At 65.5% G+C, this 57127-nt stretch carries 54 protein-coding genes and 2 pseudogenes (1 of these 56 cut by a window edge); 35 read left to right on the top strand and 21 right to left on the bottom strand.

Annotation, left to right across the window (positions count from 1 at the left end):
- Both CH256_RS28685 and CH256_RS20480 read right to left on the bottom strand, forming a co-directional pair.
- Positions 1-183, bottom strand: partial view of a glycosyltransferase gene (locus CH256_RS28685; RefSeq protein WP_256989499.1) — the 5' portion only. The gene continues 2139 nt to the left of window position 1, outside the view; the window shows 183 of its 2322 coding nt (coding positions 1-183); the start codon lies at positions 181-183; its stop codon lies beyond the left edge, outside the window.
- A complete protein-coding gene (locus CH256_RS20480) occupies positions 180-1106 on the bottom strand; it encodes a WcbI family polysaccharide biosynthesis putative acetyltransferase (RefSeq protein WP_068050328.1) in 927 nt (308 codons plus the stop codon). The genes CH256_RS28685 and CH256_RS20480 overlap by 4 nt, the downstream gene beginning before the upstream one ends.
- Before the next feature lie 168 nt (positions 1107-1274).
- Here CH256_RS20480 and CH256_RS20475 point away from each other — a divergent pair, with 168 nt between their 5' ends.
- From CH256_RS20475 to CH256_RS20460, 4 genes are read left to right on the top strand one after another with little or no spacing between them, the layout of a single operon-like run.
- Positions 1275-2360 (top strand): hypothetical protein, encoded by a 1086-nt coding sequence (locus CH256_RS20475; protein ID WP_094639044.1) that lies wholly within the window; start codon positions 1275-1277, stop codon positions 2358-2360.
- On the top strand, positions 2357-3466 hold the full coding sequence (locus tag CH256_RS20470; RefSeq protein ID WP_068050332.1) for a glycosyltransferase: 1110 nt from the start codon (positions 2357-2359) through the stop codon (positions 3464-3466). The genes CH256_RS20475 and CH256_RS20470 overlap by 4 nt, the downstream gene beginning before the upstream one ends.
- Positions 3463-4470, top strand: a complete 1008-nt coding sequence (locus CH256_RS20465; protein WP_094670460.1) for a glycosyltransferase — start codon at positions 3463-3465, stop codon at positions 4468-4470. The genes CH256_RS20470 and CH256_RS20465 overlap by 4 nt, the downstream gene beginning before the upstream one ends.
- Positions 4467-5285 (top strand): glycosyltransferase family 2 protein, encoded by an 819-nt coding sequence (locus CH256_RS20460; RefSeq protein ID WP_094670459.1) that lies wholly within the window; start codon positions 4467-4469, stop codon positions 5283-5285. The genes CH256_RS20465 and CH256_RS20460 overlap by 4 nt, the downstream gene beginning before the upstream one ends.
- Positions 5286-5369: 84 nt before the next feature.
- Here CH256_RS20460 and CH256_RS20455 read toward each other — a convergent pair whose 3' ends face one another.
- Positions 5370-6557, bottom strand: coding sequence for an esterase/lipase family protein (locus CH256_RS20455; protein WP_094639046.1), 1188 nt, complete (start codon positions 6555-6557; stop codon positions 5370-5372).
- A 271-nt stretch (positions 6558-6828) separates the two neighbouring features.
- On the opposite strand from CH256_RS20455, the gene CH256_RS20450 reads away from it, so the two are divergent.
- Complete coding sequence (locus CH256_RS20450; RefSeq protein ID WP_143536631.1) at positions 6829-8085, top strand: PucR family transcriptional regulator; 1257 nt, start codon at positions 6829-6831, stop codon at positions 8083-8085.
- Positions 8082-8810: an EAL domain-containing protein gene (locus CH256_RS20445; RefSeq protein WP_094670457.1), complete on the top strand. Its 729-nt coding sequence runs from the start codon at positions 8082-8084 to the stop codon at positions 8808-8810. The genes CH256_RS20450 and CH256_RS20445 overlap by 4 nt, the downstream gene beginning before the upstream one ends.
- Before the next feature lie 82 nt (positions 8811-8892).
- Here the strand turns inward: CH256_RS20445 and CH256_RS20440 are convergent, their stop codons facing one another.
- Complete coding sequence (locus CH256_RS20440; RefSeq protein ID WP_068050352.1) at positions 8893-9090, bottom strand: CsbD family protein; 198 nt, start codon at positions 9088-9090, stop codon at positions 8893-8895.
- Positions 9091-9227: 137 nt separating this feature from the next.
- Between CH256_RS20440 and CH256_RS20435 the strand changes: the two genes are divergently transcribed.
- On the top strand, positions 9228-9671 hold the full coding sequence (locus CH256_RS20435) for a hypothetical protein (RefSeq protein ID WP_094670456.1): 444 nt from the start codon (positions 9228-9230) through the stop codon (positions 9669-9671).
- 68 nt (positions 9672-9739) lie between these two features.
- Here CH256_RS20435 and CH256_RS20430 read toward each other — a convergent pair whose 3' ends face one another.
- From CH256_RS20430 to CH256_RS20420, 3 genes are all read right to left on the bottom strand, one after another.
- Positions 9740-10288, bottom strand: a complete 549-nt coding sequence (locus tag CH256_RS20430) for a Dps family protein (RefSeq protein ID WP_068050372.1) — start codon at positions 10286-10288, stop codon at positions 9740-9742.
- Positions 10289-10366: 78 nt separating this feature from the next.
- Positions 10367-11434, bottom strand: coding sequence for a TerC family protein (locus CH256_RS20425; protein ID WP_094639050.1), 1068 nt, complete (start codon positions 11432-11434; stop codon positions 10367-10369).
- Positions 11435-11787: 353 nt separating this feature from the next.
- Complete coding sequence (locus CH256_RS20420; RefSeq protein WP_094670455.1) at positions 11788-13002, bottom strand: PucR family transcriptional regulator; 1215 nt, start codon at positions 13000-13002, stop codon at positions 11788-11790.
- Positions 13003-13113: 111 nt separating this feature from the next.
- Between CH256_RS20420 and CH256_RS20415 the strand changes: the two genes are divergently transcribed.
- From CH256_RS20415 to CH256_RS20385, 7 genes are all read left to right on the top strand, one after another.
- Positions 13114-14721 carry an ABC transporter substrate-binding protein gene (locus CH256_RS20415; RefSeq protein ID WP_094670454.1) on the top strand — a complete coding sequence of 536 codons (1608 nt, stop codon included), beginning with the start codon at positions 13114-13116 and terminating at the stop codon, positions 14719-14721.
- A 44-nt stretch (positions 14722-14765) separates the two neighbouring features.
- Positions 14766-15719, top strand: a complete 954-nt coding sequence (locus CH256_RS20410; RefSeq protein ID WP_179272163.1) for an ABC transporter permease — start codon at positions 14766-14768, stop codon at positions 15717-15719.
- Positions 15712-16530: an ABC transporter permease gene (locus CH256_RS20405; RefSeq protein ID WP_094670452.1), complete on the top strand. Its 819-nt coding sequence runs from the start codon at positions 15712-15714 to the stop codon at positions 16528-16530. Before CH256_RS20410 ends, CH256_RS20405 begins: the two co-directional genes overlap by 8 nt.
- Positions 16527-17438 carry an ABC transporter ATP-binding protein gene (locus tag CH256_RS20400; RefSeq protein WP_094639055.1) on the top strand — a complete coding sequence of 304 codons (912 nt, stop codon included), beginning with the start codon at positions 16527-16529 and terminating at the stop codon, positions 17436-17438. The genes CH256_RS20405 and CH256_RS20400 overlap by 4 nt, the downstream gene beginning before the upstream one ends.
- On the top strand, positions 17435-18070 hold the full coding sequence (locus CH256_RS20395) for an ABC transporter ATP-binding protein (RefSeq protein ID WP_068050368.1): 636 nt from the start codon (positions 17435-17437) through the stop codon (positions 18068-18070). Before CH256_RS20400 ends, CH256_RS20395 begins: the two co-directional genes overlap by 4 nt.
- A 123-nt stretch (positions 18071-18193) precedes the next feature.
- The gene (locus CH256_RS20390) at positions 18194-19636 is read left to right on the top strand and encodes an amino acid permease (protein WP_068050370.1); all 1443 of its coding nucleotides are present in this window, start codon (positions 18194-18196) and stop codon (positions 19634-19636) included.
- On the top strand, positions 19633-20532 hold the full coding sequence (locus CH256_RS20385) for a universal stress protein (RefSeq protein ID WP_094670451.1): 900 nt from the start codon (positions 19633-19635) through the stop codon (positions 20530-20532). Before CH256_RS20390 ends, CH256_RS20385 begins: the two co-directional genes overlap by 4 nt.
- Before the next feature lie 4 nt (positions 20533-20536).
- On the opposite strand, the gene speB is transcribed toward CH256_RS20385, so the two are convergent.
- On the bottom strand, positions 20537-21496 hold the full coding sequence (gene speB / locus CH256_RS20380) for an agmatinase (RefSeq protein ID WP_094670469.1): 960 nt from the start codon (positions 21494-21496) through the stop codon (positions 20537-20539).
- A gap of 111 nt (positions 21497-21607) precedes the next feature.
- On the opposite strand from speB, the gene CH256_RS20375 reads away from it, so the two are divergent.
- Genes CH256_RS20375 through CH256_RS20365 form a run of 3 tightly spaced genes read left to right on the top strand, consistent with a single transcriptional unit; the run spans position 21608 to position 24761 of the window.
- Positions 21608-22246, top strand: coding sequence for a helix-turn-helix domain-containing protein (locus tag CH256_RS20375; RefSeq protein ID WP_068050376.1), 639 nt, complete (start codon positions 21608-21610; stop codon positions 22244-22246).
- Complete coding sequence (locus CH256_RS20370) at positions 22243-23079, top strand: carbon-nitrogen hydrolase family protein (RefSeq protein ID WP_068050378.1); 837 nt, start codon at positions 22243-22245, stop codon at positions 23077-23079. Before CH256_RS20375 ends, CH256_RS20370 begins: the two co-directional genes overlap by 4 nt.
- Positions 23076-24761 carry a flavin monoamine oxidase family protein gene (locus CH256_RS20365; RefSeq protein WP_094670450.1) on the top strand — a complete coding sequence of 562 codons (1686 nt, stop codon included), beginning with the start codon at positions 23076-23078 and terminating at the stop codon, positions 24759-24761. The genes CH256_RS20370 and CH256_RS20365 overlap by 4 nt, the downstream gene beginning before the upstream one ends.
- Here CH256_RS20365 and CH256_RS20360 read toward each other — a convergent pair.
- Positions 24677-25462, bottom strand: a complete 786-nt coding sequence (locus CH256_RS20360; RefSeq protein ID WP_094670449.1) for a YoaK family protein — start codon at positions 25460-25462, stop codon at positions 24677-24679. The genes CH256_RS20365 and CH256_RS20360 overlap by 85 nt on opposite strands.
- A 28-nt stretch (positions 25463-25490) precedes the next feature.
- A complete protein-coding gene (locus tag CH256_RS20355; protein ID WP_094670448.1) occupies positions 25491-26987 on the bottom strand; it encodes a PucR family transcriptional regulator in 1497 nt (498 codons plus the stop codon).
- A 131-nt stretch (positions 26988-27118) separates the two neighbouring features.
- Here CH256_RS20355 and gabT point away from each other — a divergent pair, with 131 nt between their 5' ends.
- On the top strand, positions 27119-28483 hold the full coding sequence (gene gabT, locus CH256_RS20350; protein ID WP_094670468.1) for a 4-aminobutyrate--2-oxoglutarate transaminase: 1365 nt from the start codon (positions 27119-27121) through the stop codon (positions 28481-28483).
- Positions 28483-29934 (top strand): NAD-dependent succinate-semialdehyde dehydrogenase, encoded by a 1452-nt coding sequence (locus CH256_RS20345; protein WP_179272161.1) that lies wholly within the window; start codon positions 28483-28485, stop codon positions 29932-29934. The genes gabT and CH256_RS20345 overlap by 1 nt, the downstream gene beginning before the upstream one ends.
- A gap of 89 nt (positions 29935-30023) precedes the next feature.
- Here the strand turns inward: CH256_RS20345 and CH256_RS20340 are convergent, their stop codons facing one another.
- Both CH256_RS20340 and CH256_RS20335 read right to left on the bottom strand, forming a co-directional pair.
- Entirely contained in the window at positions 30024-31052 is a 1029-nt protein-coding gene (locus CH256_RS20340) for a Glu/Leu/Phe/Val family dehydrogenase (protein WP_256989500.1), read from the bottom strand.
- Positions 31053-31301: 249 nt separating this feature from the next.
- Positions 31302-31781 (bottom strand): Lrp/AsnC family transcriptional regulator, encoded by a 480-nt coding sequence (locus CH256_RS20335; protein WP_068050387.1) that lies wholly within the window; start codon positions 31779-31781, stop codon positions 31302-31304.
- Between the two features lie 134 nt (positions 31782-31915).
- On the opposite strand from CH256_RS20335, the gene pdhA reads away from it, so the two are divergent.
- Genes pdhA through CH256_RS20315 form a run of 4 tightly spaced genes read left to right on the top strand, consistent with a single transcriptional unit; the run spans position 31916 to position 37542 of the window.
- Positions 31916-32998 (top strand): pyruvate dehydrogenase (acetyl-transferring) E1 component subunit alpha, encoded by a 1083-nt coding sequence (gene pdhA / locus CH256_RS20330; RefSeq protein WP_094670445.1) that lies wholly within the window; start codon positions 31916-31918, stop codon positions 32996-32998.
- Complete coding sequence (locus tag CH256_RS20325; RefSeq protein ID WP_094670444.1) at positions 32995-34005, top strand: alpha-ketoacid dehydrogenase subunit beta; 1011 nt, start codon at positions 32995-32997, stop codon at positions 34003-34005. The genes pdhA and CH256_RS20325 overlap by 4 nt, the downstream gene beginning before the upstream one ends.
- Positions 34006-34053: 48 nt before the next feature.
- Positions 34054-35343 carry a dihydrolipoamide acetyltransferase family protein gene (locus CH256_RS20320; RefSeq protein WP_094670443.1) on the top strand — a complete coding sequence of 430 codons (1290 nt, stop codon included), beginning with the start codon at positions 34054-34056 and terminating at the stop codon, positions 35341-35343.
- A 51-nt stretch (positions 35344-35394) separates the two neighbouring features.
- Positions 35395-37542 (top strand): thiamine pyrophosphate-dependent enzyme, encoded by a 2148-nt coding sequence (locus CH256_RS20315; protein WP_094670442.1) that lies wholly within the window; start codon positions 35395-35397, stop codon positions 37540-37542.
- Position 37543: 1 nt separating this feature from the next.
- Here CH256_RS20315 and CH256_RS20310 read toward each other — a convergent pair whose 3' ends face one another.
- Positions 37544-39025: an MDR family MFS transporter gene (locus CH256_RS20310; protein ID WP_094670441.1), complete on the bottom strand. Its 1482-nt coding sequence runs from the start codon at positions 39023-39025 to the stop codon at positions 37544-37546.
- Positions 39026-39155: 130 nt separating this feature from the next.
- On the opposite strand from CH256_RS20310, the gene CH256_RS20305 reads away from it, so the two are divergent.
- Positions 39156-39803 (top strand): TetR/AcrR family transcriptional regulator, encoded by a 648-nt coding sequence (locus tag CH256_RS20305; RefSeq protein ID WP_256989498.1) that lies wholly within the window; start codon positions 39156-39158, stop codon positions 39801-39803.
- A 39-nt stretch (positions 39804-39842) separates the two neighbouring features.
- On the opposite strand, the gene CH256_RS20300 is transcribed toward CH256_RS20305, so the two are convergent.
- Positions 39843-40988, bottom strand: coding sequence for an NAD(P)/FAD-dependent oxidoreductase (locus tag CH256_RS20300; RefSeq protein WP_094670440.1), 1146 nt, complete (start codon positions 40986-40988; stop codon positions 39843-39845).
- Positions 40985-41482, bottom strand: a complete 498-nt coding sequence (locus tag CH256_RS20295) for an Lrp/AsnC family transcriptional regulator (protein ID WP_094639065.1) — start codon at positions 41480-41482, stop codon at positions 40985-40987. Before CH256_RS20295 ends, CH256_RS20300 begins: the two co-directional genes overlap by 4 nt.
- 170 nt (positions 41483-41652) lie before the next feature.
- On the opposite strand from CH256_RS20295, the gene CH256_RS20290 reads away from it, so the two are divergent.
- The 3 genes from CH256_RS20290 to CH256_RS20280 are packed head-to-tail and all read left to right on the top strand — an operon-like array spanning position 41653 to position 43559.
- Positions 41653-42225: an antibiotic biosynthesis monooxygenase gene (locus CH256_RS20290; RefSeq protein ID WP_068051636.1), complete on the top strand. Its 573-nt coding sequence runs from the start codon at positions 41653-41655 to the stop codon at positions 42223-42225.
- A gap of 25 nt (positions 42226-42250) precedes the next feature.
- Entirely contained in the window at positions 42251-43018 is a 768-nt protein-coding gene (locus CH256_RS20285; RefSeq protein ID WP_094670439.1) for a tyrosine-protein phosphatase, read from the top strand.
- Between the two features lie 16 nt (positions 43019-43034).
- A complete protein-coding gene (locus CH256_RS20280) occupies positions 43035-43559 on the top strand; it encodes a peroxiredoxin (protein ID WP_068051633.1) in 525 nt (174 codons plus the stop codon).
- Positions 43560-43583: 24 nt separating this feature from the next.
- On the opposite strand, the gene CH256_RS28680 is transcribed toward CH256_RS20280, so the two are convergent.
- Positions 43584-43706 carry a hypothetical protein gene (locus tag CH256_RS28680; RefSeq protein WP_254925592.1) on the bottom strand — a complete coding sequence of 41 codons (123 nt, stop codon included), beginning with the start codon at positions 43704-43706 and terminating at the stop codon, positions 43584-43586.
- Positions 43707-43788: 82 nt separating this feature from the next.
- Here CH256_RS28680 and CH256_RS20275 point away from each other — a divergent pair, with 82 nt between their 5' ends.
- On the top strand, positions 43789-44916 hold the full coding sequence (locus tag CH256_RS20275) for a class I SAM-dependent methyltransferase (RefSeq protein WP_094670438.1): 1128 nt from the start codon (positions 43789-43791) through the stop codon (positions 44914-44916).
- A gap of 3 nt (positions 44917-44919) precedes the next feature.
- Here CH256_RS20275 and CH256_RS20270 read toward each other — a convergent pair whose 3' ends face one another.
- Positions 44920-45345, bottom strand: a complete 426-nt coding sequence (locus CH256_RS20270) for a hypothetical protein (protein WP_068051629.1) — start codon at positions 45343-45345, stop codon at positions 44920-44922.
- 197 nt (positions 45346-45542) lie between these two features.
- Here CH256_RS20270 and CH256_RS20265 point away from each other — a divergent pair, with 197 nt between their 5' ends.
- Complete coding sequence (locus CH256_RS20265; RefSeq protein WP_032404782.1) at positions 45543-46391, top strand: Bax inhibitor-1/YccA family protein; 849 nt, start codon at positions 45543-45545, stop codon at positions 46389-46391.
- 67 nt (positions 46392-46458) lie between these two features.
- Here CH256_RS20265 and CH256_RS20260 read toward each other — a convergent pair whose 3' ends face one another.
- Entirely contained in the window at positions 46459-47679 is a 1221-nt protein-coding gene (locus CH256_RS20260; RefSeq protein WP_094639068.1) for an acetyl-CoA C-acetyltransferase, read from the bottom strand.
- A 71-nt stretch (positions 47680-47750) separates the two neighbouring features.
- On the bottom strand, positions 47751-48764 hold the full coding sequence (locus tag CH256_RS20255) for an SGNH/GDSL hydrolase family protein (protein ID WP_094670437.1): 1014 nt from the start codon (positions 48762-48764) through the stop codon (positions 47751-47753).
- Positions 48765-48861: 97 nt separating this feature from the next.
- Between CH256_RS20255 and CH256_RS20250 the strand changes: the two genes are divergently transcribed.
- Complete coding sequence (locus CH256_RS20250; protein ID WP_094670436.1) at positions 48862-50247, top strand: cystathionine beta-synthase; 1386 nt, start codon at positions 48862-48864, stop codon at positions 50245-50247.
- Between the two features lie 60 nt (positions 50248-50307).
- On the opposite strand, the gene CH256_RS20245 is transcribed toward CH256_RS20250, so the two are convergent.
- Positions 50308-51480 (bottom strand): acyl-CoA dehydrogenase family protein, encoded by a 1173-nt coding sequence (locus tag CH256_RS20245; RefSeq protein ID WP_094670435.1) that lies wholly within the window; start codon positions 51478-51480, stop codon positions 50308-50310.
- A gap of 81 nt (positions 51481-51561) precedes the next feature.
- On the opposite strand from CH256_RS20245, the gene CH256_RS20240 reads away from it, so the two are divergent.
- The 5 genes and pseudogenes from CH256_RS20240 to CH256_RS20220 all read left to right on the top strand — a co-directional run.
- On the top strand, positions 51562-52734 hold the full coding sequence (locus CH256_RS20240) for a cystathionine gamma-synthase (protein WP_032376589.1): 1173 nt from the start codon (positions 51562-51564) through the stop codon (positions 52732-52734).
- Entirely contained in the window at positions 52731-53507 is a 777-nt protein-coding gene (locus CH256_RS20235; protein WP_094639072.1) for a glutamate racemase, read from the top strand. The genes CH256_RS20240 and CH256_RS20235 overlap by 4 nt, the downstream gene beginning before the upstream one ends.
- Positions 53508-53629: 122 nt before the next feature.
- Positions 53630-54814: an MFS transporter gene (locus CH256_RS20230; RefSeq protein ID WP_094639174.1), complete on the top strand. Its 1185-nt coding sequence runs from the start codon at positions 53630-53632 to the stop codon at positions 54812-54814.
- Positions 54815-55011: 197 nt separating this feature from the next.
- On the top strand, positions 55012-56283 hold the full coding sequence (gene mdo, locus CH256_RS20225; protein ID WP_094639073.1) for an NDMA-dependent methanol dehydrogenase: 1272 nt from the start codon (positions 55012-55014) through the stop codon (positions 56281-56283).
- 73 nt (positions 56284-56356) lie between these two features.
- Positions 56357-56923, top strand: a pseudogene (locus CH256_RS20220) (AAA family ATPase); the annotation flags it as partial.
- On the opposite strand, the pseudogene CH256_RS20215 reads toward CH256_RS20220, so the two are convergent.
- Positions 56917-57127: pseudogene (locus CH256_RS20215) on the bottom strand (AAA family ATPase); the annotation flags it as partial. The pseudogenes CH256_RS20220 and CH256_RS20215 sit on opposite strands and share 7 nt — an antisense overlap.

Below are 57127 nucleotides of genomic sequence, written 5' to 3'. Positions count from 1 at the left end.
TGCCGCCTGTGCAGTGCGGCCGAACAACCGGTCGGTGAAGTGCACGTGGACCGCACTGTCGAGGGGTAGCTGTTCGAGATCCGATATCACCGGACTCGCTGTGGCGGAGGCCAATTCGTGCGCACAGCGGACGACACCGTGCTCGTCGGGCCCCATGACGAGATGAAGTACCGTCCCGGTCACGGTGCCAGCTCCAGGGTTCGGATCAGTTCGGCGTGGCGTTCGAGCGCGGCATCGACGAATTCGGGACGATCCGCGTACCACTGCAGGTGAGCGCGATGAACGGAATCCGGCGACACGGCAGCGCCGTCCACCGACCAGTTCGGCCGCGAATCACCCTGCAGACCCAGAGCATTCAGCACTCGTCCCTCGACGGGCGCGCGAACGCCGCCGAGCAACTCGCGTCCCGGATCCCGCACCGTGCTGCCGGTCCCCAACTGATCGAGTATGCGCTGGGCGAGAGCGCCGAGCACCACGTTGGTCGCATGGTTGATCGTGTGGGTGGCGTCGATCCCGGCATCTGCGAACAGATCGGAGGCAACGATGTCGGTGTCCCGGCGTTCGCGTCGGCGCAACTCGTCGAGGCTCGCCTCGGCTGCCTGTCGCAGGCCGTCGCCCGAGACCGATCGATCCCAGTCCTCGTCGCCGCCCAGGCCGCGACGGGCGGCCAGAATCGTCCGTAAGTCGTGGTACGGCACCATGTTCGGGACGGCAGCGGGGTCGCTCGGGTGTCGAACGATGACCTGGAAGGGGTGCAGCCCCGCGTATCTCAATACCGGCCACCGGACCACTGTGGCGTCGGGTGCGAGCGCGTCGGCGAGATCGGGCACCCCCAGTGGCAGCGACCGATAGCCGGCTCGAACCGGCTGGGTGAGCAGCACCGACGCCTGGCGCACGAGGCGGTCGACGTGGGGCAGGTCCGAGGCTTCCAGCTCGTGTACGGGAGGGATGCGTACCGTCCGCAGCGGCATGGCCGGGTCGGAACCGAGGAGGATGCGCAGCGCCTCGGCCTGGCAGTTTCCCCAGACGAGCAGGAGCGGTCCGTCCTTCTCGGCGTCGTCCGCCAGTCCGTAGAATTCGCCGTAATGGCGGGTGCGACCGTCCATGCTTGCCCCGACGTCGTGTGATCGTTCTTGTTGGACCATTCTCTCGTCAACGTAGACCCGGCGGACGGGCTTCGCCAACCCCGATTGAACCCGGGTGCAATTGGGTACAGGCTACGTATCGCGTGTCGGGACCAGGCACGATCCACCTGCCTGTACCCGAAGGAATTCATGATTCGCGTTGCATCGGTTCCGTCCTCGCACGCCTATGTCCGACACCTGCAGCCCGTCGTCGGCGCTGCCCCGAACGAGATGTCCGTCGACTCGGCGGTGATCGTGCTGCCCGATCCTGCCCCGGCGAGAGTCGACGTACCCGGCCAGTGGTGGCCCCCACGACTGCTCGATGCTCGGTGGCTCGCCGAGCAGACCGACGTGCACTTCGATGTGCTGCACGTGCATTTCGGGTTCGAGTCCTTCACGTCCGACGAACTCACCCGCACCGTCGAGCATCTGCGCGCCCACCGGCAGCCATTGGTTCTGACGGTTCACGACCTGCACAATCCCCATTTCGCGGACAGTGCCGATCACCTGCGACAGTTGGACGTACTGGTTCCCGCTGCCGCCGCCGTCATCACCCTCACCGCGGGAGCCGCTGCCTGGATTCACGATCGGTGGGGTGTCGAGGCAACAGTGGTGGACCATCCACACGTCGTGCCGCTGGAGCGGATGACACTGCCGCGCCCGGAGTCGGACTCGTTCGTCATCGGCGTCCATGCCAAGAACCTGCGGTCCAACATGGACCCGTTGGCTGTGATGGATGCCGTGGTCGAGGCCGCACGATCGCTACCCGACGCCACTGTCCGGTTGGACATCGACGAGGACGTGTTCGAGTCCTCCAGCCATTGGTACAGCCCGACGGTCGGCGCAAAGTTGCTGGACTACACAAGCTTCCCCGATGTCGACGTGCGTGTGCACGAACGTTTCGACGACGACGCGCTGTGGGACTATCTGTCGTCGATCGATGTCTCGGTGTTGCCCTATCGCTTCGGAACACACTCGGGCTGGCTAGAGGCCTGCCGCGATCTCGGCACCACCGTGGTCGCGTCGGACTGCGGCTTCTACGCAGATCAGGCCCGGGTGCACAGTTTCCGGATGGGAATCGATTCGTTCGATCCCGACACCCTCGTTGCTGCCGTGCGAGCAGCGCACGCCGATCGGACGCCTGCGCTCGATTCGGGCGTTCGCGCGGAGCAACGACAGCGAATCGCAGCAACTCATGCCGCGATCTATTCAGCAGTGACAAAGGAGATGCGTTGAACGAGAAGCCACTTCGCATCGCGGTGTTGGCGTCGTCGAGTTTTCCGGTGGCGCAACCCTTCGCAGGCGGTCTGGAGGCGCACGTCTACAACCTGGTGCGCGCGCTCACCGAGCGTGGACATCAGGTGAGTCTGTTCGCTGCAGACGGATCGAGCGTCGACCTGGACGCAACGATGCTGCCGGTCCGAACGTTGGATCTGACGCCGATCTCGATCGCCGACGTGGCGATCACCCCCACCGCGATCCGTGAGCATCACGCCTATCTGGCGGTGATGTTGGAACTGGCCGGGACGCTGTCTCGGTCGTTCGACATCGTGCACAACCACAGCCTGCACTACCTGCCGCTGGCGATGTCGGCGACGCTCTCGGTACCGATGGTGACGACGCTGCACACGCCTCCGTTCGCGTGGCTGGAGTCCGCGGTTGCGCTGGCTCCTCCCGGTGCCAACACGTTCGCCGCTGTCAGCGAGTTCGCCGCCTCGCAGTGGGCCGATGTCACCGCAGGAACCGTCGTCATTCGCAACGGAATCTCGTTGGAGGACTGGCCGTTCGGCACCGGTGGCGACTATGTGGTGTGGTCCGGTCGAGTGGTCCCGGAGAAGGGGCTGCACCTGGCCATCGCGGCTGCGAAAGAAGCGGGGCGCTCGCTGCGTATCGCCGGTCCGCTGAGCAATCTCGAGTACTTTCACGAGTTCGTCGAACCCATGCTCGACGAGAACATCCGGTACGTCGGACACCTCGACCAGCCCGCCCTGGCGGCGTTGGTGGCAGGTGCCGAGGTCGCGCTGGTCTCGCCGGTCTGGTCCGAACCGTACGGCCTGGTGGTCGCAGAAGCGCTGGCCTGCGGCACTCCCGTCGCCGCGTTCGCCAGGGGCGGCATACCCGAGATCGTCGACGGCTCGTCGGGAGTGCTGGTGGCTGCCGACGACGTACACGGCCTCGCCGCAGCGATCCCCGCGGCGGCAGCGCTGAGGAGGTCCGACGTCCGGGCCCGGGCGGAGAAGGTGTGCTCGATGGGCCGGATGGTGGACGAGTACGAGGCGCTGTACCACTCGACTCTGGCCGCGGCGGTCGACTCGGTGGACGACCGACTCGCGATCGCATGATCGGCTACTACGCGCACCACCACGGGGTCGGTCACATCACCCGTTCCGACGCCATCGCACGGTCGATGGCCGAGCCGATGACGGTGTTGTCCTCGCGTGCTCGACCGACAGCGCATGCGGCGGCCGAGTGGATCTCGCTTCCTCTCGACGTGGACGACTCCGTGGAAGGCAATGCGGCGGTGGACAGTTCGGCTGGAGGGGTGCTGCACTGGGCTCCCCACGACGTGGACGGTCTGACCGAACGGATGGCGATCATCGCGGAGTGGGTGACGCGCGAGCGACCGCGGGCAGTGGTGGTCGACGTATCGGTGGAAGTAGCGATGTTCCTGCGGCTCATGGGTGTTCGCGTGATCGTGATGGCGATACCGGGGGAGCGGGATGATCCGATCCACAACCTCGCCTACCGGGCGGCGACCCACATCGTCGCACCGTGGTCGCGCGAGGTCTACGACCCGACCTGGCTGCGTCCCTTCGCCGAGAAGACCACCTATGCAGGCTCGATCAGCCGGTTCGCCGAACGTGAGAGAGACACTGCCCACGCCGATCCGACCGTGGTGGTTCTGGGTGCCGCCGGTGGCACTGCGCTGACCCGAGACCTGGTGGACTCGTGGTCGGCGGTGGACGCCCGCTTCGAGTTCCGCGCGCTCGGCGTCGCAGGCGGCGACTGGATCGACGACGTGTGGCCGGTGCTGTGTTCGGCGGCACTCGTCGTCACGCACGCCGGCCAGAACGCCGTCGCCGACGTCGCCGCTTCGGGCGCGCCGGCCATCGTCGTGCCGCAGGCCCGACCCTTCGACGAGCAGCATGCCACCGCCGCGGCGCTGGCGGGCGGCCCGTTCGCGGAGGTTCTCGACTCGTGGCCGTCCGTCGCGCGATGGCATGCTGCGGCCGATCGCGCTCTCGAGATCGGTGGCCGGCGGTGGTCCGCGTTGCGTACCGAGGGGGCACCTGTCCGTGCTGCCAGGGCCATCGAGCAGGCCGCACCTCGGACGGCGCGACAGTGAAGGCCGTCGTCGTCACCGTGGTGTCCGGTCGACACGAGCACCTGGCCGCTCAGGTGCGCGGTCTGAGTGCATCGGAAGAGCAGGTCGAACACGTCGTGGTCTCGATGGGCGACGATGCGATCGTCGACGTGCTCGCTCGATCGGGTTCGGCGGCGACGTGCATCGACATGCCCCCGCAGACCCCGCTGCCGCTGGCCCGCGCCCGCAATCGAGGCGCGGCCGCAGCAATCGAACGTGGCGCGGAACTGCTGGTGTTCCTGGACGTTGACTGCATTCCGGGCCCGAACATGATCGAGCTGTATCGCCGTGCGGCAACGCTGCCCGGCAACGACCGATCCCTGCTCTGCGGTCCGGTGACCTACCTGAAAGAAAAAGACATGGGTGCGGAGGTCGAGGCTCTGACGTTGCTGACCGCACCGCACCCGGCGCGGCCGAACCCGCCGGTCGACACCGTCGAGCACGGAGGCAACTTCGATGTCTTCTGGTCGCTGTCCTTCGCGGTCGAGGCAACCACTTGGACCGAACTCGGCGGCTTCTGCGAGGACTACACCGGCTACGGCGGTGAGGACACCGATTTCGCAGCCACCGCGGAGGCGTTGGGCATGGGGTTGCGGTGGGTCGGTGGGGCGCACGCCTATCATCAGTTCCATCCGGTCTCCGATCCTCCGGTGGAACATCTCGACGACATCGTCGCCAACGCGCGCACGTTCTTCGACCGATGGGGGCGGTGGCCGATGATCGGATGGCTCGACGCCTTCGCGGCTCGCGGACTCGTGGAGTTCGACGGCTCCGGGATCCGCCGCACGGCCGGCTGATTCGCTCGGATGGGTGCCCGCGCAACAGTGAGGGCGATCGGCCTCCGCAGCCGATCGCCCTCACCGAGGTTTGCTCGCCGGTGACTAGCCGCCGGTGATGGGTGAGTTGAATGCGCACGGGATGGACCTCGTGGGGAAGCCCTTCGGATCCAGTGCGTTCTTCACGATGCCGATCGCGCGAGGCGAGACCGAGATCGACAGGTGGTCCGACAGATCGATCTCGCAACCGTTCTGCAGGGTGACGTTGTTGACGGTGGCACCGGGTCCGGCGGTGAGGAACGTCGTCTTGTACGGGGTGACGACCTCGTCGTACTTGGTGCCGATCACGGTGTACTTGATGCCGGGGTCGGTATCACCGCCCACTGCCAATCCCTTGACCAGGTCCGAGTCGATGACCTGGTCCGAGGCGGCGGGTCCGGCGATTGCCCCGACGACGCCGAGTACGTTCAGGCCCAGGTTGTTGATAGTGCGACCCAGAGTGCCGATACCGACGAGTGTGGTGCCGTGGTTCGACCCGGCGACGCTGACGACGGTGTTGACCTTGTTCTTCGTCGGGTCGGCCGGGTTGGCACCACCCTCGAAGCGCAGGTACTGGCGGGTCACGAGTCCCCCCTGGGAATGGCCGACGATGTCGACCTGAGCGGACCCGGTGGCGGCGCGCACGGCGTCGATGTAGGTCGCGATCTCTTTCGCGCTCGACGCGACGGATGCCGTGCCCCGCAGCGACTCGAGATTACCGACGATGCTCGAGTCCTTGTCGCCGTAGTTGAGCGCGAAGATGCAGTAGCCCTCCTTCTTCAGCGCAGGCGACATCCGCGCGAAGTTGTTGTAGGCGTTCTCCCACGTGCCGTGCAGCAGCACGACCGGACGCGGATGCGCTGCCGACGGCTTGCAGTTCCAGTCGTTGGCACCCTGAGGTGCGACATTGGGGTTGACGATGCTGTACAGGAATCCGGCCAGGAAGTTCGTCTGCTCCGGTCCGTAACCCGTGGTCTCGGTCCGTGGGTCGTAGGTGATGGTCGCGGGAGCGGCGGATTCGATGTTCGGCTGGGCGATGCCCTGGTCGGCGGCCTTGGGGGAGGCCTCGGTCGGGCCGGGCGGAACAACCGAGTCGCCCTGCACGGTGGCGGGCGGAGCAGGTGCGGTGGCGGGCTGTGCCTGTGCTGCGACACCGGTACCGAGGGTGAGTGAGCACGCCATTGCGGCGATCATCGCGGCGCGCACCGTCGTTGCCTTCCGCGTCGTGCGGGAGGTGGACCGAGAAGTGGTCATGGAGCCTGACTTTCGACGAGGATTGTTGGACAAGGCGGAACAGTAAGCGCGGATTTCGGTGATTCGCGTTCTCCTGTCAGGCGTTTGGAATCTGCCTTCAACCGCCGAGTCGTATGTGAGAGATCGTCACAACTGAGCTCCGACGACCCGAATCCGAACCGACTGCCGGATATATTCGGAAAAACAATCCCCAGGTTTGATTGTTGTTCTACTGTTCGTAGCGGGGAAACGAACCTGAAGTAGGTTTCGAGTGCGAGGGGTGGGGTCTTCGGTGACGGCAACGGAAAGCGTGCACGTGTCGCAGGGTGAATACGTCAGTGGGCGACGGGCATCCGACCGTCTGCGGACGCCGAGGGAGACTGCCGCACGCATGCTGGATCAGTACTTCGGCGAGCCCGAGGACACACCACCGCCGCGCGAGTGCGCCCGCGGCGAACTCGACGACATGACGACGACCTGCTGCGAACTGGCGACCGGAGTACTCGAATCCGGGCGGCTACCGATAGCCGGTGCGATGGACGTCTTTCGCGACGCAGCGACCCGGTGGGCCCGAGACGGCGTACCGCTCGGCCGTATCCAACATGCCGTCAACGAGGGCTGCGCACTGGCTGTGCGACAGGCACTGCGCCCGGGCGACGGGGGTGCCGACGATCGACTCGCCGACGGAACCGTCCTGGTCATGGAACTGTTGGACGTCGTCACCGCGGCCGTGTCCGATGCCTACCTGACGGAATTTCGCACGCTGGCTCAGAACGGTCCCCGTCACGACGTGGAACTGCTGGACGCGCTGTTGACCGGTGACGGCACGGCTCGCAAGATCGCCGATCGGATGGGAACGCTGCTCGCCGAGGATTATCACGTGGTCGCCCTGCACTTTCCGGCCCATGCCGACGAGGGTGGCCGTCGGATCGACGCGGCGATGATGGCGGCTCGGAAACTGCGAAGAATCCACACCGCGCTGGCCACATTCGACGCGGACTGCGTGCCCATCGCGTCGATCAGTCCCACCGGCGGAACCGTCCTGCTGCCCGATGTTCCCGGCGTGGACGTCGGCGAATTGGTCGATCGCCTGGCCGACGCGGGTCAGGTGGCGGTGACCGCGACAACCGGGTCGGCCGCGATCGACGACATCGCCGCTACCGCGCCCCACCTGTACGAACTGCTGAGTCTCGTGCGTCGGCTCCGATACGCACCGGGGACGTACCGGATTTCGGATCTCGTGTTCGAGTACCAGGTGAGCAGGCCGGGCCTGGGGCGCAAACACCTTGTGACACTGATCGATCCGCTGCGCGATTCGGTCGACCTGTTGCCGACACTGCAAGCATTCGTCGATTCGGACTCCAACCGAAAGAAGACGGCCACCTGGCTGACGGTGCATCCCAACACCGTCGACTACCGTCTCAAAAGGGTGGAGCAGCTCACCGGACTCGATCCGATGAAGCCGTCCGGACTGCGAAGACTGCACGCTGCTCTGATCGCCGACCGCCTCGAGGCCCGTCGCGTTCCGGTGGACGAGCGATCACTGTGACCGCGCCGGACGGCGCGGTGCTCGCAGCGTCGGCGGCGCTCGATTCGGTGGAGTCCGTGGCCGCTCTTTTTCAGCCCGTCGTCGAACTGGCCACCGGGACAGTTGTCGGATACGAGGCTCTGGCCAGGTGGCCGTCTCCGAGCCTGGCCGTGCCAGAGGACGTGTTCGCGCTGGCGAGAGAGCGCGGACTGGTGGGTCGCGTAGACGTAGCGTGTCGCGCCGCCGCGCTGCGGGCGGCGCGTGAATGCGCCTACTCGCGTCGGGTGCGATTCTTTCTCAACATCGAGCCGGGCTGTTTCGCCGACGTACGCGACGTCGAGATCCACCTCGACGCGATCGGTGACGACCTCGACGTCGTCCTCGAGATCACCGAGCGAGACCTCGACCGCAACGTGCCGTTGCTGATGGCTCTGGTCCGAGGAGCCCGCGCTCGCGGCATCTCGGTGGCCATGGACGACGTCGGTGCCACGCCTGCAACGTTGGCACTGTTGGCCTCGGTCGCGCCGGACATCGTCAAACTCGACGCGTCGATCGTCCGGTCCCCGTACCGCGCACGCGCCGCGATACGGCAGGTGCGGGCCTACGTCGGTTCGAGCGACGCCGTTCTGCTGGCCGAAGGAATCGAAACCCGCAGGCATCTGCGTCGCGCCAGGTCTCTGGGAGCAACCCTCGGTCAGGGCTGGATGTTCGGACGTCCCATGCCGCTGCCGAATCCGCCGATCTGACGAGGGACCGGGAACCACGAAACCCCGCACCCTCGACGGCCGGGGCCTGGGTGCGGGGTTTCGTTACGACCGAACGAGACGGTCAGTTCTTGAACTTGTCCTTGATGTTGCCTGCGGCGTCCGAGACGTCGTCGCCGACCTGCTTGGTCTTGCCCGACGCCTGATCCTTTGCGCCTTCGGCAGCAAGATCGTCGTTGTCGGTCTTGTGGCCGATCTTTTCCTTGGCTTCGCCCACGAGCTCTTCTGCCTTGTGCTTTGCCTTGTCGATGAAATCAGCCATGGTGAACTCCTCGAAATCGATTGTCTATCCGTTCACGAGTAGCTATACCCGTGATCGACGTCGGTAACCATGCACTGCACCTGCGGGTTCTGCCGGCCCGATTCGGGTAATCGAGGCCCATGGACCCAGATACCGATATGCATTCCGCCCCCGATATGCCCTCACCCGAACACCGGCGACCGAGCGGAGTGGACGATGCGACCGTGGCCGCAGTGGGAAAGATGTCCGAGGCGCTCGAGTGTGTGGAGCGGGCCAGGGGACACCTGTACTCGTTCCATCAACTGATGGGGCATTCGGACCTGCTGTTGGGGGAGGCCGTCGAGGCGCTCACCGAGGCAGATCACGACGCGATCGCGCAGCGAATCGACACGGACATGATCGGCAGAAACATCGCACCGGGTCGTTGGACGTTCCAGCTCGTCGAAGAGTTCGACGACGGATATTGGGGCCCGTTGCGCGAACACGAGCGGGCCGTCCGAGACGAGTTGCTCGACGGACGTCGCCACGTGTTCGAGGCCGAGATGAAGGAGAAGCGTCGAACCCACGGCCGCAGCGGGCACGAGGCGAGACCGTCCGACTGACGCCGGTCCACGAAAAAAGCACCGACCCCGCCGGTTGACGGCGGGGTCGGTGCGTGAGGCGTGAGTGTTTAACCTGCTTGATTCGCCGCGTCGACCTCGCTGGTCGCGTTGGCGGTGGAGAGCTGACCACCGGAGTTCTCCAGGTGTGCCCGCACGAACCAGTGGAAGAGTTCGAGCTGCGCGCTCTGGCCGATGAGCATGTCCTCGGTCACCGGGTCGATCTCGCCGACCTCTTCGATGTTCTTGCGAGTGGTCTCGATGACTCCGGTGTAGACCAGGTCGAGTGCACCGAGGTGCTCGATGGCCGTTGCGCGACCGATCGAGTAGTCGTCCCAGCTGCGCTCGGAGACGATGGTGCCCGGGGTGCCCTTGGCCGAGGAACCGAGGGTCGCGATGCGCTCGGCGACGTCGTCCGCGAATCCGCGAACTGCTTCGACCTGCGGGTCGAGCATCTCGTGTACCGAGATGAAGTTGGGACCGACGACATTCCAGTGAATGTGCTTGAGGGTCAGGTGGAGATCGTTGTAGGCGTTCAGTCGATCCTGAAGGATCGCAGCGACGCGCGCGCCCACTTCCGAGGTGAGTCCGGGAACGGTGTACGAGTTCTTTTCAGCCATGTGCAGTGATTGCCCCATCCCCCTGGAACACAAACATGCCCCGCCGAATCGAATCGGCGGGGCATGTGTGGTGAAGAGTCAGGGCTTGTCGAGTCGCGGTGAATCCGTGCTCGACGTGCCGGTCGGCGAGGTGCCGGCCGAGGAGGTTCCGTCCGTCGGATCGACGATCGGGCTGTCGGCAGCGACCTTGTCGATGGCGTCTGCGTCGTCCTCCTTCGGGGGATTCTTCAGGCTCAGAATGATCGAGCCTGCCAGTACCACGACGATGACCACCAGGCTGACCAGCGAGGGAATCTCGGGGATCGAGGTGCTGATCACCTTGTGTCCGGCCTGCAGGATCAGCTTGACGCCGATGAAGGCGAGGATGATCGCCAGTCCCTTGGACAGGTAGTGGAACTTCTCGAGCAACCCTGCGAGCAGGAAGTACAGGGCGCGTAGGCCGAGGATGGCGAACGCGTTCGAGGAGTACACGATGAACGGGTCGTCGGTCACCGCCAGGACGGCGGGAACACTGTCCACTGCGAACACCAGGTCGGCGGCCTCGATGGCCACCACGACGGCGAGAAGTGGCGTGGCCACTCGCTTGCCTGCTTCCTTGACGAAGAACTTGGTGCCTTCGTATTCGTCGCGGACAGGAATGATCTTGCGAAGCAAACGAACTGCGATCGAGGTACTCGGGTCGTACGAGTCGTCCTCGTCCTTCATCAGCTTGTATGCGCTGTAGAGCAGGATGGCCGCGAAAACGAACAGAACGGCAGCGAACTTGCTGACGATGGCCACACCGGCGGCCAGGAAGATCGCGCGGAAGACGAGGGCGCCGATCACACCGAAGAACAGCACGCGGTGCTGGTACTCACGGGGAACCTTGAAGTAGCCGAAGATCAGCGCGAAAACGAAGAGGTTGTCGACGGACAGACTCTTCTCCAACAACCAGGCCGTCGTGTATTCGACGCCGGCCGTGGTGCCCAAGGTGAAGAACACCACGATGCCGAAGATGATGGCCACGCCGACCCACAGTGCGCTCCACCATGCGGCTTCCTTGAAACCGATGATGTGGGCACCGCGGTGTGCCAACAGGTCGATGGCCAACAGGATCAGGACGACGGCACCGAATGCCGCCCATGCCCACCAGGGGACGACGTTCATGAACGGCCACCTCTATTCGTGAATTTGCTGCCGAGTTGCTTCAACTTCGCCTGATTCTCGGGCTTGGTTGCGTACCGACGTGCTTGGTCGATCATTTTCTTGCCCTGTGGGCTGCGAGCGAACGATGTCAACTTCTGTGTCAACGACGCCATCTTCACACGCTCCTTTTCGTTCTCGTCTGTCTTCGGCTTGCCGTATTTCCGGCCGTACGTTCGGGCCTGGGCGGAAATTACTGCCTCTTTCCGCGACTACTCCAGTGTGACTGTTCGCTTTCCTGCAGGCATGGTCGTTTTGCGGACACGTTTCGACCGATTTCGTTGCCGGGTTACGGCAAGTTCAGCGGCCCCGCTGAGTCATGACGACGAGCCGACTTCGGGCCAGTCGAGCAACTTCGCTCCGAGCACCGCCGTGTGCAGCGCGAATGCCTCGACGGGGTTGCCCACATTCTGCCCGGTCAAATCCTTTATTCGCGACAACCTGTAGGTCACCGCCCGCACCGACAGATGCATGCGGCGTGCGGTGGATGCAGTGTTCGCACCGGTGTCGAAGTACACCTGCAGCGTCTCCAGCAGTGGACCCGCGCCGCCTCGCGCGCTCAGCAGCGGTGTCAGCAACGTGTCGACCAGATCGGCGATCGCCGCACGATCGCTGATCAGGACGCGGTAGACGAGCAGATCACGAGCATCGACCACCGATGCATCGAATCCGAGGGAGGCGGCGAGATCGAGTGCGTCGAGGGCTTCCCGGTACGACGCCGCGACACCGACCGCCCCGCTGCGTGGGCGGCCGACCCCGATCTGCGTCCGGCCGTATTCCCCTTTGCGACGGAGATCGACCGATTCGCTCGACGTCGAAGTGGACGTACCGAGGGCCCGTCCCACTCGGTCGAGGACGTGGTCGACGGCGACGAGGTCGGGTGCCGGGAACACCAGGATCAACCTGTCCTGCTTGGTGGCCACGAGCAACTCGGCGTCGCCCTTGCTGCCCTGCACACTGCGCTCGACGAGGGTGATGGCAGAGCTGGCGTCGGTGAAGGGCTTGGTCGACGTCACCACGGCCACCACATGAGGACTCGACAGATCGAGGCCGAACGTCTGCGCCCGCCCGAGCACCCCGGCGACATCGGAGGTGCCCGAGAGCAGATCGTCGACGAATTCACGGCGGGCGAGCACCTCGGCTCGCACGAGAGTGCGCCGGGCGAGCTGGAATCCCTCGGCCAGTTCGGCCACCGCGTCGTCGACCGCGCGCAGCATCACCTCGCCTGCCGTGACGACCCCGGCCGGGTCCTCCGCTGCGGCGACGACAGCGGGTAGTTCGCGCCACAGTCGCCACGCCGAGCTCAGATACAGATCGAGCAATGCCCGCAGTGCGACGCCCGCGCGGGCGGCAGCATCACCCTGCGCTCGGAACTCGTGCAGCTGCGGGCGGCTCAGTGGGACGCCGGCATCGACGGCGTCGGTGAGGACTTCGAGGAAGCTGCCCAGCAGAGCGACGTCGAGTCCGCCTGCGTCCGAGGCCGATTGCGCAGCGACGGAATCGAGCGGTAGCGCATCGCGCTGTGTGGCCATGTGTGTCTTGCTCCTCGTCGACTCCCATCATCGTAAGTCGCCGAAACCGATCGGTTACACGGGTGTGGAAGCATCGTCGCGCGCGACTCGGCGTTCGACGAAGGTAGGTAGATGACACGATTCGGCTCGGTGACCGTCGTCGCGATCGCGTGCGTGCTGTCGGTCAGCGCGTGCACTGCACCGTCGCAATCGGGAGCGGCATCGGCCGACGCGCTGGTGTTGGCCGACGGTTACGAACTCGGTGGTTTCAACCCGGTCGCCGGGTACGGTGCCGCGGGCGAAGCGAAGATGTACGACGGGCTGGTGCGCATCGGCGGCGGCGACGGTCTGCCACCGCTCGAACCCGGACTCGCAGTCGAGGTTCCCACGGCGAACGACGACGCGACGGTGTGGACGGCGACGCTTCGCCAGGGAGTGGTCTTCTCCGACGGGTCCGCGTTCGATGCAGCCGACGTCGTCGCCACCTACGAGGCGATTCTGGATCCGGCATCGGCGTCCGAGGCGAGATCGTCCTTCGACATGATCGACGAGGTCGTCGCGATCGACGATTCGACCGTCGAATTTCGACTCGCCTATTCGTACGCGCCGTTTCCGACGAAGCTGCTCATCGGAATCGTCCCGTCGGAAGCCGTTGCGGAACCCGGGCTCGCTGCCGAATCCCCACTCAACCGCGCACCTGTGGGAACCGGCCCCTACGTTCTGGTGGATCTGTCGCCGGATCGAGCCGAATTCGAGGCCAACGACAACTACTGGGGCGGTGCGCCCGAGGTGAAGAAGCTCACCCTGCTGTACGTCCCGGACGACAACACCAGAGCCCAGCGGATGGCGTCGGGCGAAATCGACGGGACGAACCTACCGCCGCTTCTCGCGCAGAGTCTGGACGGACGCGAGGGAATGTCGTTGTCGGCCAATGTCTCCGCGGACTGGCGGGGTGTGTCGTTGCCGACGAATTCACCGGTCACCGGAAACCGGGACATGCGGCTCGCCCTCAATCTCGCCGTGAATCGACAGGCGATGACGGACGGGGTGCTCGGCGGATACGGCCGACCGGCGGCCACACCCGTTCCGCCGGTGTTCGGCGACTCCTACGAACCGACTGCGGTATTCGAGTACGACCCGGCCGCGGCCCGCCAGATCCTGTCCGACGGCGGCTGGATTCCCGGTCCCGATGGCATTCGCACGCGTGACGGACAGCGCGCAGAGATCACCGTGATGTACAACTCGACCGATACCGTGCGTCGAGATCTGGCGCAGGCCTTCGCGTCCGACGCGGTCACGGTGGGGGTCGAGGTCACCCTCGAAGCACTGTCGTGGGACCGGATAGACCCCAGGATCGGCGTGGACTCCACGATGCTCGGCGGCGGAGAAGAACCGTTCGATGCCGATACGCAGGCATACCGCACACTCGACTCGTCGTTCGTCGCGCCGGGCGTCGGAAGTGTCTACGACAACGCGGCCGACTACTCGAACCCGACGGTCGACGCCGCCCTCGACACCGGCAGGCGCAGCCTCGACCCTGCGGTACGCGCGGAGGCGTACCGGGAGATGCAGCGCGCCTACTTGGCCGATCCGGGATACGTCTTCCTGGTCTTTCTCGATCACATGTACGTATCGAAGGATTCGGACTGGACGATGTCCGGCCCGGTACTCGAGCCGCACTCTCACGGCGTCACGTGGGGTCCGTGGTGGTCGTTGCAGACGTGGACTCGCGCGTCGTGACCGTCGATCGACGGCACGCCACGACTTCGCGCGGCATCGGAGCGATGGTGCGCCGTCGACTGATGCTGCTGGTTCCGGTGTGCGGTGTCGTCTCGCTGGTGCTCTTCGCCGCCGCAGCGGTGTCCCCGTTCGACCCGCTCGTCGGGTACCTCGGAAACCGATACACGACGACGACGGAGGCGGACAAGGCATCGATGACGGTCGCCCTCGGCCTCGATCGGCCGTGGTTCGTCGCCTACTGGCAGTGGTTGCAGGGCGTCGTGACAGGCGATCTGGGTCAGTCGCGATCCTACGGACAGCCGGTGAGTCAGGTTCTGGCCGAGCGTATTCCGTGGACGATGTTGTTGGCGGGAGTCGCGCTGTCGGCCGCGATTGCGATTGCGTTCACGGTCGGCATCGCTTCCGGCATTCGTGCCGGCGGCCGGTTGGACCGCTTCGTCGCCGCCGCGTGCGTCACCGTTCAGGGAGTGCCGCCGTTCGTGCTCTCGCTCGCCGCGATCGCGGTGTTCGCGCTCGGTCTCGGATGGTTGCCCGTGGCCGGACTTTCCGACGGCGGCAGCGATCCCACCCTCGGTGGAGTACTCCGCCATCTGCTGCTGCCCGCGTCGGTTCTGGCTCTGTCTCAGGTTCCGTGGCTGCTGTTGTCGGTTCGCGAGTCCATCGCGTCCGCGCGTGGCGAGGACTTCGTGGCAGGTGCGGTGGCTCGCGGCATTCCCACCGCCCAGATCACTCGCCGCCACATCGTGCCCGCCGCATTGGCCCCCTTCGTCAACGTCGTCGGAGTTCGACTGCCCGAGTTGGTCGTCGGGGCAGTACTGGTGGAAGAGATATTCGGGTGGCCTGGCGTCGCAGGAGCTGTCGTGCAGTCGGCACGCGATCTCGACATGCCGTTGCTGGCCGTGCTGACTCTCGGAACCACTGTCGCGGTCATGCTCGGCTCTCTGCTCGCCGACGTACTGGTCGTGCGACTCGATCCGAGGGTGCCTGCGGATGGATAGGCGAACGGCGATCGCGGGCGTGGCCCTCGCCGCTCTGACCGTGTACGCGGTAGCGGTCCCCATGCTCGCGGGGGTGGACGATCGCGTCGTCGACTTCTCGTCGGCGAGGCTGGGGCCCTCGGCGCAGCATCCGTTCGGCACCGACTCGGCCGGCCGAGATCTGTTCGTGCGCAGCGCATCGGCCGTCGGCACCTCGTTGCTCATCGCGGTGGCCTGCGCGGCACTGGCGACGATCCTCGGCTGCGTCGTCGGCCTGGCCGCTGGGGTGTGGGGTGGGCGGGTCGATCGCATCGTCATGCGCAGCACCGACGCCGTCAACGCGCTGCCCCACCTGTTGCTCGGCATCGTGATCGTGGCGATGTTCCGCGGTAGCGTCGTCGCCATCGTGGCGTCGATCGCATTGACACACTGGACCCAGGTGGCTCGCATCGTGCGCTCGGAGATCCTTCGGTTGCGCGAGCGAGAGTTCGTCGATGCGGCAATTCTGGCCGGGGCCAGTCGTTTTCACGTGGCAACTCGACACTTCGTTCCTGCCGTTCTACCCCAGGCCATGATCGCCGTCGTGCTGTTGCTCCCACACGCGGTGTGGCACGAATCGACGCTGTCCTTCCTGGGGTTCGGGCTGCCTCCGCACGAGCCGAGCCTGGGTACCCTGCTCGAGGAAGCCCGCAGTTCTCTGCTGCTGGGGAGTTGGTGGACCTTGGTGTTCCCCGCCGCGATACTGCTGGTCGCCACGCTGTCCGTGGCCGTACTGGGTTCGGCAATGCGGGCGCGGGTGACGCTTGTGCGTCCGTCGGAGCTTCGCCTGTGACCCGGGGTCTGTCCGTCCGAAACCTGACCGTTCGCATTCCGATCGGTCGACGGTGGGTGCATGCCGCCTCCGATGTCGACCTCGAGGTTCCGGCCGGAACCGTGACCGCTCTGGTCGGCGAGTCGGGCTGCGGCAAGTCGATTCTCGCGGCGACGGTGATGGCGATGTTGCCGGTCGGGGCGACCGTGAGCGGATCGGTCGTGGTCACCACCGCAGAGCGAGAATTCGACGTGACGAGTGCAGCAGGGTTTCGGGGCAGGGACGTCGCGCTCGTTCCGCAGTCTGCGGCAACACATCTCACGCCGACCCGAACCGTCCGATCGCAACTGGACGAGACGATAGCCGCGCACGGAGGGCCGTCGACGTCCGATCTGCTCGCCGAGCGGGTGGGGCTTGCCCCGGCACACCTCGATCTCCATCCACATCAGCTCTCGGGTGGAATGGCTCAGCGGGTCGCTCTGGCCGGAGCGCTGGCCGCGGACCCCACGGTGATCGTCGCCGACGAGCCCACCTCCAACCTCGATCGCGCGGCCGTCGACCACGTGCTCGGGCTTCTGCGGGCATGCGCGGACGACGGCGCAGCGGTACTGCTGATCACCCACGACCTGTCGTCGTTGATCAGGACGGAGGTCGCCGATCGCATCGCCGTCATGTACGCCTCGCGTCTCATGGAAACGGGACCTGCCGCGTCGGTGCTCGAGAATCCCCTGCACGACTACACCCGGGACCTACTGGACGCGCTGCCCTCTCGCGGGATGACTCCGCTCCCGGGATCGCCGCCCGAGTTGACGGACCTTCCCGACGACTGCGTCTATCACCTCCGCCGGCCATTGTCTCCACACTCCGGTGGACCCACGGAAATGGTGACGGTGGGCGCGCGGTCGTACCGAACGAGAGTGCACCGATGAGCTTGGACGCGGTGGCCGTGAGCGCCGGCTACCCGGGTGGCCCCGATGTGTTGACGCAGGTCAGCGTTTCGGTCGAACCGGGAACGATCACGGGGCTGACCGGCCCGTCCGGTAGCGGAAAGACAACCCTCGCGAGAGTGCTTGCGTTGCTGCAGAAACCCCGAACCGGATCGGTGCTGCTCGACGGGACCACCGTGCGAGGCGTCGGGTATTCGGTACCTGCGACGTCACGCGCACAGATCGCGCTGCTGTTCCAGTCTCCACGGCAGGCGACCGATCCACGGATGACCCTGCGCTCGATCATCGAGCAACCAGGGGTCATCGCCGGGCGCTCGGTCGATGTCGCCGATCTGGCAGAGCAGGTGGGTCTGACCGCGGACCTGCTGTCCCGTCGACCACACCAGGTCAGCGACGGGCAATTGCAGCGCGCCTGTGTCGCACGGGCGTTGGCGCAACGGCCGCGCTATCTGATCTGCGACGAGATGACGTCGATGCTCGACGCGGCGACGACGGCGTCGATCGCCAGATCGGTCGAACGCCAGGCCGTCGACGGCGGACTCGGTGTGCTCGTGATCAGCCACGACGCGGATCTGTTGGACACACTGTGCTCGTCCGTGCACCACCTGAGCTGAGAACGACATCGAGAACTCGCGGAGACGAGCGAGCCGGTTCGGTGTGCGAATCACTCGATCGGGGAGCAGAATCAGCCGAACCGATCGATTCGAGAGTTTCTCTCCACGTTGGGAGTCGCCCACATGACCTCGTCGAACAGACCTGCATCGAGTCTGCGATCGCAACTGCTTCGCAAGAAGCCGATCGTGGATCCGGACCAGCAGAGCAGTGGCGGGTTGGAACGCACCATCGGCACGTTTCAGCTGACGATGTTCGGCGTCGGTGCCACCATCGGTACCGGCATCTTCTTCGTCCTGTCGCTCGCGGTTCCCGAAGCCGGTCCTGCAGTGGTGCTCTCGTTCCTGGCCGCGGGTATCGCGGCAGGCCTCGCAGCCATCTGTTACGCCGAAATGGCATCGGCGGTACCGGTTTCGGGCTCGACCTACTCCTACGCGTACGTGACGATGGGCGAGGTGGTCGCGATGGGCGTCGCCGCCTGCCTGTTGCTCGAGTACGGAGTGTCCAGCGCTGCCGTCGCCGTCGGGTGGAGCGGGTACCTCAACGAGTTGTTGAACAATCTCTTCGGCTTCACCATCCCGCACGCGCTGTCCGCTGCCCCGGGTGACGCCGATCCCGGCATCATGAATCTGCCTGCGGTCGTGCTGATCGTGCTGTGCGCCGTTCTGCTCATTCGCGGTGCGAGCGAGTCGGCGGCCGTCAACGCAGTCATGGTCGTCATCAAACTCGGCGTGCTGGCTCTGTTCGCGATCGTAGGATTCACCGCCTTCGACTCCGGAAACTTCTCCGACTTCATGCCCCTGGGCGCAGCTGGTGTGACCGCGGCCGCAGGCACGATCTTCTTCTCGTTCATCGGACTCGACGCGGTGTCCACCGCGGGCGACGAGGTGAAGGATCCGCAGAAGACCATGCCGCGGGCCATCATTGCGGCGCTGATCGTCGTCATCGTCTTCTATCTCGTCGTCGCCGTGGCCGCCCTTGGCACTCAGCCCTGGACCGACTTCGCCGGCCAAGAGGAAGCCGGGCTGGCGGAGATCCTGCGTAACGTGACCGGGCAGGCCTGGCCGGCAACGATTCTGGCTGCAGGTGCGGTGATCTCCATCTTCTCGGTGACCCTGGTGACGATGTACGGGCAGACTCGCATCCTGTTCGCCATGGGCCGAGACGGCATGTTGCCCAAAGCTTTCGCCAAGGTCAGTCCCCGTACGCACACCCCGGTCAACAACACGATCGTCGTCGCCGTCGTGATCTCGATCCTCGCCGCGTTCATTCCGCTCGACAAGCTGGCGGACCTGGTGTCGATCGGCACCCTCGTCGCATTCATCGTCGTGTCCATCGGAGTGATCGTGCTGCGCCGCTCGATGCCCGATCTCGAGCGGCCGTTCAAGGTTCCGGGATACCCGGTGACTCCGGTGCTGTCGGTCCTCGCGTGCCTGTACATCCTGTCCGGGCTGCACTGGACCACGTGGTTCTGGTTCGGGCTCTGGCTCGCGGTCGTGTTGGCGTTCTACTACTTCTGGGGTCGGCACCATTCGGCATTGCGTGGTGCAGGGCAGGACGCGCGATGAGCGTGCTGATCGCGTTCGCGCCGGGGAAGGGAAGCGTCGGTGCCCTCGATCTCGGTGCCCAACTCGCTCGGTCGACCGGTTCCGACATCGACGTGGCGACGGTGGTTCCCAAGCCGTGGTCGACGCCGTCGATGGCCCGCGTCGATGCCGAGTTCGCGGATTGGGCGGCGGCAACGGCAGCCGAATCCGAGGCGAAGGCGCGGCACTATCTGCAGGAGAAAGCGCCCGATATCGCCGCGTCGTTCCACCGAGTCGCGCACCGCTCGGTGTCGACGGCGTTGACCGATGCGGCGGACAGTCTCGGGGCCGCGGTTCTGGTTCTCGGCTCCTCGGGCGACGGCGCACTCGGGCAGGTCGTCGTCGGGTCGACCGCCGACAAACTGCTGCACTCGTCGCCGGTGACGGTGGCGCTGGCCCCGCGCGGCTATCGCGTGCGCGAGCGCGCGACTCTGACACGGATCACGTGCGCGTTCTCCGGTGACAGCGAGGCCTCGCGCGTGGTGGGACCCACCGCCGAACTGGCCAGCGAAGCGGGCGTTCCGCTTCGTCTGGCGTCGTTCGTGGTCCGCGGTGCGACGATGTACCCGCCCGAAATCGGGCTGCGAGCCGAGGACGACGTCGCCGCCGAGCTGTCCCGGGGGCTCAGCGAGGCGCTCACCGCAGCAGTGGACGACGCGGTTGCGGTGGGACTCCCGGTCGATCGGGTGACGACCGAGTTGGCCTCGGCCGGCAGTTGGCGCGAAGCCCTCGACGAATTGCACTGGCAGGACGGCGAAGTACTGACCATCGGATCGTCCGGGCCACTGGGACCCATCGCTCGGGTGTTTCTCGGTTCCCGGGCGACGAAGATCATCCGTCATTCGCCGGTGCCGATCCTGGTGTTGCCGCGGCGGTGACGTCCTATCGGTTGAGAGCGAGAACCGACAACAACTCGTAGGCAACATGAGCCGCAGCGATTCCGGTGATCTCGGCGTGGTCGTAGGCCGGCGCGACCTCGACGATGTCGGCACCGACCACGTTCAGGCCGACGAGTCCGCGCAGAGTGTTGAGCAACTCTCGGGAGGTCATGCCGCCGGCTTCGGGAGTGCCGGTGCCGGGCGCATGTGCGGGGTCGAGAACGTCGATGTCGACCGAGACGTAGACCGGGCCGCCGTCCAGACGTCTGCGCATCCGTTCGACGATGCTGGCGACACCGTCGACCTCGTAATCGTCGGAACGAATCACCTGGAAGCCGAGAACGCGATCGTCCTCGAGGTCCTGCTCGCTGTAGAGCGGGCCGCGAATACCGATGTGCTGCGAGCGTTCGAGGTCGATCAGGCCTTCCTCACTGGCTCGTCGAAACGGGGTTCCATGGGTGTAGGGCGCACCGAAGTACGTGTCCCACGTGTCGAGGTGAGCGTCGAAGTGCAGCACTGCAATCGGTCCGTGGTCGCGTGCGAGCGAGCGCAGGATCGGCAGTGCGATGGTGTGATCGCCGCCGAGGGTCAGAACCGAGGAGCCGTCGGCGCGCAGGTCGGTCACCGCGTCGTGCACCGTGGCGAGCGCCTCGGTGATGTCGAACGGATTGACTCCGATATCGCCGAAGTCCGCAACTTGCTGGCGGGCGAACGGCGAGACCTCGAGGGCAGGGTTGTAGGGCCGCAACAGTTTCGAGGCAGCACGGATGTGCCCGGGACCGAAACGTGCGCCCGGACGGTAACTCACGCCGGAATCGAACGGAACGCCGAGGATGGTCACGTCGGCTCGGGACACCTCGTCGAGGCGCGGGAGCCGAGCGAACGTGGTGGGCTCGGCGTAGCGGGGGACCTTGGTCGCGTCGACCGCACCTATCGGTGGGTGCTCGGGACTGCTCGGGTTCATCGAGAATTCCTTCCGAATTCTAAGGAGTCCGGCGACAGTGGAGTCGACCAGTTCGCCCGGCAAGCGTTACTCTGATGCACGATCTTGTCAACACGAGTTTCCTGAGAGGCGATGACGGTGTCGATTGCTGCTTCGGTCGAGAACGACGCGCCACGTATCGGCGCGCGACTGAAGGAAGCACGCAAGAAGAAGCGGCTGACTCTCGACGCACTCGCCGATACCTGCGGGGTGACCAAGGGGTACCTGTCCAAGCTCGAGCGCGATCAGGTGAACGCATCGGTCGCGTCGTTGGTTCGGGTCTGTGCTGCGCTCGACGTTCCGGTCGGCTCTTTGTTCGACGACGCCCCCGCCGGTGAAGTGGTGCGCGCGCAATCGTTGCCGCGCATCATGTTCGGGGGAACGGCGATGGCGGAGTATCTGTTGACCCCGGTCGGGGAGCGGCGGGTCCAGGTACTGCTGGGGGAGATCGAGGAAGGTGGCGGCAGTGGCGCGGAGGCGTACACCCTGCCGTTGGACGTCACGTTCGTACACGTGCTGTCCGGCGAGGTTCGAGTGACCTTCGAGGAAGATCCAGGCGGTGCCTTCGGCGGTGACGACGTGCTGCTCGGACCGGGCGATGCGTTCACGTTCTCGCCGCGACGCCCGCACAGTTTTCGCAGCGACAGCAGTGGTGGTGCCCGGGTCCTGTGGGTGCTGGCACCTGCGCTGCCAGAAGAGTTGCACAACAGGAAACCGGAGTTTCGCCCATGACGGTCATCGTGTCGCTGTTCCAAGGGCCGGAGTTCTCCGCCGACGTCGAGGCCAACCTGTCGGCGATCGATGCCGCGGCGCGCAGCGCAGCCGAAGCAGGCGCGTCGATGCTGGTGACCCCGGAAATGTCGGTGAGCGGCTACGACATCGGTGATCTCGTGCGCGAACGAGCCGAAACGTTCGACGGTTCGATCTTCGAGCGCATCGCCTCGATCGCGCGAACACACGGTGTCGCGATCGTGTACGGATACCCCGAACTCGGTCATTCGAATCACGGGGGCGAGGCCGTGTTCAACGCGGTGCAGGTGGTCGACGCATCCGGACAATCGGTTGCGCGCTATCGCAAGACGCACCTGTTCGGGGCCCTCGATCGCACCCACTTCACCCCGGGGCCGGACCTGGTGGTGCAGTTCGACTTCGGCGGGCTGCGGTGCGGTGTACTCACCTGCTACGACGTCGAATTTCCCGAAGCCGTTCGCGCGCACGCCGATGCCGGCACCGAATGGTTGATCGTTCCCACCGGTCTGATGACCCCGTTCGAGATCATCGCCACTCACGTCGTTCCCACGCGGGCGTACGAGAGCCAACTGTTCATCACCTACGTCAATCGCTGCGGCACCGAGGCGAGCCTGAGATATTGCGGGCTGACCTGTGCCGTCGGGCCGGCCGGCAACGACCTCGCGCGAGCCGGTGAACACGAAGAACTGCTGACCTTCGAGCTGGATCCGGCCGAGCTCGCTCGATCGCGTGCGGTCAACACCCATCTGGCCGACCGCCGCACCGACCTCTACCCGACAGGACCCTCACGGGCCGAGCAGGAGACCGACCGATGACCACACCCGTCACCCCGGACAGCGCAATCGCATCCGAGGACGACCAGCCGCTCACGATGTTCGGCCCGGACTTCCCGTTCGCGTACGACGATTACCTCGCGCATCCGGCCGGCCTGGGGAGCATTCCCGACGCGGCCCTCGGTACCCGGGTCGCCGTGATCGGCGGCGGACTCGCCGGTATGGTCGTCGCCCACGAATTGCTGAAGATCGGCATGGAACCCGTTGTGTACGAATCGGATCGGATCGGCGGCCGGATGCGCTCGGTACCGTTCGACGGGCATCCCGGTGTGGTGGCAGAGATGGGCGCGATGCGTTTTCCGCCGTCGTCGACCGCGCTGTTCCACTACCTCGACGCCGTCGGGCTCGAGACGACGCCGTTTCCGAACCCGCTGGCCGAGGTGACCCCCAGTACGGTGATCGACCTCAAGGGTGAGAGCCACTACGCACGCAAGCTCGACGATCTCCCGCCGATCTTCGCCGAGGTCGGCGACGCGTGGAACAGGACGCTCGAGGAGCACGCCGAGTTGATTCCGCTGCAGCGCGCCATCCGCAGGCGGGACGTGGCCGAGATCAAGCGGATCTGGAACGAGCTGATCGTGAAGTTCGACGATCAGACCTTCTACGGTTTCCTCGCTGCGTCCGAGCACTTCTCGTCGTTTCGGATGCGAGAGTTGTTCGGCCAGGTCGGTTTCGGAACGGGCGGATGGGACACCGACTATCCCAACTCGATCCTCGAGATCCTTCGCGTCGTCATCACGGCAGCGGACGATCACCATCGCGGAATCGTCGGCGGCTCACAGCAACTCCCGATGCGGTTGTGGACCGACTCGCCGGCGAACATGGCGCACTGGCCCGCAGGCACGTCGGTGGCGTCACTGAACGGCGGCACCACGATGTCGCGCGTCACCGAGATCAGGCGCACCGACGGCGGCACCACGATCCACGACGATCGTGGCAACATCCGCACCTACGCCGCCGCCGTCGTGACCGCCCAGAGCTGGATGCTGCTGAGCAACATCAGATGCGACGACGATCTGTTTCCCATCGACCACTGGACCGCCATCGAACGTACCCACTACATGGGCTCGACCAAGGTGTTCGCACTCGTCGATCGTCCGTTCTGGAAGGACAAGGATCCGGTCACCGGCCGCGATCTGGTGAGCATGACGCTGACCGATCGAATGAGTCGCGGCACGTACCTACTCGACCAGGGTGAGGGCCAGCCCGGGCTGATCTGCCTGTCCTACACGTGGTCCGACGACTCGCTCAAGCTGCTGGCCCTGGACCCGACCGAGCGCATGAACATCATGCTGCGATCGCTGGAGGAGATCTATCCCGGTGTCGACTTCCGCAGTCACATCATCTCCACCCCGGTGACTCTGTCCTGGGAAACCGAACGCGATTTCATGGGCGCATTCAAGGCGAATCTGCCGGGGCACTACCGATACCAGGAAAGACTGTTCACCCATTTCGTGCAGCACGACCTCGAACCTCGGCACCGGGGGATCTTTCTCGCCGGCGACGACATCTCGTGGACGGCAGGGTGGGCCGAGGGAGCCATTCACACCGCACTCAACGCGGTGTGGGGCGTCGTGCATCACTTGGGCGGTTCGTCGGCAGAAGGCAACCCGGGGCCGGGCGATGTGTTCGAGTCGATCGCTCCGCTTCGGTTGGGCGACTGACCTTTCGGAGACAACGACCTGGGTGTGCGCTCGTCGAACACGAACAGTGCCAGAGCGACGGTCAGCATCACGGCTACGACCCAGATCGCCCGTAGCCCGAACAGCTCGACCGCGACTGCGCCGAGCAGCGCCCCACCGAAGAATCCGGAGATCACCGCGCCGAACCGTCGGGCGCGGATGCCGGCCTCGAGATCGTGTTCGACCACCCGGTGGAATGCCGCCATCGCCATGCTGCGGAGATTGCCGGTCGTCATCGTGGTGTTGAACGGTGAATCCACCAGCACACGAAAGGTGGTCACCTGCACTCCGGCGACGTGAGCGAGGATCACCGAGACCACGGCGTCGGGGACGGTGGCCGGCAGAAATCCGACGACGAGGACCACGAGGATCTCGAACACCAGCACCGCCCGCACCGGTCGTCGCACGATCCTCGCAACCGCGGGCAGCGCGATGAATTCTGCGGTCGCGACGCCCAGGACGAAGGCCGCCAACGGGGGTAGGAAAGCCAGAGCCTCGACCCACCGACCGGCGGCGACATCGACGCCGAGCAACACGACATTGCCGGTCTGCGCGCCGGCGAACACGCCACCGCGGGTGATGTAGGTGTACGCGTCGAGGAATCCACCGACTGCCGCCAGCAGTACTCCGAGTCGAACCGATTTCGCAGTGGCGACGGCGATGTGGGGCTGCGGCGTGCTCATCGAGAAATACTGACACGATTGACGATGTTCACGATGTCGCGGCAAGCAGTGAAAGCAACAATTCCGCCCGCACCCGCGCCGACGTCAGATCGACCGACAGTAATTCTTCGCATCGGGTGATCCGGTTTCGCAGCGTGTGGCGATGAACGGACAGGTTCGCCGCAGCGGTCTCCCAATGCCCGTTCGCTTCGAGGAAAGCCCGAAGCGATCCCACCAGATCGGCGGTGTGGGTGCGGTCGTACTCGGACAGCACTGCAATGGTCACGGCGGCCATCGCACGCAACGATTCCTGTACCGGTTCGGAGGCCAACAGCATCGATCCGGTGAATTCGACGATCCGATCGCCCGAGCCGGCCGCTGCGCACGCGAGCGAAGCCTGCTTCAGAGCGAGGGGAGTCTCGGTGATGGGGTGGCTGGAACTGAGCCCGACGCGCACCGACCTCGGCAGTGAATCCATCAGTCGGGCAACCACATCGGAGTCGTCGCTACCGCGGAACAACACCACCACACCGGTGTCGGTCTGCCGAGTGAACGTGGGCCGCGCCCTGGCTCGGCACTCGGCATCGATCGCCTCGACGATGCGCTCGGACGGTCCGCGGACAACTGCGACCCTGATGCGAGAGTCGTCGTCGGCGGCGTCGACGAGATAGCTCGGTAGCGCGCTGCCGTCCGGGGAGGGCAGATGGCCGTCCAGCAACAATCCGAGCGCGAGCGTGTTGAGTCGCGACTGCTCGGCGCGCAGCCGCGTGGGCTTCTCGAGTTCGAGGGTCACCAGCGACACCGCGTGCCCGAGCAGGATCTGCTCGACGCCCGTCACCGGGCCTGCGGTGCGAATGGCGAGAAAGCTCGACGCCCCGCCGGAGATGGCGACCGAATGCAGAGTGACGGTGCACCCCGGTTCGCTGACCGACACCGTGGCCGGTGCCGACGACGGGCGAATGCTGCGGGCCACGTCGCGGGCGCGTTCGACGAGATCCGCCGCGGCGGCGGGATGGAACGATTCGGTGCGATTGCCGATCAGCGCCACCGACGTGGACGTGGCGACGGCCAGTTCGCGAACGATCGCGTCGACGCCGCCGTGCAGTGCTGCCCTGGTGATGCGGGTCTGGACCGACGCCGCACGCAGAACCTGCTCGTATTCCTGCTCGGCTATGCGTTTCATGACCGCTCTGATGACGGCGGCGAACGGGATGTCGTAGGGAACCTCCACGACGGGAAGCCCGACATCCTCGGCGGTGTCGAGAATGTGACGGGGAATAGTGCTGTGGGACAACCCGACTCCGAATCCGAGACAGGAGACACCCGCGGCTGCCAAGGTCCGGACGTAGGTACCGAGGGCCGGGCCGTCGGCGTCGAAGCCGAGTCCGGTCGTGAGAATCAGTTCACCGCCCGACAGCCACGGACTGGGATCGATGAGTTCGGTCGCCTGCGCGAAGGTGATGGGAGCAGCGCTGCGCTCCGGTCCGCCGCGGTGACTCAGGCGAAGGTGTTGCTGCCTCAACAGCCAGGACATCTGCACGCTCACCGGTGAAACTGTAGCGGCAGAACTGCCGAAATGGAGTGCAATGTGCCGTCGAGGTGTACGAAATGGCGTCCGGCCGTCGCGCTCGTCGAGTCGCATACTTGCACGACAAGCCCACACGAAAGGTGCGACCCATGGCCTCGATCGAGTACCGACTTCCGCAGGAGCGCAAGATCGTCACCGCCTTCCCCGGGCCGAAGTCGGCGGCGTTGGCGCAGCGCCGCAAGGCCGTCGTCGGTGCAGGCGTGGCGTCGACGCTGCCGGTGTACGTGGCCGACGCGGACGGTGGCGTCGTGGTCGACGTGGACGGAAACTCGCTGATCGACCTCGGGGCCGGAATCGCCGTGACCACCGTGGGTGCCTCGAACCCGGCAGTTGTTGCCGCCGTGCAGGATCAGGTCGCACACTTCACCCACACGTGCTTCATGGTTGCGCCCTACGAGGGCTACATCGAGGTCGCCGAGAAGCTGGCCGAGTTGACCCCGGGCGATCACGACAAGCGCAGCGTCCTGTTCAACAGTGGTGCCGAGGCCGTCGAGAACGCCGTGAAGATCGCACGTCACGCCACCGGGCGGTCCGCTGTCGTCGTGTTCGACCACGCGTACCACGGCCGCACCAACCTGACGATGGCACTGACGTCGAAGTCGATGCCGTACAAGAGCGGATTCGGGCCGTTCGCTCCCGAGGTCTATCGAGCGCCGATGTCGTATCCGTTCCGCGAAGGTCTGAACGTCGACGGTTCTGCGCTCACCGGTGCCCAGGCTGCGGCGCGAGCGATCTCCGTCATCGACAAGCAAATCGGTGCAGGCAATCTCGCGGCCATCCTGATCGAGCCGATTCAGGGTGAGGGCGGCTTCATCGTGCCCGCAGAAGGATTTCTGCCTGCACTGGCGGATTGGGCACGTGAGAACGGCGTCGTGTTCATCGCCGACGAGGTGCAGTCCGGCTTCACTCGGACCGGGGCCTGGTTCGCCAGCGAGCACGAGGGCGTCGTACCGGATCTGATCACGATGGCGAAGGGCATCGCGGGCGGGATGCCGCTGGCCGCGGTCACCGGCCGTGCCGACCTGATCGATGCCGTGCACCCCGGTGGGCTCGGTGGCACGTACGGCGGTAACCCCGTCGCCTGCGCCGCGGCCCTGGCGTCCATCGAGCAGATGGAGACACTCGAGCTCAATGACCGAGCGCGCGACATCGAACGCATCGTGTTCGAGCGACTGAGTGCGTTGGCGTCCGAGGTCGGCATCATCGGTGAGGTGCGCGGCCGCGGAGCCATGCTTGCGCTCGAGCTCGTGCTGCCGGGTGGGCGTGAGCCCAACCCGGAGGCCACCAAAGCCGTTGCGGCGGCGGCACTCGAGGCCGGAGTGATCGTGCTGACGTGCGGCACCTACGGCAACGTCATCCGGTTGCTGCCGCCCCTGGTGATCTCCGACGAGTTGCTCGATGATGGTTTGACCGTGCTCGAAGACTCGCTTCGCACTGTGGCGCAGGGGAACTGATGGATGCTCACGATCTGATCTCCTCGCTGCCCACCGATCTCTGGCTCGGTGGTGTGCAATCGCCCTCTGCGTCGGGCGCACGATTCGCCGTGCTGAACCCGGCGACCGGCGACGAGCTGACCACAGTCGCCGACGCCACCGCGGCCGACGGCATCGCCGCGCTCGACCGTGCCGCCGAGGCGCAGCCGGGGTGGGCGGCGACGCCGACCCGCGAGCGAGCCGAGATTCTGCGGCGCGCCTTCGATCTGCTGCAGGAGCGTGCTGCCGACTTCGCTCTGCTGATGACACTCGAAATGGGAAAGTCGTTGGCGGAGAGCCACGGTGAGGTGAAGTACGGCAGCGAATTCCTACGCTGGTTCAGCGAGGAGGCCGTCCGAATCGGCGGCCGGTTCACCCCCGCCCCTGCGGGCAACGGCTCGATCCTGGTCAGCAAGTCGCCCGTCGGGCCGGTCCTGGCGATTACCCCGTGGAACTTTCCGTTGGCCATGGGCACACGCAAGATCGGCCCGGCACTCGCGGCCGGCTGCACCGTCATCGTCAAACCGGCCGAGGACACCCCGTTGACGATGCTTCTGCTCGGACAGGTGTTCGCCGACGCGGGGTTGCCCAGCGGTGTGCTGTCGATACTTCCCACCTCCGACGCCGCCTCCGTCACCGGGCCGTTGATGGACGACCCGAGACTGAGGAAGGTCACGTTCACCGGATCGACCGGAGTGGGAAAGCTGTTGGTGCGCAACGCAGCCGACCGACTGCTACGGACGTCGATGGAGCTCGGCGGCAATGCGCCGTTCATCGTGTTCGACGACGCCGACATCGACGCCGCTGTCGACGGGGCGATGCTGGCCAAGATGCGCAACGGCGGCGAGGCCTGCACGGCAGCGAATCGGCTGTACGTCGCGAACTCCGTGCGTGAGGAATTCACCGCGAAGTTGACGGCACGCATCGAGGCATTGACGGTCGGCCCTGGTGATCGAGAGGGCACCGACATCGGCCCACTGATCAACGACAAGCAGCGCCGAACGGTCACCGCACTGGTTGACGATGCGGTGGCCAAGGGTGCCCGGGTGCGCACCGGGGGCACGACGCCCGAGGGACCCGGCTTCTTCTACTCGCCCACGGTTCTCGACTCGATTCCTGCCGACGCGAATCTGTTGCAGGACGAAATCTTCGGCCCCGTGGCGGCGATCATCGGATTCGACACCGAGCCCGAGGCCATCGCTGGGGCCAACGACACCCGATACGGGTTGGTGGCGTACTTCTTCACCGAGAGCCTGGACCGCGCCCTGCGGGTGTCGGCGGCTCTGGACACCGGCATGGTCGGGGTCAATCGCGGTGCGATCTCCGACGCGGCCGCCCCGTTCGGTGGCGTCAAGGAATCGGGCTTCGGACGCGAGGGCGGGTCGGAGGGTATCGAGGAATACCTCGAGACCAAGTACATCGCGCTGCAGTAGCCGCTGCACGTAGCGCTCCACTCCGCGGCCTGTGGCGCGGGTATCGCCGATTTACGGCAGGGAGTGGAGCGTCGTATGCAGGCCGCCGGTCAGTTCTGCGCGGCGGCGATTCGATCCTCGGCCAGGCGATCGGCCGCGGCTCCCAGCAGGATGCCCTCGAAGCGGGCGATGGCGAAGATGCCGGCGACGGTATCGCGGATCTTGCCGATCGTGGCCATCACCTCGGCCGAATCCTTGCTGCGCAGTTCGCCTTCCACCTGGATCAGGCCACCGGCGTTGGCGACGTAGTCGGGTACCCAGACTATTCCGCGCGCAGCCAGCAGGGCTTCGACATCGGGTGTGAGGAGTTGATTGTTCGCCGCGCCGCACACGATGGACGCCGACAACCGGGCCACCGAGGATGCGTCGAGAGTGGCACCCATGGCGCACGGGGCGTAGACGTCGATGTCGGCACCGATGATGTCGGATCCGACGGTGACACCGGGGAAGTCCAGGGCGATGCGATCGAGGGCGGGCGCGTAGGAGTCGCTGACGATCACCTCGGCACCGGCATCGCGAAGCAGGGCGACGAGGTTGTAGCCCACTTTGCCCGCACCCTCGACGCCGACGCGCTTTCCGGTCAGATCGTCCGAGCCCCAGGTCGATTCGGCTGCGGCCAGGAGGGAGAGAAAGACTCCGAGCGCGGTTTGGGGGCCGCTGTCGCCGGTGCCGCCTGCGGTGGTGTTCTTGCCGACGACGTGCGCCGTCTCTTCGGCGATGATGTCGAGATCGTCGCTGTTGGTGCCCACATCGCCTGCCGTCACGTACGTTCCGCCGAGCGACTCGACGAACCGGCCGTACGCGCCCAGCAGAGTCGGGGTCTTGATGGCGTTGGGGTTGCCGATGATCACCGCTTTACCGCCACCGAGATCGACTCCCGCGACGGCCGCCTTGTATGTCATTCCCCGGGAGAGCCGTAGTACATCGGTCAACGCATCCTGCTCGGATGCATAGGGGTAGAAGCGAGTTCCGCCGAGAGCGGGTCCCAACGCGGTGGAGTGGACCGCGATGATCGCGCGCAGCCCGGTGTCGGGATCCTGACAGAACACGACGCGTTCGTGTGCGGAGTCGCGCGGCATGTCGGGACGATCGAAGACGCCCGTCGGCACGTGGTCGGTCGGGGTGGGCGCGGCGGCGGGGTGGTCGGCAACGACGGACACAGGCGGTCTCTTTCGGTGATGAGGCGGCGATACCCGGAAATGGATGGTGTCCGGGAACATGTCCGTCGAAGGGTGCCGTGAACGTGCACGTTGGTCAACCGCCGTTGCCGAGAACGTGCATGTTGCACGGTGCGGCCCTGATCGATCTCGCGGGGATGGTCTGCCTGCTCAGCGTCGGCCGTCCTCGGCGAGCTGCTCGAGCAACGGCTTGGTGCGGTACTGGATCAACTCGCTCATCGCGATGGACATGTTGGTGCGCTCGACGCCGGGGATATCGAGGATGAGACCTGCGATGCGATACAGGTCGTCGGCGTCGACTGCGGCGATGCGAATGTGCATGTCCGCAGCGCCGGACAGTCCGAACACCTCGAGCACTTCCGGAATGGTGCGCAGGTGTTCGGTGACCGCAGCCAGGGTGTGCTGGTTGACCTGAGCTGTGACGAATGCTTGCAGCGGGCGGCCGAGAGATTTCGGTGGAATGCGGTGATCGATCGGCGTGAGCGATCCCTTGTCGTCCCATCGACCGAGGCGCGCCTGCACAGTGTTGCGGGACAGCCCCAAGGTGGTGGCGAGTTCGACGCCGGTGGCTCGCGGCTTGGCGCAGAGGGCGAGGAGGAGTCGGGCGTCGGTCTTGTCCAAATCGGTCATTGCGCACTTCCTGTCGCTCGATCGTTACCCAATATTGTGCATCGTGCGCAGTTCTGAAGTCGGCACTTGTGCACTCTGGCTGTCGGTGGTGTTCTTGTGAAGGACATCACACCACGACGGAGAGTGCGACGAACATGAACACCACCTCGCTGGTACAGCTGATCAAAGAATCTGGAACGGTGGTCCGCAACGAGACCTACTCACCTCTCGTCGCGGACATCGACACGGCCGCGATGATGGAGATGTACCGCGATCTCGTGGTCGTCCGGCGCATCGACACCGAGGCGACCGCGCTACAGCGACAGGGCGAACTGGGGCTGTGGGCACCGCTGCTCGGGCAGGAAGCGGCGCAGGTCGGTTCGGCTCGAGCGCTCGACACCGAGGACTTCGTGTTCGCCAGCTACCGCGAGCACGGCGTCGCCTACTGCCGAGGCGTCGACCCCACCCGGATGCTGCGCTTCTGGCGCGGCTCGACGCTGTCCGGCTGGAACCCGTACGAGTACCGCATGACGACGCCCGCGATCATCGTCGGCTCGCAGGGATTGCACGCCACCGGATACGCGATCGGCATGCAGCTCGAGGGAGCCGAGGGTGCCGCCATCACCTACTTCGGCGACGGCGCAACCAGCCAGGGGGACATCTCCGAGGCGCTCGGCTTCGCCGCCAGTTTTCACGCACCGGTGGTGTTCTTCTGCCAGAACAATCAGTGGGCGATCTCCGAGCCGGTGACCGTGCAGACCAAGGCAACGATCGCCGCCCGCGGTGAGGGATACGGCATTCCGTCGGTCCGCGTCGACGGCAACGACGTTCTCGCCGTCCTGGCCGTCACCAGGGCAGCGCTCGCTCGCGCCCGCGAGGGCAGCGGCCCGACTCTCATCGAGGCCGTCACCTACCGCATGGGCCCGCACACCACCTCCGACGACCCGACGCGATACCGCTCGGGTGCCACCGACGACGAATGGCGCGCCAAGGATCCGATCGACCGAATCGAGAAGCTACTGAGGCGAATCGGTGTGTTCGACGACGCGTTCGCCGCCTCGGTGAAGCGGACGGCCGACGACGTCGCCGCCGAGCTTCGTCGCGGTTGCCTCGAGACCGTCGAGCCGGAAGCGATGTCGGTGTTCGACAACGTCTACGCCGATCCCCACCCCCTCCTGGACGACGAGCGCGCTCAATTCGCCTCGTACCGAGCCGGATTCGAAGGAGCTACGTCATGACCACGTTGGAACATGTTGCGCCGCAGCGGCCCACCAGTCTTCCGTTGGGCAAGGCCATCAACGCAGGTCTGCGGCGAGCGATGGAGAACGATCCGAAGGTCCTGCTGATGGGCGAGGACATCGGCAAGCTCGGCGGCGTCTTCCGCATCACCGACGGCCTGCAGAAGGACTTCGGCCCCGGCCGGGTACTCGACATGCCGCTGGCGGAGTCGGGCATCATCGGCACCGCAGTCGGACTCGCGATGCGGGGATTCCGCCCGGTGTGCGAGATCCAGTTCGACGGCTTCATCTATCCGGCGTTCGACCAGATCGTCTCGCAGGTCGCCAAACTGCACTACCGCACCAGTGGAAACGTCAAGATTCCCATGACGATTCGGGTGCCCTACGGCGGCGGAATCGGTGCCGTCGAGCATCACTCGGAGTCTCCCGAAGGCTATTTCGCGCAGACCGCAGGACTTCGCGTCGTCACGTGCAGCAACGCCGCCGACGGCTACTCCATGATTCAGCAGGCCATTGCCAGCGACGATCCGGTCCTGTTCTTCGAGCCGAAGCGTCGGTACTGGGAGAAGAGCCCGATCGACCTCGATGCCGACGCGTCGTACCCGCTGCATCGGGCGCGGGTGGTCACCGAGGGCACCGACCTCACCCTGATCGCCTACGGACCGCTCGTCGCCACTGCCCGCAAAGCTGCCGAAGTCGCTGCCCACGAGGGGGTGTCGATCGAGGTCATCGATCTTCGTTCACTCTCACCCATCGACTTCGAGACCATCGAGGCCTCGGTACGCAAGACCGGGCGTCTGGTCGTCACGCACGAGGCCCCCGTGTTCATGGGCCTCGGCTCCGAGATCGCCGCTCGGATCTCCGAACGCTGCTTCTACAACCTCGAGGCGCCGGTGCTGCGCGTCGGCGGCTTCGGTACGCCCTACCCGGCATCGAAGCTGGAGAAGTTCTATCTCCCCGACGTCGACCGGATTCTCGACGCAGTCGACCGCTGCCGCTCGCACTGACCTCGCGCTCACCGACCGCCGCCGATACGTACCGAACAGGATTCGACGATGCCCACCATCAAGAGCTTTCCGTTGCCCGACCTCGGGGAAGGACTCACCGAAGCCGATCTGCTGACCTGGCTGGTCGCGGTCGGCGACACGATCGAGTTGAACCAGAACATCGCCGAGGTCGAAACGGCCAAGGCCGCCGTCGAACTTCCGTCACCGTTCGCGGGCGTCGTTGCTGCCCTGCATGTGTCGGAGGGTGACACCGTCGAGGTCGGGGTTCCGATCATCGACATCCGAGTCGATGGAGACACCGAGGACCCCGACGTCGTCGTGGCTGACACCGATGTGGACGACGCGAGTCCTGCGGACGACAGCGAGGAACGCGTTCCGGTTCTCGTCGGTTACGGCGTGGCGAAGGAAGGGTCGAGTCGACGCGGCGGCAGGGGGACCACTCCGGTCTCTACAGCACCGGCCGGGCGGAACGGCAAACCGCTGGCTGCACCGCCGGTGCGAAAGATCGCCAAGGACAACGCCGTCGATCTTGCCGAGGTACCCCCGACCGGAGCTCGCGGCGACGTCACCCGAGACGACGTCGAGTCGTATCTGCACGGAGCCGACACTGCAGGGGAGCAGACCCCACTGCGGGTCGGCCGCGAAGAGCGGACCCCGATCAAGGGGGTGCGCAAACATACTGCAGATGCGATGGTGCGCAGTGCATTCACCGCTCCGCACGTCACCGAGTTCGTGACGGTGGACGTCACCGACACCCTGACACTGCTGGACTCGCTACGGTCCTCCGCCCACTTCGCCGACGTGCGGCTGACCCCGCTGGCGCTGGTCGCCAAGGCGGTTCTCGTTGCGCTGAAATCGAATCCCTCGCTCAATTCCTCGTGGGACGAGGCTGCTCAGGAGATCGTCACCAAGCACTACGTCAACCTCGGCATCGCTGCAGCAACCCCGCGCGGATTGATGGTGCCCAACATCAAGGATGCGCACGAACTGTCCCTGGTGGACATCGCCCGCGCACTGGCTGAGCTGACGCGAACGGCCAAGGAGGGCAAGAGCAGTCCCGCCGACCTGGCGGACGGCACGATCACGATCACCAACGTCGGAGTGTTCGGAGTGGACGCAGGCACTCCCATTCTCAACCCCGGCGAGGCTGCCATCCTGTGCTTCGGTTCGATCCGCCGCATGCCGTGGGAGCACGAGGGCGAGATCGCATTGCGGTCCGTGACGACACTGTCGCTCTCGTTCGATCATCGCCTCGTCGACGGCCAGCAAGGTTCGCAGTTCCTGGCCCTCGTCGGCCGGTTGCTGAGCACTCCGATGGATATGATCGCCCTGAGCTGATTCCTCAGCTCGGCTCGACGCAGACAGCTCGATGGAGACAAAGGTGCGAGTGTGGCCGAGGCGATCGACGAGTACTTCCTGAAGCAGGTTCGGTCGGCTCGGAACGGAGATTCGGCCGTTGCCGATCCGGACCGACTGCTCCGGTACTTCGACGCGCAACTCGCGAGCCGGCATCTCGACTTCGCCGCGCGCTGGTTGCAATCAGCTGGCTTCGGCTACTACACCATCGGCTCGTCCGGGCACGAGGCCAACGCAGCCGTCGGTGCCGCGACCACGGTCACCGACCCGGCGCTGCTGCACTACCGATCCGGTGGTTTCTACGCGGCACGCGCACAACAGTATTCGGACGCGACCCCGATCCGGGATGTGCTGGCGAGTCTGGTCGCCTCGACTGGCGATCCGATGTCCGGCGGACGGCACAAGGTGTTCGGGCATCCGGATCTGGGGATCGTTCCGCAGACATCGACCATCGGCTCGCAGGTACCGCGCGCAGTCGGTCTGGCGTTCGCACTGGGCCGGGCGAAGGCTCTGCGGCATAGCACTCCATGGCCCGAGGACGCCATCGTCGTGTGCAGCTTCGGCGACGCCTCGGCCAACCACTCGACGACGGTGGGGGCGCTCAACTCGGCGGCCTACTGCGCGCACCAATCCGTTCCGATGCCCATCCTGTTCGTCTGCGAGGACAACGGGATCGGCATCAGTACCCGATCGCCGCGAGGGTGGATAGCGCAGTCGCTCGGCAGATTTCCTTCGATCGAGTACGTGCGGGCCGACGGACACGATCCTGATGCATTGATGCACATCGTCGACGCCGCCGTTGCTACCGTGCGGACTCGCCGTCGACCGGTGGTCCTCCATCTCGAGACGGTGCGGCTGATGGGCCACGCCGGTTCCGATGCCGAGCTGGCCTATCGCACCAACGCAGATATTGTCGGCGACTATGCACGAGATCCGTTGCTCGCCACTGCACGTACGCTGATCGGGGCGGGAGTGCTCTCGGCAGTCGACGTCGAAGTGCGCTACGAGGCGATGCGCGAGACCGTCATGGCCGAGGCCGAGTCAATGGTCGAGTCACTTCGGACCGGGGCGTCGTCGCGCCTGGCCACCGCGGACGCGGTGATGGCTCCGCTGACCGAACGGCGACCCGTTGCCGTGGCCGCCACCGAGCAGAGCCTGCGGCCTGCACCGGGCGGGCCGCATCTGACGCTCGCCGCCATGATCAACAGGACCCTCACCGACATCATGGCAGCGCGACCGGACGTCCTCGTGTTCGGGGAGGACGTGGCCGTCAAGGGCGGCGTCTACGGCGTCACGAAGGGTCTACGCAAGAAGTTCGGTGCAGCACGGGTTTTCGATACTCTGCTCGACGAGCAGACGGTGCTCGGCACCGCCCTCGGTGCTGCGCTCGCCGGGTTCGTTCCGATACCCGAAATTCAGTATCTGGCGTACCTGCACAATGCGGAGGATCAGTTGCGCGGCGAGGCCGCGTCGCTCGAGTTCTTCTCCGATTCGCAGTTCGCCAACGGGATGGTCGTGCGTATCGCAGGCCTGGCGTATCAGCGTGGTTTCGGTGGGCACTTTCACAACGACAACGCGGTTGCGGTGCTGCGCGACATTCCCGGCATCGTCGTTGCTGTCCCGAGTTCGGCGGCGGAGGCCGCCGGTCTGCTCCGAACCTGTGTGGCATTGGCCGTCGAGGAAGGGCGGGTCTGCGTTTTTCTCGAGCCGATCGCCCTCTACCATCGCACCGACCTGGACGACGGCGACGGAGCGCTCCGCTGCGCCGACGAAGGTCCGGCCGAGTTCGGGACTGTCACAACGCATGGCGATGGCGTCGATCTGGCCATCGTCACGTTCGGGAACGGCGTGGTGATGAGTAGACGAGCCGCGTCCACGTTGCGCGAACGCGGGATCGGCGTGACGGTGGTCGATGTGCGATGGATCGTTCCGCTCCCGAGCGAGGATCTGTTGCACCGGCTCTCGGAATTCGATCGGGTATTGATCGCAGACGAGACCCGGCACGACGGGGGAGTCGGCGAGGGCGTCGTGACCGCTCTGGTCGAGGGAGGTTACGACGGTGCCATCGGCAGAGTATCGAGCGCGAACTCGTTCGTACCACTCGGTGCCGCGGCCGATCTGGTCCTCCTGTCCGAAGACCAGATCGTCGCTGCGGCCGTGAAGCTGATCGAAGTCGAGTGATTCAGTGAACCGGTTGGGCAGGGGCGACGGCGTCGCGATCACTGCGCGCCGGCGCCCGGATGAAGAACGACGCTGCCACCGCCACCAGTGACACGGCCCCGCCGTAGAGGAAGGCGGTGTGGATACCGGCCTCCGAACCTCCCACCTCGGTTGCGCCGTCGGCGATTCGGGCTGCCGCGGCGTTCGACATGACGGTGACGAACAGTGCGGTCCCGGCAGCGCCTGCCAACTGCTGAACCGTGCTGAAGATGGCGCTACCGTGCGAGTACAGCTGGGTCGGAAGCGATCCCAGCGACGAGGTCATGAGCGGCGTCATGATCAGCGCGAGCCCCGCCGAGAGCAGCATGTGAATGCCGATCACCAAGGGCAGCGCGGACTGCGCGTCGAGCACGGTCATCGACCACAGCGCGGCGCTCACCACCATCGCACCGGGAATGACCAACGGGCGCGGTCCGATTCGGTCGAAGACACGTCCGACGAACGGCGCGAGCAGGCCCATCAGCAGTCCACCGGGAAGCAGCATGAGTCCGGTGTCGAGGGTGTCGAGACCGCGAACGTTCTGCAGGTACATCGGTAGCAGGATCAGAGCGCCGAACAGGGCCATCATCGAGATCGCGATCATGCCGAGGCCGATGCTGAAGGTGGGGGTACGGAACGGACGCATGTCCAGCAGAGCTCCACCCTGATCTTGACGGGCGACCTGACGCAGCACGAACACCACCAGGGCAATCGCTCCCACCACCAGTGGTAGCCACACCGGTACGACCGACTCCTCGGCCGAGTGTCCGAGGCTGCTCAGGCCGTAGACGATGCCGCCGAAAGCCAACGCGGACAACACGACCGACAGGGGATCGAACGACGGCCGACCGGTCTGGGTCACGTTCTTCACCAGAGTGGTCCCGATGGCGAACGCGACGAGTGCGATCGGCAGGACGAGCCAGAACATCCAACGCCAGTTCAGCGAATCGAGGATGATTCCCGAGATGGTCGGACCGATGGCGGGGGCCACGGCGATGACGATGGAGATCACGCCCATCATCGCGCCGCGCTTGTGCGCCGGAACCACCGTGAGCACGGTGGTCATCAGCAGCGGCAACATGATCGCCGTGCCGCTGGCCTGAGTGACGCGTCCGAGCAGGAGCAGCTCGAAGCCCGGGGCAGAGGCTGCGAGCAGCGTGCCGACGGTGAACAGAGTCATCGCCGCGACGAATACCTGGCGCAACGTGAAGCGCTGGAACAGGAATCCGGTGATGGGGATGACCACTGCCATCGTCAACAGGAAACCGGTGGTGAGCCACTGCGCGGTGGTCGCCGTGATGTTCAGGTCGACCATCAGGGTCGGGAGTGCGACGCTCATGATCGTCTCGTTGAGGATCATGACGAACGCGGCAATGACGAGAATGCCGATCAGAAGTTTGCTGCCCGGCGCGAGTTCGTCGTCCGGCGCGGACTCGGATATGTGGTCGGTCTGAGGTGAGTTCATCGGAAGCTTTCGAGTATGGGTACAAGGTGCGGACAACGGACCGCCCAGATAGCTTGATTCACCATGACAGTGACTGTCAACTTGAATATTACTGGTAAGTTGACGGTGAGAACCCGAAGGAGTGACGAGGATGACGGAACGAGTGATGGATCTGCGAGAACGACGTCGCCGAGACACCCAGCTCGAGATCTCCTGCGCCGCGCTCGACCTGTTCGAGAAGCAGGGGTGCGCCGCGACGACGGTCGACGAGATCGCGCGTCGGGCAGGGGTATCGCCCAGCACGTTCTTCCGTAGCTTCGCGTCGAAGGAAGATTCCGTCCTCGGAAACGACCCCGAGCTGGACGTCGATCTGCACGCCTGGCTGGCGTCCACGGCACCGGAGAACATCACCATCACCGGAATCGAAGCACTCTACGAGCGATCCGTCGAACGATTTTCCTCCGCACCGGACGAGGTGCGTGATCGTCTCCTCCGCACCCGACGGCTGATCGGGGCCGACGCGCAACTGCGATCCGCGGCCTTCGCCCACGACGCGATGACATTGTGCCGCGTCACCGATGCGGTGGCCGAACGGCTCGGTGGTCACGAATCACGTTCCTATGCACGACTTCTGGTGGAGGGTGCCGGCATGGTCATGCGCATCGCCTTCGACGACTGGGCCGAGCGGGTCGACGGTGGACAGGACGCGGATCTACTGGACATCTACCGAACCACGGTGTGTGATCTGCGACGCGTCGTCGGTAGAGCGGCTGCGCCGCACGTGAGTGAAACTTCGTAGCAGGGGTCGAGTTTTCGTGCACGTGGCGCGAAGCGCCTCTCACCCGAAGCGCTGCGGAGCCACGTCTCCCGGCCGTAGTCCACGCTCGGTCACATCGACCGGAAGTGGTTGCCGCCGAATCAGAGACGCGCCCACTCTGGCGAGCGCCGCACACGTCTGGATTCCGTATCCGCCCTGACCGGCGCACCAGAAGAAACCTTCGACTTCTCGATCGAAGCCCACGACCGGGGTGCGATCGGGAACGAAACTGCGCAGACCCGCCCAGGACGAGCGCAGATGCCTACCCGTCAGCGTGGTCGCCCCGGCGATGTCGTCGAACGCCCGCGCGATCTCCAGCTCGTCCGGGCGCGCATCACTCGGTTCGGTGGGCGTCTCGTCCGCAGGCGAACACAACAGTTGTGCGCCTTCGGGTTTGATGTAGAACTTCTCGTCCATGTCGCTCAGCGTCGCAAGATTCGCGGTGTCGAGATTGTCGGGTGCGGCGACCATGAACACCGACCGACGCATCGGCACGAGTCCGATGGGATCGGCTCCCGCCATCGCTCCGAGAACATCCGCCCACGCGCCTGCTGCGTCGACGACGAGCGGCGCGGTGTGGACCGACCCGTCCGTGGTGTGCACGTGCCACAGTCCGTCGATGCGTCGAAGTTGCGCCACACCTGCCCCGGTGTGGACTCGCCCACCTCGATCGCGCAGCCCCCGCACGAACCCCTGATGCAACGCGTGTACGTCGACCTCCATCGAATGTGGTTCGTACAGTGCACAATCGATCAGTTCGGGACGCAGCGGCGGAAAGAGCGTCTGCGCGTCGGCCGGGGATACCAGTTGGGCGTCCGGTGTCAGTCGGCTGACGTCCGCGTACATTGCCTCCAGCGCGTCACCTCGGCCGCTGGCCGCGAACTGCAGCAGCGGACGCGGGGCGAGCAATTCGGATCGGAAGTGTTCCGGCGGGTTCGTCAGGAATTCTCGACTGGCCGTCGTCAGAGCGCGAATGGTGCTGTTGCCGTAGGTCTCCAGGAACAGTGCGGCCGAGCGGCCGGTGGTGTGGAAGGCCAGGGTCTTCTCGCGCTCGAGCAGCGTGACGCGTCGGTCGCTCGCGAGTTCGTATCCGAGCGAGACACCCCCGATTCCGCCGCCGATCACGATGACGTCGGTGGAGTTCGGATCTCGCTCGGACGTGGTCATGAATTGCTTCCGTTCGTTGTCTCTGCGGTCCACTGCGCGCCCGGTCCGATCGCCTCGTCGAAGATCAGCCAGGTTCGCGTCGACAGTATCCCGTCGAGTCCCTGCAGCTTGTCGAGGACCAGATGGCGTAGCGCCGAGGTGTCCGGAGCTCGCACCAGAACGAGTGCGTCGAAGTCGCCGCCCATGAGGCTGACGTGTTCGACGAACGGAAAGGTGCTCAGGTCGTCGGCGACGGCTCGCCAGGAATCCTGCCGAATGGACAGTGCCACATAGGCCGACGCGCCGAATCCCGCCTTCTCGTAGGCGATGCGTGCGGTGAATCCCTCGATGACACCTTCGTCGACGAGGCGGTCGACGCGCACGTAGGCGTGCGCCCGCGAGATGTGGGTGGCCTCGGCCAGGGCACGCATGGACATTCTGCCGTCACGGCTGAGCTCGGTGACGATGCGTCGGTCCACGTCGTCGAGACGGTACTCGGGTCGGTGCTGTGCCATCCGTCCACTCCAGGTCGCTCGGAAAGGGTCTGTGTAGACGAATTGTCACATCTTCCCCGACCGTGAGCCATCGATCTCCGATTCGGCTCTCGATTTGAAAGTCGGTCCATCTGGCCGCACTCTGTGTAGAACACATCGATCCGCGACGAACACGCGCAGAAGGGGTAGTCATGACCACGACCGACACGCTCGATCACGTCACGACCTCGGTCGCACGACGCGTTCGACAGGGATACGAAACAGACTTCGTGGAGTGGACCGATCGCGGGATGGATCTGGTCCGAACCTTTCCCGGATTTCTCGGTGGCGGCTGGCTGCGCAGTTCCGGTGATTCCAGCGACTACCACGTGGTCTATCGATTCGAGACACACGACGACCTCGACGCCTGGCTGCGCTCGGATGCCAGGCGCACCTGGCTCAGCACCGGCCGTCCCATCGCCGACGACGTTGCGACCCATCGACTCTCCGGTGTGGAGGGATGGTTCGAGCCGCAGTCCAACCTCACCGACGCCGTCCGGGTCATCGGTGGTCCGCCGCCGCGGTGGAAGCAGGCGATCTCGATCGGCGTGGCCTTCTACGCCGTCAGTTTGCTCGTCAACATCGTTCTCACGCCACATCTGACCGACCTGAACGTGGCTCTGCGCACCGCACTGGTGGTGATGATGTGCACACCGCTGATGGTCTACGTGGTGATGCCGTTCGTCACCGCCCGGCTACGGCGGTGGCTGGCACCGCGCTCGTAGGATCACCTTCGATAGGGTCGTACTCATGCCCGACGCCCCGGTACACGATCAATTCGCCCTCGACGGGGCCTGGAACTTTCGCGATCTCGGCGGTGTGCGTACCACCGACGGGGCGACGGTTCGGCCCGGATTGTTCTATCGCGCATCCGAATTGAGCGGGTTGACCGATGTCGGGCAGCGCGTTGTCGCGGATCTGGGCATCCGTACCGTGTTCGATTTCCGCGGTGATGCGGAGGCCGAACGAAGCGGTGTCGACAGGGTTCCCGCCGGCGTCGAGTCGATCTCCGTGCCGTACGAGAATCTGAAGGGCGAGCGAGCCCCACACGAGGCGGCCCCGATTCACGACGAGCAGAGTCAAGTGGACTACATGATGCGCGCGTATGCCTCCTTCTCGACTCTCGACGGAGCGTCGCACGCGATCAAGCGGGTGGTGGACGAGATCGTGGGGCGTCGCGGCGGTGTCCTGGTGCACTGCGCAGCAGGTAAGGACCGCGCGGGGTGGACGGTCGCGACGGTGTTGCGCGCGGCAGGCGTCGACGAGGACGACATCGTCGCGGACTATCTGAGAAGCAACGATGCGATGGAGCCGTTGCTCGCGCACGTCCGCCGGACCTGGGCCGGACTCCACGACGTTCTGCCGACCGAGGCGATCCTGGGCGTTCGTGCGTCCTATCTGGAGCACGGATGGGCCACCATGGAGTCGAACCACGGTTCGTTCGGCGGATATCTGACCCACCTGGGTATCGATCGGGATCTCCGGCAACGCCTGACTGCCGCCCTCGTGCAGGGCTGAGCGGTAACCTCGCCCCATGCGCATCGGAAAGACCGCCCCGGACTTCGAGTTGCCGGACCATTCCGGTGAACTGCGTGCGCTGTCCGACCTGACGGCGTCGGGTCCGGTCGTCCTGTTCTTCTACCCGGCGGCCAACAGCCCCATCTGCACAGCCGAAGCGTGTCACTTCAGGGACCTGGGCACGGAATTCGACAGATTCGGCGCACAACGCGTGGGCATCAGTACCGACACCCGAGATCGCAACCATCATTTCGCGCTGCAGAGGTCGTTCGACTTTCCGTTGCTCTCCGATCCCGACGGGGCGGTCGCCGAACAGTTCGGAGTGCGTCGAGGCGGGTGGTTCACGCGGCGGCGTCGGCTCCGAGAGCTCGAACGCGGCCACTCGAACGCGGGCCGTCGCGGATATGTGAGGCAATTATTGTCCGTGAAGCGGACGACATTCGTGATCGATCGGCACCGAGTGGTGCGGATGACGGTGCGGAGCGAGCGCGGTCACGTGCATGCGACCAAGGCGCTCGAGTACCTGCGCTACCTGTCGTGAGAGTTGCTCGTTACGTTCCGAACGTCATTCGTTCGCGCCGCTGAACAGGGCGGTGTAGACGGCAGGCTTCGAAGCTTCGGCGTGTGCATCGGTCGATGCATCGTCAGGATGGCTGAAGAGTGCCTCGTTCTTGTCTTTGTGTTCCATTCCCCGAGCATGCCCCTGATTCGCCGCAATAGCCACTCGCCGCGCGGGCTGTCGTGGGTGTGCAGGGTGGGATACTGCTCGGGTGCCCGATGAATCCCTGTTCGACGCCCTCCGCCGTGAGCCCGACGCCGAGGCACCGAACCTTCATGCCGTCGACGCCGCGGACCGCCTCGTCCTCGATACCGTCGCCGAACTCCCCGGAATCGACAGGACCATGCCGATCGCGGTGATCGGCGACAGGTACGGAGCCATGACCCTCGGTGCCGTTTCCCTCGGTTTCACCGCGGTTCGCGTCCATCAGGACGCCGTCACCGGCGCGCGGGCACTCGAGCTGAACGCCGCGCGAGTCTCGTTGTCGGACTCCTACACCCAGCACACCCTGGGTGCCGAACTGCTGACCGGCGTGGGCACAGTACTGATGCAATTGCCACGAAGTCTGGCCGAACTCACCGAGATCGCCGAGCACATCGCGGCACACGCGTCGGCGGACGTCGTCGTCCTCGCAGGCGGGCGAGACAAACACATGACCCCCGCGATGAACGACGTCCTGAAAAAGTCGTTCGAGACCGTCACGGCCGGCCGCGGCCGGCAGAAAGCCCGAGTGCTCACCGCAACCGGGGCGGTGGCGTCGGGCATGACGTATCCGGTGAGCAAGCGGATTGCCGATGTGGACATGACGGTGGTGGCGCACGGTGCGGTGTTCGCGGGGGCCGGCCTCGATATCGGAACTCGTTTTCTGCTCGAGTACACACCGAAGATGCTGCCGCGAGCCCGCAGCGCCGTCGATTTGGGTTGTGGCACAGGGATTCTCGCCACCGAGCTGGCTCGGACCAGGCCCGATCTCGAGGTGATCGCGACAGATCGCTCGGCGGCAGCGATCGCATCGGCCTCGGCCACTGCGGCGGCGAACGGGACTCGAATTTCGGTGATCGCCGATGACGCGATGTCGACCTTCGATTCCGAATCGGTCGATCTGGTGGTCTGCAATCCACCGTTCCACGAGGGTGCCGCGGTGCACACGGGCGCGGCGAGCAAATTGTTCGTTGCCGCCGGTCGGGTGCTGCGACCGGGCGGACAGATGTGGACGGTCTACAACACACACTTGAACTACCGGCGTGAACTGGCCGACGCGGTGGGTCCCACCGATCTCATGGGCCGCAACGGCAAGTTCACCGTTGCTCGCTCGGTACGCCCGAGCGAGCAACGATGACTGTCAGGTGACCGGGCCGCCGTCTTCGGGAGTTCCGTCGATCTGTCCCCGGTTGCGCCCGAGGTCCTCGACAAGGGTGCCCTCGACGATCTCGGCCTGACGCTGGCCTTCCGCGTAGTCGATGTCGGGATCCTCGTCGGATTCCTCGACGACGTGGTCGACGAGTTCCTCGGTCAGTTCGTCGTCTGGAGTCTCGGTGATCGGGCGGTCGAGTTCCTCCTCGACGGCGATGTCGGGTTCTTCCTCGCTGAGCTTGAGATCCAGGCTCTCGCCCTCGGCAGCCTCGCGAGCGGTGGTGCCGAAGCTGTTGGCCTCGCTCCAATGGTCGGGGGGATCGACCACGGTGTCGCCGTCGTCGTTGCGCACCTCGTCGGAGTCGACGCTTTCACTGGGGTCCAAGGTCTGGTCGGGTCCGTCTTCGATTGCCATTTCCTCATACTGCCCGTTTCGATTCGGTGTCACACACGCGGTCGTCTCCGCGTGTGTGCCCGGTACCCGGTAGAGTCCGTTTTGTCCGTCGTAGAAGTTCTCCGCTCGGGAACTTTTGTCCGGATGTCAGACGTTCTACTGATGACCGACGGGGAGATCCCCGGTGGGGATCAGAACTTACGAAGGGAAGAGACACGGTGCGCACCTCCAGCAACCCGGTGTTCCGCAACCTGCCCAAGCAGCAGGGCGGCGGATACGCCACATTCGGATCTGCGACGGCTGGAGCCTCGCAGGCCGCAACCTTCGGCCAGCATCCCGGAACGCAGGCCGACCCGTACACCACGCAGCCCGCACAGCGGGCCATGACGATCGACGACGTGGTCACCAAGACCGGCATCACCCTCGGTGTGCTGAGCGTGACGGCGATCATCTCGTACCTGCTCGTCTCCAACAACACCGACTTGGCCATCCCGTTCGTCATCGGCGGTGGCTTGATCGGCTTCGGTCTGGTCATGTTCGCGACCTTCGGCCGCAAGATGGACAACAAGGCGATCGTGCTCGCGTACGCCGCAGCCGAAGGTGTGTTCCTCGGTGCGCTGTCGCTCATGTTCACCGGCGTCGAGTTCGGTGGGGTCGGTGGATCCGCCCTCATCGGCCAAGCAGTCCTCGGTACGTTCGGCGTGTTCTTCGGCATGCTGATCGTCTACAAGACCGGTGCCATCCGCGTCACCCCGCGCTTGACCCGCATGGTCGTCGGTGCCCTCATCGGTGTCGTCGTGCTGATGCTCGGCAATCTCGTCGCCAGCTTCTTCATGGAGGACGGCTTCGGACTTCGCTCCGGCGGACCGCTGGCCATCATCTTCAGCCTCGTCTGCATCGGCATCGCGGCGTTCAGCTTCCTGCTCGACTTCGACCAGGCCGATCAGCTGATCCGCGCACAGGCTCCCGAGAAGGCAGCCTGGGGCGTCGCGCTCGGTCTGACCATCACACTGGTCTGGCTGTACGTCGAGATCCTGCGTCTGCTGAGCTACTTCCAGAACGACTAGTACTCACGCGAAAAGCCCCGCCACTCCGTTGAAGGAGGGCGGGGCTTTTTCGTTGTGATGTCTCGGATCAGCTGAGGCGCTCGAGCACCATCGCCATACCCATGCCGCCGCCGACGCACATGGTCTCGACGCCGAACGTCTTGTCGTGGGTCGTCAGGTTGTTCAGCAGCGTGGTGGTGATGCGCGCACCGGTCATGCCGAACGGGTGGCCGATCGCGATGGCACCACCGGAGACATTGAGCTTGTCCTCTTCGATGCCTAGGTCGCGCGCCGAGCCGAGGACCTGCACGGCGAAGGCCTCGTTGATCTCGAACAGGTCGATGTCGGAGATGGACATGCCCGCGATCTTCAGCGCCTTACGGGTCGCCTCGATGGGTCCGAGGCCCATGATCTCGGGGGACGTGCCGGTCACACCGGTCGAGACGATGCGGGCCAGCGGGGTCAGGCCCAGTTCCTTGGCCTTGGTGTCGCTCATGATGACGAGCGCTGCTGCGCCGTCGTTGAGCGGGCACGCGTTACCGGCGGTGATGGTGCCGTTCGGGCGGAAGACCGGCTTGAGCTGGCTGATCTTCTCGTAGGTGGTGCCGGCGCGGGGGCCGTCGTCGGTGTTGACGACGGTGCCGTCGGGCAAGGTCACCGGGGTGATCTCCCGCTCGAAGAAGCCGGCGTTGATGGCCTCTTCGGCGCGGTTCTGGCTGCGGACGCCCCAGTGGTCCTGATCCTCGCGGGTGATGCCGGTGAGCAGCGCGACGTTCTCGGCGGTCTGGCCCATCGCGATGTACGCGTCGGGCAGCTCGCCGTTCTCGCGGGGATCGGTCCAGCTGTCCGCGCCCTCTTCCTGCGCCTTCTTGGTGCGGGCCTCGGCGTCGGCGAAGATCGGGTTGTGGCTCTCGGGCAGCGAGTCGGAGTTGCCGTGGACGAAGCTGGACACGCTTTCGACACCAGCGGAGATGAACACGTCACCCTCGCCTGCCTTGATCGCGTGCAGCGCCATGCGGGTGGTCTGCAGCGAGGAGGAGCAGTAGCGCGTGATGGTCGTTCCGGGCAGCGAGTCGTAGCCGAGTTGCACTGCGACGATGCGCGCGAGGTTGTTGCCCTGCATGCCGCCGGGCAGACCGCAGCCCAGGAGGAGATCGTCGATGTCCTTCGGGTCGAGCGAGGGCACCTTGGCCAGCGCTGCGGCGACCATCTGGGCGGTGAGGTCGTCGGGACGAATGTCCTTGAGCGACCCCTTCATGGCCCTGCCGATCGGTGAGCGCGCGGTGGCGACGATGACTGCCTCTGGCATGAGATCTCCTTCGAATCGATACTGCGTGACTTCAGTGCTACCGCCGGGTAGGCGATGTCTCCTGTCCGAACTTACAACCCCGCCGATCGGTCACCGGCACGACGTACGAGATCCTCCGACGCAGTGACGATCTCGGCGTCGAGCTCGGCGCTTCTCCGGCGCAGGAAGCGATCGAACGCGGCCGTCGCGCGGGGGATGGCCTTGCGTGACTCGGCGGCAGCGGACACGGTCGGCAGCTCGGGCAACGGGCCGCCGTGCCACACGCCCAGCGCCGATGCGAGTACCGGCAGAATCTGCTGAGCGGCGAGCTCGTACCCCGCGGCCGACGGGTGAAAGCGGTCGGCAGAGAACATGGTGTCGGGCGCTGCCAGGAACTCGGGGGAGAGCAGATCGGCGAGAGCCACCGGATGCCCGCCGGCGCTGAGAGTCCTGGCCGTCTGGGCGTTGGCGAGACGTCGACCCCAATTGCGGACGACGGTGCGCAGCGGCTGCGGGATAGCCGTCACGACACCGAGATCGGGGCACGTGCCCACTGCCACGATGCAGCCCTTGGCCGTCAATCGTTCGACGGCGTCGCCCAGCCGGGCCGCCGACGCCGGGATGGAGAACTTCTTGGTGACGTCGTTCGCGCCCACGAAGATGACCGCCGCGTCCGGGGGCGGGCCGGCGACGAACATCGCGTCGACCTGGCCTTCGAGCCCCTTCGAGGTGGCACCGGCAATCGCTTTGGTGCTCAATCGAATTCGTTGCCCGGTTTCCTCGGCCAGTCCGCGGGCGATCAGTACGCCTGGCACTTCGTCGGCTACGGTACAGCCCACGCCGGCAGCGGTGGAGTCGCCGAAGATCATCAGATGAATATCTGCTGAATTTCCTATCCGCCACCGTTCCGGGGCCGCGCATCCCGCGGTGTAGACGCCGTCCGCCTCCGGTGGCTTGGCGGTGGTGCGCCCGATGACGCCGCGGGCCGCCGCGGCCTGCGCCATCAGATGTCGGTACGCGGCCCAGGATGCAGTCCCTGCTCCGGAGCCTGCAAGTACTGTCGCGGCGCTCGCTTTCGCTGCGGTACGCCATCCGCTCGCCGTCACAGATCGATCCCTCTCCTCGTGCCGTTGTCACCATCGTATGCGGGGTATCGACGGCCGTGACCGAGAGTGAAACAGGTGCATCTGGGAAGATGGAGCAATGCGCATCGCACAGCACATCACCGAACTCATCGGCAACACCCCGTTGGTGAAGTTGTCCACCGTCGTCGGCGACGGTGCAGGCACTGTCGCGGCCAAGATCGAGTACCTCAACCCGGGTGGTTCGTCCAAGGATCGCATCGCGGTGAAGATGATCGACGCGGCCGAGGCAGCAGGGGAACTGAAGCCCGGCGGCACCATCGTCGAGCCCACGTCCGGCAACACCGGCGTCGGTCTCGCCCTGGTCGCTCAGCAGCGTGGCTACAAGTGCGTTTTCGTGTGCCCCGACAAGGTCGGCGAGGACAAGCGCAACGTGCTGCGCGCCTACGGAGCCGAGGTCGTCGTCTGCCCCACAGCTGTCGCACCCGAAGACCCCAACAGCTACTACAGCGTCTCCGATCGACTCGTCCGCGAGATCGACGGAGCCTGGAAGCCCAACCAGTACTCCAACCCGGCCGGCCCGGCCAGCCACTACGAGACCACCGGCCCCGAGATCTGGGCCGACACCGACGGCAAGATCACGCACTTCGTCGCAGGCGTCGGTACCGGCGGAACCATCTCCGGCACCGGCAAGTACCTCAAGGAGGTCTCCGGCGGCAAGGTCAAGGTCATCGGCGTCGACCCCGAGGGCTCGGTCTACTCCGGCGGAACCGGGCGCCCGTACCTCGTCGAAGGTGTCGGCGAGGACTTCTGGCCGACCGCCTACGACCCGTCCATCCCGGACGAGATCATCGCCGTCTCCGACAACGACTCGTTCGACATGACTCGGCGTCTCGCTCGTGAGGAAGGCCTGTTGGTCGGCGGTTCGTGCGGCATGGCTGCCGTCGCCGCGATCCAGGTCGCCGAGCGCGAAGGTCCCGACGCCCTCGTCGTCGTACTGCTGCCCGACGGTGGCCGCGGCTACCTGGCCAAGATCTTCAACGACTCGTGGATGTCCTCGTACGGCTTCCTGCGTTCGCGTCTGGACGGCAAGACTCACGAGACCTCCGTGGGCGAGGTGTTGCGCGGAAAGTCCGGCGCATTGCCGGATCTGGTGCACACCCACCCGTCGGAGACCGTCCGCGACGCCATCGAGATCCTGCGCGAGTACGGCGTCTCGCAGATGCCGGTCGTCGGCGCCGAGCCTCCCGTCATGGCAGGCGAAGTCGCGGGCAGCGTCACCGAACGCGACCTTCTCAGTGCCGTGTTCGAGGGTCGCGCCGCGTTGGCAGACCCGGTCGCCAAGCACATGAGCGAGCCGTTCCCACTGATCGGTGCCGGCGAAACCGTCTCCGACGCCACCAAGGCACTCGGCGAATCCGATGCGCTGATGGTCGTCGAAGAAGGTAAGCCCGTCGGCGTCATCACTCGCCACGACCTGCTCGGATTCCTCAGCAAGGGCGCCTAGGCATGTGAACGGAAGCTCGTAGCCTGCTACGAGTTTCCGTTCACATGCGGCGCAGCCGCTCTACCGCACTGCGCTGGTTCCGGTCAGTGCCTGGCCGATCACGAGTTGGTGGACCTCGGATGTGCCCTCGTAGGTGAGGACGGATTCGAGGTTGTTGGCGTGACGGAGCACCGGGTATTCCAGCGTGATTCCGTTGGCCCCCAATATCGTTCGGCATTCGCGAGCGATCTTGATGGCCTCGCGCACGTTGTTGAGCTTGCCCAGTGACACTCGCTCGCCCGGCAGTTCGCCCTTGTCCTTGAGTCGGCCCAGATGCAAAGCGAGCAGCTGGCCCTTGCCGAGCTCGAGGGCCATGTTCGCGAGCTTGGCCTGAGTGAGCTGGTACCCGGCGAGGGGCTTGTCGAACACCGCGCGGGTCTGCGAGTACTCGATCGCCGATTCGATGCAGTCCCGCGCCGCGCCCATCGCGCCGAAGACGATGCCGAAGCGCGCCTCGTTGAGGCAACTCAGAGGTCCGCGCAGACCGCTGGCCTCGGGCAGCATGGCGTCGGCAGGCAGTCGGACGTCGTCGAACACCAATTCGCCGGTGATCGAGGCACGCAGCGACAGCTTCTTCTTCACGGTGTTGGCGGTGAATCCCGGTGTATCGGTGGGAACGACGAATCCGCGGATCTTGTCGTCGGTCTGAGCCCACACGACGGCGACGTCGGCGACGGGTCCGTTGGTGATCCACATCTTGCTGCCGTGGAGGATCCAGTCGTCACCGTCGCGCTTGGCGCGGGTGAGCATGCCGCCGGGGTTCGATCCGTAATCGGCCTCGGTGAGCCCGAAGCAGCCGATCAGCGATCCCTCGGCCATTCCCGGAAGCCACTGCTGCTTCTGCTCCTCGGAGCCGTACTTCCAGATGGCGAACATCGCGAGCGAGCCCTGCACCGAGACGAGCGATCGGATGCCGGAGTCGATCGATTCGAGCTCGAGGCAGGCCAGGCCGTACGCCGTCGCGGACGTTCCGGCGCATCCGTAGCCCTCGAGGTGCATGCCCAACAGGCCCAGCGAGCCCAGCTCCTTGGCCAGCTCGCGCGCCGGCACCGTGCCCTCGTCGAACCAATCGGCGATGTGCGGACGAATGCGCTCGTTACCGAACTTGCGGACGGTGTCCCGGATCTGACGTTCCTCGTCGTCGAGGAGTGAATCGATCGCGAACAGTTCGTCGACGCTCTGGGAGTTGGCCACGGTGCCTCTTTCCGCTGGGGGTTGTCTTCGCAGGTTACCCACGCCCCCGCGCGGCGACGCAGGCCGATTAGGGTGGAGGCCATGAGTGAGCAGCGCAGCAAGGCAGACAACACGTCCTGGCAGGGCTTTTCCACCAAGGCGGTCCATGCCGGCTACGAGCCGGATCCGCTGACCGGTGCGGTGAACGTGCCGATCTACGCCAGCTCCACCTTCGCTCAGGACGGCGTCGGCGGCATGCGCAGTGGATTCGAGTACGCGCGCACCGGCAATCCGACGCGTCGGCCGCTCGAGGCCAATCTCGCGGCCATCGAGTCCGGCACCTACGGTCGCGCGTTCTCCTCCGGCATGGCGGCCACGGACTGCCTGTTGCGCTCGGCGCTGCGTCCCGGTGATCACCTCGTCATCCCCAACGACGCCTACGGCGGCACGTACCGGTTGATCGACAAGGTCTTCACCCAGTGGGGCATCGAGTACTCGGTGGCTGCAGTGTCGGACGTCGACGAGGTACGCGCGGCGATGCGTCCGAACACCAAGCTCGTCTGGGTCGAGACGCCCACCAACCCACTGCTCAACGTCGGAGACATCGAGGCATTGTCGGGCGTTGCGCACGAGGGTGGGGCCAAGCTCGTCGTCGACAACACCTTCGCGTCGCCGTATCTCCAGCAGCCTCTGAGCCTCGGTGCCGACGTGGTGCTGCACTCGACGACCAAGTACATCGGCGGACACTCCGATGTCGTCGGCGGCGCCCTGGTGACCGACAGCGAGGAACTGGACACGGCCTTCGCGTTCCTGCAGAACGGCGCGGGTGGCGTTCCCGGACCGTTCGACGCGTTCCTGACCTTGCGCGGCATCAAGACTCTCGCGCTGCGGATGGAGCGACACAGCGACAATGCCGAGAAGATCGTCGAATTCCTCGACGGGCATCCGGCCATCTCGCAGGTCATCTACCCCGGGCTCGAATCTCACCCGTCTCATGCTGTCGCCGCGAAGCAGATGCGACGGTTCGGCGGGATGGTCTCCGTTCGTCTGGCCGGAGGTAAGCAGGCTGCGCTGGACTTCTGCGCGAAGACCGAGATCTTCACGCTCGCCGAGTCTCTGGGCGGCGTCGAATCGTTGATCGAGCATCCCGGTGCGATGACCCACGCCTCGACGGCCGGTTCGTTGCTCGAGGTGCCCGACGATCTGGTGCGTCTGTCGGTCGGTATCGAGGACGGCGCCGATCTGGTCGGTGACGTCGAGCAAGCGCTGGCATGATCGTCGCACTGATCGACTCGGGCCTCGGGATGCTCCCGACGGCTGCGCGGCTACGACAAGCGCGCCCCGAGCTCGATCTGGTGCTGATGATGGACCCCGACAACGCTCCGTGGGGTCCGAAGCCGGATGCGTGGGTGATCGACCGGGTGGTCGGAACCGCTCGGCATGCCGTCGAACTCGGTGCCGAGGTGGTCGTGCTGCCGTGCAACACCGCCAGTGTGACGGCGCTGAGTCACGTTCGGGCCGCGCTCGGTGACACGATTCCGGTGGTGGGTACCGTTCCGGCGATCAAACCCGCTGCAGCGGTGAGTGATCGGATAGCGATCTGGGCGACGGCGGCCACGACCGCGAGCGCCTATCAGGGGCGTTTGATCGAGCAGTTCGCCTCGCACCGAACGGTGACGAGTGTGGCGTGCCACGGTCTGGCGGATTCGATCGACCGTGGTGACGAGCGGGGGATCGGTGCCGCCATCACCGCGGCCGTGGCCGCGACACCCGCGGACGTCGAATCGATCGTGCTGGGTTGCACGCACTACCCACTGGTGTTGGACCGGATCGTCTCGCAGCTGCCGGGCGGCGTCACGATGTTCGACAGCGCCGAGGCGGTGGCCAACCAGACGGTGCGACGCGTCGACGAAGTCGGTTCGAGCGGTTCGGGCACCGGCCGTGTCTCGGTGTGGTTGAGCGGAATCGAGGGCGACTTGCCCGGGAGCGCGCAGCGGTACCGCGAAGGAAAACTGCTGCGGGGCGACGCACGAGCCGAGCAACACTGACCGTCGGGGAATGCGGGGCCCTCCCGAGCGTTGTCTTTCACTGAGCTAACGGTTACTGCGGTGAAGGGAAACACATGGTCGGCGTGGGCACTCGGACTCCAGTGGAACGGACGGCGGTGCGCATGCCGCATCGGTACGCGTTCTGGGTCGTAGGCGTCGCCTTCCTGGTCTTGATGGCCTCGGCGTCGGCACCGTCACCGCTGTACCCGGTGTATCAGCAGGCCTGGGGATTCAGCGCTCTCACCCTCACAGTGATCTTTGCCGTCTATGCGGTCGCGTTGCTGTCCACGTTGCTCACCGTCGGTAGTCTGTCGGACCACATCGGGCGCAAACCCATTCTGATCGCCTCACTGATTCTCCTCGCTGTCAGCTTGATGCTGTTCATCGTCGCCGACAGCGTCCCGGTACTCCTCGCGGCTCGCGTCGTGCAGGGAATTGCCGCGGGTGCGGCCACCGGTGCGCTGAGCGCAGCCGTCATCGACCTGCAGCCCGACGCGTCCACCGGACCGTTGCTCAACAGCGTCGCGCCCTCCCTCGGGCTGGCAAGCGGCGCGCTCGGGGCCGGATTGCTGGTCCAATTGGCACCTGCGCCCGACATCTTGGTGTTCGCGCTGCTGATCGGCGCGGCACTGATCCTCGCGGTGGCACTGCTGTTCGTCCCCGAGACCTCGGCACTGCGTGGCTTCGATTCCCGCCGTCACCTCGCCTCGACCCTGCTGCCGAGGATGTCGATCCCCACGTCGGTGCGGGCACCGTTCCTGCTCATCGCTCCCGCTCTGTTCGCGACCTGGTCGCTCGGCGGGTTTCATCTCTCGCTCGGGCCGTCGATCATCGGCACGGTGTTCGACGTGGACAACCACATAGTGGGTGGGTTGGAGATCTTCGCGATGTTCGCCTCGGGCGCGGTGGCAGCTGCAATGGTACGCAACGGGTTTCCCCGCACCGTGATGATGATCGGGGCGACGGTGTTGGCGGCAGGTGTCGCGCTCTCCCTGGTGTCGGTGCAGATCGAGTCGATCGTGCTGTACTTCGTCGGGGCTGTCATCGCCGGATCGGGCTGGGGAGCAACGTTCCTCGGTTCGATGCGCACGCTCGGCGCGCTGGTCCCCGCAGCGGAGCGAGGCGGAGTGTTCGCCACGACGTTCGTCATCAGCTACCTCGCGTTCAGCCTGCCCGCCGTGGTCGCCGGGCTGGCCGTGCACCGCCTCGGTCTGAGCACGACGGTGCAGGTGTACGGAGGGTTCGTCATCACGCTCGCGCTGATCTCGGTTCTCGGATTCTCGCTGGCGCAGCGGCGAGATCGATAGTGCACCAGAGCTTGTGAGTTCTCCTCTGCCGAGGGTGAGCGAGTACTCCTACCCGATCGGGTAGTTCGGTCGAGTCGTTGGCAGGGTTCCCGCCCCGAGGTGTTCCCACGCGGTATCGGGCAGGGGAGTGTGGTCATCAGTGAGACGCCGATCACAGAAGAAGGCGTCTTGTACTCACACTCACCGAGGAGACACCGATGGTCATCGAGCTCAATCAGATCTGGGAATTCCCCATCAAGGAGTTTCACCCGCTGCCGCGCGCCAAGCTGGGAGTCGGCGCCCACGACATGATCGGTGTCGAGGCCAAGGAACTCGGATTCAAGCGCTCGCTGCTGGTCACGACCGGTCTGCGCGGATCGGGCATCATCGAGGAACTGATCGGCAAGATCGAGTACCAGGGCGTCGAGGTGGTCCTTTACGACAAGGTCGAGTCCAACCCCAAGGACTACAACGTCATGGACGGTGCCGCGCTGTACCAGAAGGAGAAGTGCGACAGCGTCATCTCCGTCGGTGGTGGCTCGAGCCACGATGCGGCCAAGGGCATCCGCGTCGTCGTCGCCCACGACGGCCGCAACATCAACGAGTTCGAGGGATTCTCCAAGTCCACCAACAAGCAGAACCCGCCGCACATCGCCGTATCGACCACTGCCGGAACGGGTTCGGAGACATCCTGGGCCTACGTCATCACCGACACCTCGGACATGGAGAAGCCGCACAAGTGGCTCGCCTTCGACGAGGCGTCGACACCGACGCTGGCACTGGACGACCCGCTGCTCTACTACACCTGCCCTCAGCAGTGGACCGCGTTCTGCGGCTTCGACGTCCTCGCCCACGGTGCCGAGCCGTACGTCTCGCGGCTGGACTTCGCGCCGTCGCTGGGAAACGCGATCTACTCGATCGGGCTGGTCTCCAAGCATCTTCGTGAAGCTGTGTACGACCCGGGCAACCTGAAGGCTCGCGAGGGCATGATGAACGCCCAGTACATCGCCACACAGGCCTTCAACTCCGGTGGACTCGGCGTCATCCACTCGATCTCGCACGCGATCAGCGCCTTCTACGACAGCGCGCACGGCCTCAACAACGCCATCGCTCTACCGCGCGTGTGGGAGTACAACCTGCCCTCGCGCTACGAGCGTTACGCCGAGATCGCCGTGGCCATGGGCGTGGACACGAAGAACATGACCACCGTTCAGGCTGCCGACGCGGCAGTCGAGGCGGCCATCAGGCTCGCCAAGGACGTCGGAATTCCGGACAACTTCGGATCGATCCGTTCGGCGACGTACGACAAGAACCGGATGAACACCGGCAAGTACGCCGGCAAGGGCGACGTGATCAAGGGCGACGAGAAGTCGGTTCTGAAGATCTCCGAGCACATCCAGGAGGACTGGTGCACCCCGGGTAACCCCCGTGAGGTGACCGTCCAGTCGATGATCCCCGTCGTCTCGCACGCGATCAACGAGTCTTACTGATGCTTCGCAGTGGTGCGGTTGTGTGCCCCGGGCGGTGCACAATCGCACCACTGCGCCGCCTGAAAGGAAGCACATGACCTCGCTGTCGACAGTGCGTAGCGACGACACCGGCACCGTTCGATTCACCGACGCCGCCGATCTGCAACGCGCGCTCGGAGAGCAGGACTACATCGCGGACGACGATCTCGCCACCGTGGTGCATCTGGCGACAGCACTCGATCGCCCACTGCTGCTCGAAGGCCCCGCGGGCGTGGGCAAGACCGAGCTGGCGAAGTCCCTGGCCGCGGCGAGCGGACGCAAGCTGGTGCGCCTGCAGTGTTACGAGGGTCTCGACGACAATCGGGCCCTCTACGAGTGGGACTACGCCAAGCAACTTCTGCACGTGCAGATGCTGCGGGAGCACATCGGCGCACTCACCCAGCACGTCACCGACATCGACGACGCCTCGAAGATGCTCGCCGCCAAAGACTTCGGCCTCTACTCCGAGCCCTTCCTCGCCGTGCGGCCCCTGTTGGAATCGGTGCTCTCCGAGGAGCCGGTGGTGCTCCTGGTCGACGAAGTCGATCGCACCGAGGAATCGATGGAGGCACTGCTGCTCGAAGTACTTGCCGAGAAGCAGGTGACGATCCCCGAGGTCGGATAATCGAGATGGAAATGCAGACAGCGACGTTTGAGGGCCGACGACAGCTCACGAGTGTCGTTGGAGGTCAGTATCACCCACGGATCGCTGCGCGCGGTGAACGTACCGACCTCGGGGATCGTCACCTGCTTCTCGGCAAGTACTTCGAGCAGCAGTGCCTCCATCGATTCCTCGGTGCGATCGACTTCGTCGACCAGGAGCACC

Origin of the sequence: Rhodococcus sp. 05-2254-6 (assembly GCF_002258565.1) — a bacterium.
Taxonomy (GTDB): Bacteria; Actinomycetota; Actinomycetes; order Mycobacteriales; family Mycobacteriaceae; genus Rhodococcoides.
The sequence above is the reverse complement of the archived record's forward strand: the minus strand, read 5'-3'. Positions and strand labels throughout refer to the sequence as shown.

Coding starts and splice junctions, on each gene's coding strand:
- CH256_RS20475 (WP_094639044.1), top strand. CDS start 1,275: ATGATTCGCGTTGCATCGGTTCCGTCCTCGCACGCCTATGTCCGACAC.
- CH256_RS20335 (WP_068050387.1), bottom strand. CDS start 31,781: ATGACCGATTTGGACAAGACCGACGCCCGACTCCTCCTCGCCCTCTGC.
- CH256_RS20430 (WP_068050372.1), bottom strand. CDS start 10,288: ATGGCTGAAAAGAACTCGTACACCGTTCCCGGACTCACCTCGGAAGTG.
- CH256_RS20300 (WP_094670440.1), bottom strand. CDS start 40,988: ATGACCACGTCCGAGCGAGATCCGAACTCCACCGACGTCATCGTGATC.
- CH256_RS20280 (WP_068051633.1), top strand. CDS start 43,035: ATGCGCATCGGAAAGACCGCCCCGGACTTCGAGTTGCCGGACCATTCC.
- CH256_RS20415 (WP_094670454.1), top strand. CDS start 13,114: ATGACACGATTCGGCTCGGTGACCGTCGTCGCGATCGCGTGCGTGCTG.
- CH256_RS20310 (WP_094670441.1), bottom strand. CDS start 39,025: ATGAACTCACCTCAGACCGACCACATATCCGAGTCCGCGCCGGACGAC.
- CH256_RS20385 (WP_094670451.1), top strand. CDS start 19,633: ATGAGCGTGCTGATCGCGTTCGCGCCGGGGAAGGGAAGCGTCGGTGCC.
- CH256_RS20455 (WP_094639046.1), bottom strand. CDS start 6,557: ATGACCACTTCTCGGTCCACCTCCCGCACGACGCGGAAGGCAACGACG.
- CH256_RS20240 (WP_032376589.1), top strand. CDS start 51,562: ATGAGTGAGCAGCGCAGCAAGGCAGACAACACGTCCTGGCAGGGCTTT.
- CH256_RS20295 (WP_094639065.1), bottom strand. CDS start 41,482: ATGGCACAGCACCGACCCGAGTACCGTCTCGACGACGTGGACCGACGC.
- CH256_RS20345 (WP_179272161.1), top strand. CDS start 28,483: ATGGATGCTCACGATCTGATCTCCTCGCTGCCCACCGATCTCTGGCTC.
- CH256_RS20370 (WP_068050378.1), top strand. CDS start 22,243: ATGACGGTCATCGTGTCGCTGTTCCAAGGGCCGGAGTTCTCCGCCGAC.
- CH256_RS20270 (WP_068051629.1), bottom strand. CDS start 45,345: ATGGCAATCGAAGACGGACCCGACCAGACCTTGGACCCCAGTGAAAGC.
- CH256_RS20325 (WP_094670444.1), top strand. CDS start 32,995: ATGACCACGTTGGAACATGTTGCGCCGCAGCGGCCCACCAGTCTTCCG.
- CH256_RS20320 (WP_094670443.1), top strand. CDS start 34,054: ATGCCCACCATCAAGAGCTTTCCGTTGCCCGACCTCGGGGAAGGACTC.
- CH256_RS20440 (WP_068050352.1), bottom strand. CDS start 9,090: ATGGCTGATTTCATCGACAAGGCAAAGCACAAGGCAGAAGAGCTCGTG.
- CH256_RS20425 (WP_094639050.1), bottom strand. CDS start 11,434: ATGAACGTCGTCCCCTGGTGGGCATGGGCGGCATTCGGTGCCGTCGTC.
- CH256_RS20480 (WP_068050328.1), bottom strand. CDS start 1,106: ATGGACGGTCGCACCCGCCATTACGGCGAATTCTACGGACTGGCGGAC.
- CH256_RS20305 (WP_256989498.1), top strand. CDS start 39,156: ATGACGGAACGAGTGATGGATCTGCGAGAACGACGTCGCCGAGACACC.
- CH256_RS20360 (WP_094670449.1), bottom strand. CDS start 25,462: ATGAGCACGCCGCAGCCCCACATCGCCGTCGCCACTGCGAAATCGGTT.
- CH256_RS20420 (WP_094670455.1), bottom strand. CDS start 13,002: ATGGCCACACAGCGCGATGCGCTACCGCTCGATTCCGTCGCTGCGCAA.
- CH256_RS20365 (WP_094670450.1), top strand. CDS start 23,076: ATGACCACACCCGTCACCCCGGACAGCGCAATCGCATCCGAGGACGAC.
- CH256_RS20410 (WP_179272163.1), top strand. CDS start 14,766: ATGGTGCGCCGTCGACTGATGCTGCTGGTTCCGGTGTGCGGTGTCGTC.
- CH256_RS28680 (WP_254925592.1), bottom strand. CDS start 43,706: ATGGAACACAAAGACAAGAACGAGGCACTCTTCAGCCATCCTGACGAT.
- CH256_RS20375 (WP_068050376.1), top strand. CDS start 21,608: ATGACGGTGTCGATTGCTGCTTCGGTCGAGAACGACGCGCCACGTATC.
- CH256_RS20230 (WP_094639174.1), top strand. CDS start 53,630: ATGCCGCATCGGTACGCGTTCTGGGTCGTAGGCGTCGCCTTCCTGGTC.
- CH256_RS20435 (WP_094670456.1), top strand. CDS start 9,228: ATGCATTCCGCCCCCGATATGCCCTCACCCGAACACCGGCGACCGAGC.
- gabT (WP_094670468.1), top strand. CDS start 27,119: ATGGCCTCGATCGAGTACCGACTTCCGCAGGAGCGCAAGATCGTCACC.
- CH256_RS20290 (WP_068051636.1), top strand. CDS start 41,653: ATGACCACGACCGACACGCTCGATCACGTCACGACCTCGGTCGCACGA.
- CH256_RS20465 (WP_094670460.1), top strand. CDS start 3,463: ATGATCGGCTACTACGCGCACCACCACGGGGTCGGTCACATCACCCGT.
- CH256_RS20285 (WP_094670439.1), top strand. CDS start 42,251: ATGCCCGACGCCCCGGTACACGATCAATTCGCCCTCGACGGGGCCTGG.
- speB (WP_094670469.1), bottom strand. CDS start 21,496: ATGAACCCGAGCAGTCCCGAGCACCCACCGATAGGTGCGGTCGACGCG.
- CH256_RS20260 (WP_094639068.1), bottom strand. CDS start 47,679: ATGCCAGAGGCAGTCATCGTCGCCACCGCGCGCTCACCGATCGGCAGG.
- CH256_RS20395 (WP_068050368.1), top strand. CDS start 17,435: ATGAGCTTGGACGCGGTGGCCGTGAGCGCCGGCTACCCGGGTGGCCCC.
- CH256_RS20250 (WP_094670436.1), top strand. CDS start 48,862: ATGCGCATCGCACAGCACATCACCGAACTCATCGGCAACACCCCGTTG.
- CH256_RS20390 (WP_068050370.1), top strand. CDS start 18,194: ATGACCTCGTCGAACAGACCTGCATCGAGTCTGCGATCGCAACTGCTT.
- CH256_RS20235 (WP_094639072.1), top strand. CDS start 52,731: ATGATCGTCGCACTGATCGACTCGGGCCTCGGGATGCTCCCGACGGCT.
- CH256_RS20340 (WP_256989500.1), bottom strand. CDS start 31,052: ATGCCGCGCGACTCCGCACACGAACGCGTCGTGTTCTGTCAGGATCCC.
- CH256_RS20405 (WP_094670452.1), top strand. CDS start 15,712: ATGGATAGGCGAACGGCGATCGCGGGCGTGGCCCTCGCCGCTCTGACC.
- pdhA (WP_094670445.1), top strand. CDS start 31,916: ATGAACACCACCTCGCTGGTACAGCTGATCAAAGAATCTGGAACGGTG.
- mdo (WP_094639073.1), top strand. CDS start 55,012: ATGGTCATCGAGCTCAATCAGATCTGGGAATTCCCCATCAAGGAGTTT.